A 57671-nucleotide genomic window follows, 5' to 3' on the forward strand; every position below is an offset into this window, starting at 1 on the left:
AATAATAAACCAATTATTACTATTTTTAATAATGAAATAAATAACTAAAAACGGTCAACTCTAATCAGGGAAGTACAGTTAGCAAGAATGAAAAATTCTAACAAATGTCATTTCGATATGAGCTTTTTTTAAGCGATTGAGAAATCTCAACTTTGAAACTTTGAAACTTTGAAACTTTGAAACGAATCTAAAAACATGCAAAACCAAATAGACATAGATTCCATAAAAATAAACTTCGATGCTAGTGGCTTGTGGATCTTAAATATTGCCATTGCCATTATTATGTTTGGAGTAGCTTTAGGGATTTCTATTGAAGACTTTAAACGACTTTTTAAAAATCCGAAAATACTTTTTGTGGGAGTTTTATCACAATTTATTTTACTACCTGCATGTACTTTTTTAGCTATTTTAATTATAGAGCCACACCCCAGTTTTGCTTTAGGAATGATGATGATTGCGGCTTGTCCTGGTGGAAACGTTTCTAATTTTTTTAGTAAAATGGCTGGTGGAAATGCAGCTTTATCTGTAAGTTTAACCGCTTTTGCTACGGTAGTTTGTATTTTTATGACCCCTTTTAATTTGCAATTTTGGGGAAGTTTGTACGAACCTACCAATGCAATTTTAGAGACCGTAGAACTCAATTGGATAGATTTATTAAAATTGGTTTCTTTAATTTTAGGAATTCCGTTATTCTTTGGAATGTTGCTGCATCATTACCGCACTAAAATGGCAGAAAAAATAGAAAAAGTTTTAAAACCCATCTCGATGTTGGTTTTTATCGCTTTAATTTTTATTGCTTTTTCTCAAAATTTAGATATTTTTATAAATCACATTCACCATGTAATTTTCTTGGTAGTTTTTCATAATATTTTTGCATTTATTCTTGGATTTTATACCGCAAAAAGTTTTGGATTAAATAAAGAAGATCGAAAAACAATTGCTATGGAAACAGGGATACAAAATGGTGGTTTGGGTTTGCTTTTAATATTTGGCTTTTTTGATGGATTGGGCGGTATGGCATTACTAGCGGCTTTTTGGGGGATTTGGGATGTCTTTTCTGGAATTCTTTTGGCAACTTACTGGGGAAGACAAGAACGGAAAGTAATTAAAACCGTTTAGAGAATGGTACAAAAATTCTGGCTACTATTACTGCGCATTTATATAAAAACTGGTTTGTTTTTTTACACTAAAAGAATAAAAGTTTTAGGGAAACAAAATATTCCTAAAAAAGGAGCTGTTTTGTTTGCTGTAAATCACCCCAATGGTTTGATAGACCCTTTGTATGTTACAACCACAAATAAGAGAACCAATCATTATTTGGTGAGAGCTGCCTCTTTTAAAAATCCGATTGTTAAAAAAGTGCTAGCATTTTTACACCTAATGCCAATTTATAGAATTAGAGATGGCATTCAGCAACTCGCAAACAATCAAGAAATTTTTGAAAAGTGTTTTGGGATCTTAAAAAAAGGAGATGCCTTAATGATTTTCCCTGAAGGAAGCCATGACAAAAAAAGAACTATTAGACCTTTAAGCAAAGGATTTACACGAATTATATCTGGTGCTTTAGAGAAACATCCCGATTTAGAAATTAGAATAGTTCCTGTTGGAATTACCTATCAACATATTTCTAACTTTCCAGCGAAAGTTTGTATAAACTACGGAAAACCGATTGCTACCAAAAAAATTTTTGAAGCAAATGCTTTGGCAAAAGCAATACATATTTTAAAGTCTGAAGTTTCAGAACAACTCAAAAAACGAATAGTTCATATTAATGATGATGAAAATTATAATAAAACTTTACAAAAACTAAATGATGCTCAAGTTGATTTTACCAATGTTGATGTAGTAAATCTAATGATTAAAAACAATACAATTCCAAAGAAAAAAGAGCCAAAAAAGAATTACCTAACACCTTTGTTTTATCTAATTATTCTGAATAGTATCATTCCGTATGTACTATGGAAAATAGCAGCTAAAAAAATTGATGAAATTGAATTTATAGATACATTTCGGTTTAGCTTAAATCTGGTTTTTTGTACTATTTTTTATAGTTTACAAACTTGGATAATTGTTGTTTTCTATGGAAGTTTATTTGGTTTTCTCTACCTCACTTTTGCTGTTTTGTTGGTTTTAATTTATGTGAAATTTGCTCCTACAAATGCAAAAAAGTATGAAGAATAAATTGAAGCTGATAAACAAGTTTAGCCCAGATTGAAGTGACATCCTTTTTATGCTAAACTCAACTAACTATCTATTACAAATAATTATAGTATTTGTAACAGATAGCGAGATGCTGAAATAAAATCAGCATAAAAAGATATAACGGAAAGCTGGAATTAGCTTCTAATTTAAAATAGCATCTTGAATTACCTGTTGAATTTTTGTTCGCATATTGCTTCTAATCAAACCTCTATTGTCCATATTAGGATATACTCTGTTTGATAAAAAAACATAAACCAATCCGCTTTCTGGATCTGCCCAAGTATAGGTTCCTGTAAAACCAGAATGCCCAAAACTTTCATCGGAAACGCAACCACAAGTAGCTTTTACTTTAGGGTTTAATTGTGGTTTATCAAAGCCCAAACCTCTTCTTACTTTTTTATCTGAGAAATATCGATGGTTGAATTTATCAATAGTTTCTGATTTTAAATAGCGTTTTCCGCCATAAAAGCCTTTCTGCAAATACATTTGCATAATTTTACCAACATCGTTTGCATTGGCAAACAAACCCGCATGACCACCAACGCCTCCTAACATTGCAGCACCCATATCATGTACATTACCTTGCAATAATTGGTTTCTAAAATAATCGTCTTTTTCTGTGGGTACAATTTCGTTTAAATTGAATTTTTTAAGCGGTAAATACGTTGTTCTATCAGCACCTAAAGACTTGTAAAATTCTTCATCTACCAAGGTCTCTAAAGGCTTATCATACGTGTTCTCTAAAGCCTCTTTAAAAATATAGTAGCCTAAATCGCTGTACTTATACCCCGCTCTTAGTCTTTGATCTGCATTTTTTATGTATTTATAAATACTGTCTTTGTAATTTCTATTTAAAAAAAGATTTTCTGCAACTTTTATATTAAATTTATTGGATTTTTTCTTTCTGTAAAACGTTTCTAAATTGTTTCCTGTAACACTGTCTTGTGTATCTACATAAAAGGGAATCCACGCTTTTAATCGACCAAAATGAGAAAGTATTTCTTTTACAGTAATTGTATCTTTGTTGGAGTTAGAAAAACTTGGCAGAAGGTCTCTTAAACTTGCACTTAAAGGTATTTTATCTTCCTCTTCTGCTTTCATAATTAAAGGTAAGGAAGCGAGTATTTTTGTCAACGATGCTAAATCGTAAATATCTGAATTTTTTACGACTAATTCTTTATCGTGTGTATGATGACCATAACTTTTTTGTAAAATTACTTTACCATTTCTAGCCACAAAAATCTGAAAACCAGGGGCCATGTTATCATCAATAATGGTATCTGCCATTTTATCTATCAACGCTAGTTTTTTTGAAGACACCCCTGCAGCTTCTGGTATTGTGTATTCGAATCTACTCAAATGAAGCGTGTTGATACCAAAACCTTCTTTAAATACTGTTCCAATAGAAACTGGTAATTTTCCTTTTGCTGAAACGGCACCAAAAATTAATTGCGCAGAAATTTCTTGTGCCAATTTGCTATTTTGATAAGAAACTATTAAACCTTCTATGTTCGCAAAACTTTTTACTTGCAATAAACTGTACGGACTCGCAAAAACATCTAAAACCACCGATTTTTCTCTTGATATTTCTTGCAACCAAACCAAATCTTTATTCGAAAATTTATAACTTTTCCAAGGGTGTAAATTCGATTTATGAAAACCGATAATTACATAATTATAAGGTTTTAGTTTTTTGATCAATCCATCTAAATTCTTGTCTGAAATTACATCAACTTTTGTGTAGTTTTTTAACATGTTTATAAAAAAATCATTTTCTGCATTTCCTAACTTTACATAGGCAATCTTCTTCTTTTCTAAGTCTCTAATGGGCAAATTATTATTGATATTCTTCACCATTGTTAAAGCGTTTTTTACCAATTCTCTATGCAACAACTCATCTTCTACTCTATTTAAATCTTCATTTAAATTTTCTAAAACAATCGGTTTGTAATTATGCAAACCTGCCCAATATTTCGATTTTAATATTTTTCTTACAGAAAAATCTAAACGCTCTTCTGTTAATGTCTTTGTTTCTAAAGCTTTTTTCATTAATGCTATAGAAGCTGGTACATCTTGCGGAATTAACAACAAATCATTTCCTGCTTGTATTGCCGCCAAATCTATTGCTGCTGAAGTTGCGTAATTTGTTGCTCCTTTCATGTTTAATCCATCTGTAATAATAAGGCCTTGAAAACCTAGCTTTTGCTGTAGCAAATTTGTTACTACATTTTTAGAAAGTGATGTTGGTAAATTTACATCAGACTCTAAACTTGGTATGTTTAAATGCGCAGTCATTACACTTGCCAAACCAACATCAAATGTTTTTTTATATGGGTATAATTCTATGGAATCTAAACGTGCTGCATCGAAATTTAACAATGGCAATGTATGATGCGAATCTGATGCCGTATCTCCATGGCCAGGAAAATGTTTGCCATTTGCTAAAACGCCCTCACTTTGCATTCCCTGAATAAAAGCAATGGCTTTTTGAGTTACATTTTCTTTATGCTCTCCAAAAGACCGATTTCCAATAATAGGATTTGCAGGATTTACATTTACATCAATCACAGGTGCAAAATTTACATGAATTCCTAAACGCTTGCAATGTGCTCCTAAATGCTGCCCAAATTGTTTTATTAAAGAATCATTTCTAATAGCACCCAGAGTCATATTCCATGGAAATCGATAGGTATTGTCTAAGCGCATGTCTAAACCCCATTCTCCATCAAAACCAATTAATAAAGGTATTTTGGCAGCATCTTGATATTTATTGTTTAGCGTTGCTTGTTTTTCTGGAGTTCCCTGCATAAAAATCAAATTCCCTACATGATATTTTGTAATCATTTCAGTAATAAAATCTTCGTGTTTTTTATCAAGGTTAGAATAAGCTTGCACCATAAATAGTTGCCCAATTTTTTCATCTATAGACATCGCATTCATAATACTATCTACCCAAATATCTTGCGCAACAAAATCTTTAGTTCTTAACGGATCTACTGTTTGTGCGCTGAAATTGTACCCCATAGCGATGAGTAATAATCCTAGTATTTTTCTCTTCATTCTTTTTAATCTATTTTTTGATCGCCTAAATATCTTAGGCAGATCTATGCAGGTTTTTAATTTAATATGAGCGTAATTGAAGGGGGAGTACTTTTGTAATCTCATTCCGAAACTAACATTTCTGAAAAATTCGGCAATGGTAATCTTTAAAAACAAATTACTGTGTTGCACTAGCAACAACGCTTGTCTATAAAGTTATTTAGGGGAAATTATTACATCCTTAATGTAAATTATTTACTTATAAGAATCTTTGTAGTTATGAAATCAATAGTTATACCAAAAAGCGTTTATGCCAACTTTGTTTTGCAGGAACTTCCCAATTGTTTTCAAATTCTTCTTTGGTATTTACCATATTATTAAAGACAATGGTTTCTGAGGTTACTTTTTTGTCTTTGGCAAATTTCTGAAAATCAGGCAATTTCACCAAGTTAATATTGTCATGATCTTTAAAAGTAACATTCATTTTATTCATTAAATCTAGTTGTAATTCATTTTGTAATTGCTGTACAAAACGAACAGAACTGTCTATAGAACAACCAGAAACATTGTTAAAACTTTCATCTACCGCCAAAACTAAAAACTGGTTGTACTTAATGGTAAATGAACCTTTTAAATCATCTCCATGACGTGTCCATTGGTTGATAAAATCTTCTGCTTTTGCAGAAATAATTTCAATTTCTTTCGATGTGAATTCTCTATCAGATTGGTAAATCCAAACACGAGAATTGCTAGGTAAATTTTTATATGCTGTAAACATTATTTGTGATGTTTTATTCGTTAATTTTAAAATACTTAAAGTTCTCTTCCGAAGTTTCGGAACGCTCGAAAAAAACACTTACAAGCATTTGTCTCACGTCATTACAACCGTTTGATCAATTTTTATCTCAAGCTTCGAAGTTGTAAAGTGTGTAAAACAGTTACTAACGCAAATTAAATTTTTGTTGCAAGGCTTGTAATTTATCTTCGTCTGACATCGTTTTTTTTGGCGAAGACATTCTTGCTTTTATTTCTTTTAAAACCTTCTTGGTGTATAAAGGGAAATCTGCATTCTGAATCCAATTATGATATCCAGGATTTTCTTTAAACACCTCTTCTACAGTTCTACCTTTGTATTTTCCGAAAGAGAATATTTCTTGTTTTTCATCATTCATCAAAATAAAACCAGCAAAATCTGCTCTTACTCCGTGTGTAGAAAATTCACTTAACGTGTCTACTGAATTTCCTATATCTTCATATTTATCAACTTGAGCCAACAGAATTTCATAAGTTGCATTGGTATCTGCTTCTGCACCGTGTGCTCCTTCTAATTCTTTTCCACAGTAAAATTGATATCCAGCACCTAAGGTTCTTTGCTCTTTTTTATGGAAAATAACTTGTACATCAATCGCCTTTCGATCTTTCATATCAAAGTCGATTCCTACACGCATTAATTCTTCTGCCAATAAAGGAATGTCGAATCTGTTAGAATTAAAACCTGCCAAGTCGCAGCCTTCTATCATTGTACTTACTTCTTGCGCTAATTCTTTAAAAGTAGGTTCTGTCACCACTTTTTCATTAGTAATTCCATGTACATCTGTTGCTCCTTGCGGAATTTCAATTTCTGGATTCACCAACCAAGTTTTACTTTCTTTATTTCCGTTCGGAAATACTTTTAATATCGCAATTTCTACAATTCTGTCAGTTGCAATATTAACTCCGGTAGTTTCTAAATCGAAGAATACAATCGGTTTGTTTAGTTTTAAATTCATGTTTACTTTTATTCAACCTCTCGACTCCGCTCGAGGAGACATATTTCTGTCAGTTCGAGCGCAGTCGAGAACTAGTTTATTCGTTATTCAATTGTTCTTTAAATTCTTCGATTCTAAAAGCTACTTTTTCGGGTAATTCTGGTGCTTTAAAATTGTACTTTTTTAATTCATGATGTAAAATTTCCGCCAAAATATATCTTGCAGTCGATTTATCATCTGCAGGAATTACAAACCAAGGTGTATTTTCTTTCGAAGTTCTGTTTAATAAATCTTCGTAACAGAACTGATATTTGTCCCATAATTTGCGCTCTTTTAAATCGCCCGCAGAAAATTTCCAATTCTTTTCAGGAATGTTTAACCTTCTTAACAACCTATTTTTTTGTTCCTTTTTAGAAAGGTTCAAAAAGAATTTTAAAACAATGGTTCCGTTTTTTACCAAATGATCTTCAAAATCATTAATTCTTTCCATTCTATCATGGTAAAAAGCAGCATCTAAATCTTCTATCGTTTGAATTGTTGGTATGTTTTCACCAAAAACATATTCAGGATGCACTCTTGTAACCAATACGTTTTCATAATGCGTTCTATTAAAAACCCCCATTTTTCCTTTGGCAGGCAAGGCAATATAATGCCTCCACAAAAAATCATGTTTCAATTCTAATTCCGTGGGTACCTTAAAACTATGCACTTCTACACCTCGAGCATTCACATCTTTAAAAACCTCTCTAATTAAGCTGTCTTTACCAGAAGTATCCATTCCTTGTAAGCAAATTAACACCCCGTATTTGCCTTCTGCATACATGGCATCTTGTGTTTTGCTTAATTTTTTACGGAGTTTCTTCAGCTTCTTTTCAGCATTTTCTTCCAGCTCTTTTGTCTTAAAATCTTTCAACACTATTTGCTGAGAAACTCTATATTTTTCTAAATTCATTCCTGATTTTATTATTTCTTAAAGATAAAAAAATTATCTTTTTTAATGCCCTTTTTTCATATAGTTTAACAAAAAAATTCAAATTCAATAAAATTAAAAAAATGTTAACAGAAAAGGACGTTTTTAGTTGCTATCTTTGAAGAAACTAACTCAGATTTTGAATCATGTATAAAAAAATTTTCACGCTATTATTACTTGCTTTTGTAATTGTTTCTTGTAAAAAAAACGATACAAAAAATGAAGCTTCAGAAATTATTGCTGATCCTAAAAAAGTAACGAAAACCGATTTAAAAATCACGCCTATTTCCCACGCAACTGCCGTTTTAAATTTTAATAATGAAGTTGTTTATTTAGATCCAACAGGTGGCGCAGCAGCTTTTGCTAATTTTGAAAAACCTACCTATGTTTTAATTACAGACATTCATGGAGATCACATGAATTTAAAAACCTTAGAAGCTTTAGATTTAACAGCGACTAAAATTATTGCTCCTAAAGCGGTTGCAGACAAGCTTTCAGATTTAAAAGTGAAAGAAATCATTATCATCAATAATGGCGAAGAAAAAGCTGTTGCTACTTTTACTGTGGAAGCCATAGCTATGTATAATTTACGTGAAGAAGCTTTAAAATTTCACGAAAAAGGAAGAGGAAATGGGTATGTACTAACGATAAATAATGAAAGAATTTATTTTTCTGGAGATACAGAAGACATTCCTGAAATGCGAAATTTAAAAAATATTGACAAAGCTTTTGTTTGTATGAATTTACCATATACCATGACGGTTGAAAGTGCTGCTGATGCCGTTTTAGCATTCAAACCTAAAAAAGTATACCCTTATCATTATAGAGGAACAGAAGGTTTGAGTGATGTTGTTGAATTTAGAAAGCTTGTGTACTTGAAAAGTCCTTCTATTGAAGTTGTACAATGGAATTGGTACCCAAACAGAAAATAATTAAAAAATAAAGACTGATGAAAAATTTAAAAAAACTAGGAATTTTAGTATTTGCAATAAGCTTTTTTGCTTCTTGTAATACAGATGAAAAAAAAGCCGTTGCAAACATTGAAGCTAAAAGTGGTAGCAATGTTTCTGGAACGGTTACTTTTATTCAAAAAGACGGAATGGTCACGATGAATGCGGAACTTTCTGGACTTTCTGAAGGAAACCACGCCATTCATATCCACGCTGTTGGAGATTGTTCTGCAGAAGATGGTAAGTCTGCTGGTGGCCATTGGAACCCAACAAACAAAAACCATGGAAAATGGATGCAAGAACCTTTTCATATTGGCGATATCGGCAATTTAGTAGTTGGTGCTGAAGGCACAGGAACTATTGAAAGAACAACAAACTTGTGGTCTGTGGGTGATAGAGACAACGCTAAAAATGTGGTTGGACATGCTATTATTATTCATAAAGGTCCCGATGATTTTAGTTCTCAACCTTCTGGAGCTGCAGGCCCAAGAATTGGTTGTGGTGAAATTGTTAGGAAATAAAATATTTGAAAATATAATTGTAAAACCGAGTCTTAAACTCGGTTTTTTTTGTTACAAAAAATGGAACTGTGTTATTACGCTATTAATTTAAATACAATAAGTACTACGAATTAAATTAACAAAGTTTCCTTATAATTCAACTTTTTCATTATCTTTGTTATAAGTTAAACCACAAAAAAGTCAAATGAAACCAAAATTTGAGGTAGTTTTCTTGAGCAGGCTATTGATTTCATGTCTAAATTAGATGCAAAAGCAAAAAAGAAAATCTACTATAATTTAGATAAAGCAAAACTCGAAAACGATTCAAAGCTGTTTAAAAAGCTAACTGACGATATTTGGGAATTCAGAACACTTTATCAAAGTATTCAATACAGATTATTTGCCTTTTGGGATAAAACTAATAAAACCGAAACACTTGAACTATGTGCACACGGAATGATTAAAAAAGTAAGTAAAGTACCAAAATCGGAAATTGAAAAAGCATTGAAAATTAGAGCAGAGTATTTTGATAAATAAACTCAACGTTATGGCAAAAAAGAAAATAAAAATGATGACACTTGACCAAATGAAGGACAAGGACATTGGAAAAGTTGGAACACAAGAACGAGACAAATACGAGTTTGATCTACGAATGGAAGTTCTTGGTGATATGATTAAGTCTGTTCGAAAAGAACGCAAATTGACTCAAGAGCAACTTGGCAAACTCATTGGGGTACAAAAATCACAGATTTCAAAACTCGAAAATAATACAAAAAATGTAACTATCGAGACGATTTTAAAAGTGTTTCGAGCTTTAAAAGCCAATGTAAAATTTAGTGTAGAAATGAACGAATCAGAATTTAAAGTCGCATAAACACCTCTATATAACCGTGTATAAAAAACTATACATTAGTATTTAAAAAAATTAGCAAAAAAAATCCCAAACTTTAATTTGGGATTTTTCAATTAAATAAAATTTTAGAATTTACTGCACTTTTATAGAACATCCGATGGCTCTCGTTTCGGTTTTTGATATTTTTTTTCCAGCCAATAAAGCATCTAAAGCATTCTCTACATACTTTTCTGTAACCTTGTCTGGATTTCTAGCACTGTTATCAATTGCACCAATGTATTGTACTTTTAGGTCGTTTTTAGTCACAATATATACATGTGGTGTTTTTGTAGCTCCAAATTTTGGATACACTTTCTGCCCTTCATCTAACAAATAAGGAAACCGAAACCCTTTTTCTTTGGCTCTTATTTTCATTTTGTCAAAACTATCATCAGGCACCGCAACAGGATCATTAGGATTGATTGCAATTACAGGAAAGCCTTTGTTTTCATATTTCTTGTTCAAAGCAATAATTCTGTCTTCGTTTGCCACAGAATAGGGGCATGTATTACAAGTAAAAATAATAACGAAGCCTTTTGCTTCTTCATAATCTGCCAAAGAAATCATTTCGCCATCTATATTTTTAAGCGCAAAGTCTTCAATAGTGTCTCCTACTTTGTAACCATCATTTGTTTTCAATGTAAATGCTGCCGTAACTGCAAAAACACAAAGGAATAGTGTTAATTTTAGTACTTTCATCGTTTTATAGTTTTAAAAGGTTTATAATTAAAAAAGGTTTCTTGAAGTAAACTTCAAGATATCCTCTAAAATTGTCATTCTCATGAACCTTGCCTGCAGCAGGCAGGAACGGGAATCTAAATAAAGAATTTTTTAGTTTACAATTAAATACAAAATTCAAACTGAAAACATGTTTATAATTTCATTCCAAAATATTTGGCTTCAAAAAATTCTTTATTTCTGTTTCTAGAGTTTTATAGTCAAAAGATTGTTCGTAAAACTTTCTTTTATGTTTGTTGTAAATAAGGGTTGCTGGTATTGCGCCAGACCAAGTGGAATCGATGGCTTTGATCCAAACATCTTCATTGATATCGTCTAACAACACCACTTTAGATTGTAAATTTTTCTTTTTTATAAACGGAATTAGTTTCTTGGCTACTTGCTTCGGAAAATCTAAACTCACCAGTAAAACTTCAACATTTTTATCAGCATATTCTTTTCCCAATTTTTCAAATTCTGGCAATTCTTTTACACAAGGTCCGCACCAAGTTGCCCAAAAATTAACGACGTAAATTTTATCATCCTTTTTTTCTAACAAAGGTTTTAACTCTTCATACGTATATGACTTTACAGTAGTTTGTAAATTGGTTTGTAAAGAAATTTTAGGGCTTTCAACATTTTTAACAACTTCCTTTTTACAAGAAATGAATCCTAAAAAAATTAAACCAAGCAGTATGCCTTTTGTTTTCATTTTATAAATTTACAGAATAATTAGAAACCAACGTGTTAATTAACTGATTCTTAACATAAAAAAACATACAGAGGCTAGCCCATAAAAGACCTAATTTTATAGATATTTATTTTTTTTGTGTAAATGTAAGACACAGATTTCACAAATTCGCAAAGATCTTGATCGCTATTATCGCGTTAAATTTACGAATTCCTTCCTTCAAAGAATTAAAAAGTTTTGCTTAGCAAAAAATATCATTCAATATTTTTGCCAAACGAATACCTCCAATTTGCAGTTGGTCTCTTAAAGTATCTAAATGGTCGTAAGAGTATTTGTAACGTAAATTCTCACCAACTTTTACAGAATGATACACTTCTTTTGTAATTTCATGTACCTCATCTACCCATGCTACGACAGATCCTTTTTCGATGGCTTCAATTTGTTTTTTAGACAAATCTTTTGCGTTGTTTGCCAATTCTACATAGCTCATATTCCATGTTTCAATCATTTTCGTATCCCAAACTGCGTGTAAATTTGTTCCTTCTCCAAACCATTGCACTTGTATGGAGTTTCCTCCTTTATCTTCTCTTCTTCCAATATGCATCGGTTGATGTAAATCGCCCACAAAATGCACCAACATTTTTAAAAAGAACGCTTTGTCTTCTGTAGAACTGTTTTTATCCTTTAAAACCGTGATGCATTTCTGAATTCCAGAAACTAAATCTCCTTTCGGATTTTTCTTTGCAGTTGCATAGGTTTCATCCAAATCCATATTTATATAATGCCAAGGATAGTATTCGCTGTATTTTCTATCAGATTTTATTTCATCAGCAAAAGTAGAAACAAAGGCCAAACTTTCTCCTTTTAACAACTTATTAACCGCTTTCTTTGCTTTTTTAGAGAGATGACTTTCGGCAATTTTACCAGTAACTCGATGTCCGTTTTGTCCCCAAAAAACAGTATCTTCTTTTGTAGACTTCGAAAAAAACAATACAGATATAAATAGAAATAATTTGATTCTCATTTTTAGTTTTTAAAATTAATTTTCAGCTAAATTATAAAATTAAAGACAATAAAATTTGGAAAAGTAAAAAAATATAATGTATCTTTATGATATCAATTTAATATCAAACTAAATCATACATAATGAAAGCAGAAAAAATTATCAAACCAGCCAATGGTTATCTAATGTTAGCAATTGTTCTTATTCTTTTCTTTGGAAGTATTGCCCTCTCCATTCAACAAGAAAATGCAGTGTACCTCATCATCTCAGTAATTAGTTTTGTGGGATTATTTGGTTTTATTTTAGTAAATCCGAACACTTCTAAAGTGGTTTTACTATTCGGAAAATATATGGGAACTATTAAAGACAATGGTTTGTATTGGGCAAATCCGTTTTTTAGAAAGAAAACAATTTCTCTAAGAGCAAGTAATTTTGACAGTGAACGTTTAAAAGTGAATGACAAATTAGGAAACCCTGTAATGATTTCTACCATTTTAGTTTGGCGTGTTACAAATACCTATAAAGCTGCTTTTGATGTAGATAATTATGAAAATTTTGTACGCGTACAAACAGATGCTGCCGTTAGAAAGTTAGCAAGTATGTATCCTTATGATAATTTTGCTGATGAAGGTCATGATGAAGATATTACGCTTCGTTCTAGTGTAAATGAGGTTTCTGAAGCTTTAGAAAAAGAAATTGATGAACGTTTAACCATTGCAGGAATTGAAGTTCTTGAAGCTAGAATTGGATATTTAGCCTACGCAAATGAAATTGCTTCTGCAATGCTAAAAAGACAACAAGCAACAGCCATTGTAGCGGCAAGACATAAAATTGTACAAGGTGCTGTGGAAATGGTAGAAATGGCATTGGCAGAATTGAGTAGAAAGAAAATTGTTGATTTAGATGATGAGCGCAAAGCAGCAATGGTAAGTAATCTATTGGTTATTTTATGTGGAGACAAAGAAGCTTCACCGGTTGTAAATGCAGGAACTTTAAGTCATTAAGAGCTCATCTTCATCTTCCCAAAGGGAAGAAACTCAAATCTAAAAGAATAATTAATGAGAATTTTCAAAGAAGAACAGTGTTTTACACAACCTTGGTTACTAGTTCTTTTGACGGTAAGCGTCATTGTTCCTATTGTTACCGTCTTTCAAGAATATTTTAAAGAAGATACTAAAATATCTACGAATAGTTTTCTAATTAGCATCGTGGCAATTGTTGCATCTGTCGCTTTGATTTTCTTTTTCAAATTAAAAACTAGAATCGATGAAACTGGTATTCATTATCAATTTTTTCCGTTTCATTTAAAGCTTAAAAGTATCAAATGGAATGACATTGAAATGGCCACGGTAAGAAAATATGACCCTATTGGTGAATATGGTGGCTGGGGAGTAAAAGGTGGTTTTCTTTGGAACAAGAAAAAAGGAAGATGCATGAATGTTTCTGGCAATCTTGGCATTCAATTAGAATTAAAAAATGGCAAGAAATTATTAATAGGAACCCAAAAAAAAGAGGAAGCTATAAATGTTTTAAAAACATATAAAGAAAAAAATAATGATTAAAGTTCTTACCTATTTAACAGTCTATATATTTAGTATTCTAGTGACAATCGCTCAAATAAAGACCGAAGAAATCACCATTCATAATATGGCAATTCAATTACCCGGAACGCTTAGCTATTCTCAAGAAAATACGCCGCTAATTATATGGGTTCATGGTTCTGGTCAGATAGATAGAAATGGAAATCAACCCGCACAAAATGTAAAAGCAAATTACATTCAACAGTTTAGAGATGCTATAAACAAAGAAAATATTGCTTTTTTTAGTTATGATAAAAGAACTGCAAACCCTAATAATAAAAATTTTCTAAAAGACACACAAGTTCTAGATTTTGCCTATGATGCAGAAGAAGTGGTTAATTATTTTAAGAAAGACAAACGTTTTTCTGAAATTATTTTAATTGGTCATAGCCAAGGTTCATTAGTTGCTATGTTGGCTTCAGAAAAAGTTGATACATATATTTCTATTGCAGGTGCAGGAGAAACTGTTGATCAAACAATTATAAAACAAGTTACAGCACAAAGTATTGAATTTGGTGAAATTGCTAAAGCACATTTTAAAGAACTAAAAGAAACAGGAACGGTAGAAAATGTAAATCCTAATTTAATTTCAATTTTTGCGAAACCAAATCAAGCATTTTGGAGTTCTTGGATTTCTTTAGATCCTGTTGAAGAAATTAAGAAGCTACAAATTCCAGTACTAATTTTAAATGGTGATAAAGATCTACAGGTCCAAATTGAAGATGCAAATAATTTAAAAGCTGCAAAACCAACTGCAGAACTCGTGATTATAAAAAACATGAATCATGTTCTAAAGAATATCCAAAAAGACGAAGACAATTTAACATCTTATTTTTCATCAGAATTTGCAATTTCAGAAGCACTAATACGTACAGTAGTTTCATTTGTAAAAAAATAACATGGCAAAGAAAAAAGCTTTCGCGTTGCGAGTAAATGAAGACATGATAAAAGCCATTGAAAAATGGGCTGCAGATGAGTTTCGTTCTACAAACGGGCAGATAGAGTGGATGTTAATGCAGTCTTTAAAAGACGCTAAAAGAGAACCTAAAAAAAAGGAAGAATAATTCTCATCAATAGGAATGGGCTTAAGCCCATTCCTATTGATGAGAATGTTAAAAAAACGCTCAACTTTTATAGAGCGTTATCTATTTTGTATCTTGTTCGCTATTATTTAAAATCGACAAACCTACTATAATGAAAAAACTCTTTACACTACTTTTTTTATCTGCCACTTCCCTACTCTTTTCTCAAGAATTCTCTATGGATTTGGTAAAAAACATGAAACCAAGAAATATTGGTCCTGGCGGAATGTCTGGACGTGTAACCGCTATTGATGTTGTAGCATCTAACCCAGAAATAATGTACGTTGGTACCGCTTCTGGTGGCATTTGGAAATCTACTTCTGGCGGTATCAAATGGGCACCAATTTTCGAAAAAGAACTGACCGCGTCTATTGGAGCAGTTGCTATTCAACAATCGAACCCAAGTGTAATTTGGGCAGGTACTGGTGAGGGAAATCCTAGAAATAGTTTAAATGGTGGTTTTGGAATTTATAAATCTTTAGATGCTGGTAAAACCTGGAAAGCAATGGGTTTAGAAAAAACGCGCCATATTCATAGAGTCATTATAGACCCAACAAATCCCGATGTTGTGTATGTAGGTGCCATTGGTTCTCCTTGGGGAGCCCATAAAGAACGTGGCGTTTATAAAACTGCTGATGGTGGAAAAACTTGGAAACAAATTTTATTCACAAATATAAAATCTGGAACAGCAGATTTAATTATGGATCCAAAAAATCCAAATAAAATTATTGCTGCCATGTGGGAACACAAACGCGATCCTTGGTTTTTTAATTCTGGTGGTGAAGGAAGTGGATTGTACATTACACATGATGGTGGCGACAATTGGAAACAAATAACAGAAAAAGAAGGGTTTCCAAAAGGAAACTTAGGTAGAATTGGTGTTGCCATTGCCCCAAGTAATCCTAATGTAATTTATGCATTGGTAGAAGCAAAGAAAAATGCTTTATACAAAAGTGAAGACGGTGGTTTTAAGTGGAAAAAAATTAATGACAAACCTGGTATTGGAAACCGTCCGTTTTATTATTCAGAAATCTATGTAGATCCTCAAAATGAAAACAGATTGTATACTGTTTTCACCTATATCAATGTATCTGAAGATGGTGGTAAAAATTTTAAACAATTAATGCCTGCTTATGGTGTTGACAATGGCGTGCACCCAGATCATCATGCTTGGTGGATTCATCCTACCAACGGGAAATTTATGATTGATGGAAATGATGGTGGATTAAACATTACAAAAGATGGTGGTAAATCTTGGCGTTTTATAGGAAATATTCCTGTTGCGCAGTTTTATCATATCAATGTAGACAATGAATTTCCGTACAATGTATATGGAGGAATGCAAGACAATGGTTCTTGGAGAGGACCAGCCTATGTTTGGAAATCTCAAGGAATTCGAAACTCTTATTGGCAAGAAATTAGTTTTGGTGATGGTTTTGACGTGGTTCCAGACAAAGACAATTCAAGATACGGGTGGTCTATGAGTCAGCAAGGTTCTGTGGTAAGATATGACCATATTACAGGCAATAATTATTCAGTAAAACCAACACATCAAGATGCCACTGTAAAATTACGTTTTAATTGGAATGCAGCTATTCATATAGATCCTTTTGATAATTCGACTTTATACTTCGGAAGTCAATTTGTACATAAATCAACAGACAAAGGATTGACTTGGACGGTTATTTCGCCAGATTTATCAACAAACAATCCAGAAAAATTAAAACAATCAGAAAGTGGCGGCTTAACAATGGATGCAACGGGTGCAGAAAACCATTGTACCATTTTAGTAATCGAACCAACTGTTTTAGAAAAAGACGTTTTATGGGCTGCTACAGATGATGGCCAAGTGTACATCACAAAAAATGGCGGAGAAACTTGGACAAATGTTGCAAAAAACATCAAAGGTTTGCCAGAATACTCTTGGATTACACAGATAAAAGCATCCAATAAAAATAAAGGTGAAGCGTTATTAGTTGCAAATGATTACAGGCGTTTTAATTATACACCTTATGCTTACAGAACCAAAAACTACGGAAAAACGTGGGAGCGCATTGTAGACGAAAATGATGTGCAAAGTTATGCGTTGTGTATTATTGAAGATCCAGAAAATAAAAACCTATTGTTTTTAGGCACTGATGATGGTTTATACATCTCTATGAACGCAGGAAACAAATGGACAAAGTGGACAAACGGTTTCCCAACAGTTCCTGTTAAAGATTTAGTAATTCATCCTAGAGAACATGATTTGGTTATTGGAACCTTTGGGCGAGCTGCTTGGGTTTTAGATGACATTCGCCCTTTAAGAGCCATGGCAAATGGAAAAACAACTCATCAGAAATTGGTGTTATTTACGCCTCCTACTGCTTACCAAGCTGCATCTCAACAACCAACTGGAAGTAGATTTGGTGCAGATGCATTGTATCAAGGAGAAAATAGAAATCGTGGTGCTCTTATTTCTTATTACATCAAGAAAAAAGATTCTTCAATAGCAAGGGACTTCAGTCCCTTGAAAAAAGAAAAAAATATCAATGATAAAAAAACTCAAAAAGATTCTATTACACTAGAAATTTTTGATGGCACAAAACAAATTAGAACCTTAAAATTTAAAACTCCAAAAGAAAGTGGAATCCATAAAACAACTTGGTATTTAAGAGAAAGAGGAGTGCCTAGAGCTTCTAGAAAAATAAGCAAACCTAAAAGAGAACCAAGTGGAGTTACAGTAAAGCCAGGAACTTACAGATTAAGAATGACTTTTGGTGATGAAGTTTCAGAACAGGATATTAAGGTTGAGTATGACCCTAGATTACAACTATCTGAAACGGCAATCAATCAAAAATATGAAGCAAGCAAAGAATTAGAAAGCTACCAAGAAAAGATTGCAGCTATTGTAAAACAGTTGGTAGAAAGTAAAAATACCGCAACTTCTATAAAATCTGAATTGTCTAAAGAAAATAAGAAAACTTATAAAGAAGAAATAAAATCATCCACGGAAATTATTAAAAAAATTGATACTTTACTAGCGAAATACCTAGGTACGATTGATAAAAGACAGGGAATTACAAGAAATCCTGAAATTACCGTAAATCAGCGTTTTGGACTGGCAAGCAGGTATATTCGTTCTCGTTTTGGCTTACAAACTACTACAGAAACGGTCTTAATGAATCAATTTAAAGACGAATTTAAAAAAGTAGTTAGTGAAACAAATACATTTTTTAATACAGATTGGTTAACTTACAAATCTGCAACAGAAAACATAAAGATTTCTCCTTTTAAAGATACTAAAATGTATTCTGTGCATTAAAATAATTTAAGATTGCTCTAAATACTTGTTTCACTAAAAGTTAAATGTAATATGCAACCAATAATTACAAATGATGCCATCGTTTTTGGTATTTTAATGCTATCTCTAGGATTCGTTTTTTATACAGAAAATTTAAAAACTGGATTTTGGCCGAAATTTTATAAAATAGTACCAGGTTTATTTATGGCGTATTTTGTTCCTGCAATTTTTACAACTGTAGGAATTATTTCTCCAGAATGGGAAACCCTAGATATAACTGGAGAAACCGTTAAAAACACTTCGCAATTGTATTATGTTGCCAGTCGTTTTTTACTGCCAGCAGCTTTGGTTTTAATGACATTAAGTATCGATCTAAAAGCTATTTTTAACTTAGGTTCTAAAGCATTAATTATGTTTTTCACAGGAACTGTAGGTATTATCATTGGTGGGCCATTGGCCATTTTATTAATTGCTATTTTTTCTCCAGAAACTGTTGGAGGTGCAGATTTTAATGCGGTTTGGAGAGGACTTTCTACCTTAGCAGGAAGTTGGATTGGCGGTGGAGCAAACCAAACTGCTATGTTAGAAATTTACAAATACAATCCTGCAAAATATGGCGGAATGGTGATTGTAGATATTGTTGTGGCCAATGTTTGGATGGCGATTTTGTTGATTGGAATTGGTAAAAAAGATAAAATTAACAAATGGCTAAAGGCAGATACCTCTGCTATTGAAGAACTCAAAGAAAAAGTGATTCATTTTACTCAAAAAGTAAAGAAAAACCCTACGCTAACCGATTTTATGATCATGCTAGCCATTGCATTTGGAACGGTTGGTTTTGGGCATTTTTCAGCAAAATATTTAAGTGGTTTTTTTACAGAATTTGTAACAGCTATCAATTCACAAACTTGGCGAAATGTTTTTTCTTTCCTAGGTTCAAGTTTTTTCTGGCTCATTAGTATTTCTACAATTGTTGCCATAATTTTATCTTATACAAAAGCAAAAAATTACGAAGGTGCTGGCGCAAGTAAAATAGGAAGTATTTTTATCTATATTTTAGTGGCAACCATTGGTATGAAAATGGATTTAAATCAGGCATTTGAAAATCCTGGTTTAATTGCTATTGGTTTTGTTTGGATGACCATACATGCCGCTTTGTTAATTATTGTGGCTAAAATAATAAGAGCACCGTATTTCTTTTTGGCAGTGGGTAGCCAAGCAAATGTGGGTGGTGCTGCGTCTGCGCCTATTGTTGCACAAGCTTTTCACCCTTCTTTAGCTACTGTTGGTGTTTTATTAGCTGTTTTTGGATATGCCATTGGAACTGTTGGTGCAATTTTGTGTACAATTTTAATGGAATTAGCATCAACCATCTAAAAAAATAAAGCATATTTGCAGACTAAATTTAGAAGAAATGAAGAAAATTATTGCAGTTTTACTAGTATCCATTTTAATCGTTGCATGCTCCTCTAAAAAAGATGGAAACATGATTGTAGAAGGAAATATTAAAGGGCTTAAAAAAGGAACTTTATATCTTCAAAAAATGAATGATACTGCACTGGTTTCTGTAGATTCTGTAAAAGTTTTTGGAGATGGAAATTTTAAATTGACAGACAATGTAGATTCTCCTGTAATGTATTATGTAACTTTTGACGGAAATACTACCGACAAAAGAATTCTATTTTTTGGTAACAAAGGAACCATTACAATAAATAATCATATTGAGGCTTTTGGATTTAATCCAGAAATTATAGGTTCAGAAAATCAGTTGGTTTTTAATGATTTCTTAAAAATTAACAATCAATTTAAAAATCAACGTTTAGAATTTATCAAAAAAGAATTTGACGCTGCAAGATCTAAAGATATCGATTTAATGGAAAAAGTGAAAAAGGATTTTAACAGCATGATTAGAAGAAAGTATTTATACACAACTAATTTCGCCTTAAACAATAATGACTCAGAAGCGGCACCTTATATTGCTTTAACAGAATTGTACGATGCTAACATTACTTTGCTAGATACCATAAACAAGTCTTTGTCTCCAAAAGTAAAAGATTCTGATTATGGAAAACGTTTAGATAAATTTGTAAAAGGTTTAAAAGCGAAAGAAAATAAGTAATTTTACAATAGTATTTTTTTTACCAATTGATAAAAAATTAATTTATGAAATATTTATCTCCAGAAATAGAAGCATTTTATAAAAAATTTGAAGTCACAAAGTCTCTAGCTAGAACAAATGTCTCTTGTGGTATTTTTCAGGATTGTGATTACAATGAAGAAAGACCTCAGTTGTATCAAAAAAATAAGCTGAAACCTTAAACTATAGGTAAGGTTTCACTTTCAGACTCCACTCAAAACTAAATTTAGAAACCACTACGCCGTCTTCATTGATTCCTTCGGAAGTTAAAATAATAACTTGCCCTTTATTGGTTTGTTTTGATTTTTTGATGGCTTCATCAATCTTTGTACCACCAGCACACGTAAACAAAATCTTACCCGTCGCTTTTTTAAAAAAGTTTGCTTCTTGATGTGTTACTAACATCGAAACTTTTTCTTTAGATTTTTCTATAGCTTGCATCACCAAAATGCCTGTACTCATTTCTGCGGCCATCCCTTGCGCAGCCCAGAACATACTTTTAAATGGGTTTTGATTCATCCATTTATGCGCAATTTTAACAGTTGCTTCTTCATCAGAAAGTGTTTTCACCCTTACTCCACCTAAATATGCCAAAGGTAATTTTAGCATCATAAACATATTCACTTTCTTGGGTGTAATCTTCATACCTATTGAATTTACTGGCAATTTAAGACATTTAATCGAATTACTACAGGGTCTTAAAATGTTAAATAAATGTTAATTATAGTACTATGTATTGCATAATACCTTTTTAAGGATATATATTTGCATAAGAAAGTATTATACACTTTAAAAATTATGAAGCAAAATAACGAAAACACCAACGCTTTTTTAATACATATTTCTGCTTTTGCAGGTTTTATATTTCCATTTGGTCATATCATTACACCACTTATTGCATGGCAAACTTTAAAAGAAAGAAGTTCTTTTTTAGATGAACAAGGTAAAGAAGCAGTCAATTTTAATATCAGTTACACCCTATATTCTTTTATTCTAACGCTAACTTTTATTCCGTTTGCAATTGGTTCCTTTTTTAACAACATCAATAATTTCGACAATTTTAATATGAATTTCGATTTCAACAATAATAATTTTTTAGGTCTTATTGGTTTTGGTTCTGCTGCAGGAATTATTTATTTAGTCGGGATTGCTTTGGTAATTATAGCTGCTATAAAAGCAAAAGAAGGCGAAAATTACAAATACCCATTTACCATAAAATTTATAAAATAATCCTCCCCTAACCTCTCCAAAAGAGAGGGATGAATTGAAAACAAAAAAATAAAAATGATTTTATTTAACAAGATAATGTTCACAAAACAACTTCTTTCCTTTTGGAAAGCTAGGATGAGCTATTTAAAAAACAATACATGAAGATAGAAAACACAAAAGCACAAATGAGAAAAGGTGTTTTAGAGTACTGTATCTTATCCATCTTAAAAAATGGTGATGCATATACTTCTGAGATTCTTTCCACACTAAAAAGTGCAGAAATGATTGTGGTTGAAGGAACCATTTATCCGTTATTAACACGCATAAAAAACGCTGGCTTATTAACCTATAGATGGGAAGAATCAACCTCAGGACCCCCAAGAAAATATTACGTTTTAACCGAAAACGGAGGCATGTTTTTAAAAGAACTAGACAAAACATGGAGCAATTTAGTAAACGCAGTGAACCAAGTAATTAGCACAAAACCAACTTCTAATGAATAAGACAATAAATATTAATTTAGGCGGATTTTTCTTTCATATAGACGAAATTGCCTATCAGAAACTAAAAAGATACCTAGAATCTATCTCAAGATCTTTAAGTGAAGATTCTCAAGGCAAAAACGAAATTATTGCAGATATAGAGGCACGTATTAGTGAGCTTTTATCTGAAAAAATTACAGATGCTAGGCAAGTTGTCAATGAAAGCGACATAGAAGATATTATTGTTATCATGGGGCAGCCAGAAGATTATGCAGAAGCAGAAGAAGCTTATTCTGATTCTAATTACTCTTACCAAAGAAATAATGCTTCAGGGAAAAAATTATTTAGAGATGGTGACGACAAATTTATAGGTGGTGTTGCTTCTGGTATTGCACATTATTTTGATATAGATACTATTTGGGTACGTTTGGGTTTATTAGCTTTATTTTTTGGAGCTGGTTTTGGAATTCTTTTATACATCATTCTATGGATTTTGTTGCCAGAAGCTAAAACAACAGCAGAAAAATTGCAAATGGAAGGTGAGCCCGTAAACATAGATAATATAGAGAAAAAGATTCGTGAAGAGTTTACCAATGTTTCAGAAAATGTTAGAAATGCAGCAAATCAAGCCTCTATAAAGTTAAAAGACGGTGCCAATGAGTTTTCAGAAAAAATGAGTCAGACTTTTTCAGCAAAGACAAGAAAAAATAACGGTTTGCAAGATTTTCTAAATGCTATTGGTAACATATTTGTAGTTTTCTTTAAAGTAATAGGAAAATTTATAGGAGTTATTTTAGTATTTGTTGCTGCCGCTGTTATTTTATCTCTAATTATTGGAGGGTTTTCTGTAGGAAGTTTAGAGTTTTTAAATATTGATGGAAGTTTTGTGAACTATCCACACTTCTTCTATGATGCCACTTTTCCGAAATGGTTATTAACGGTATTCCTTTTTATTTTAGTGGGCATTCCTTTTTTAATTTTATTTGTTTTAGGGCTTCGAATTTTATCAAGCAACATAAAACAGTTTAGTAGAACTACCTCATTAACATTATTAGGAATCTGGTTAATTGCTTTATTAGCAATCATTTTTACAGGAATCGAATTCGGAACCACACATGCCAATTATGGTAAATATGTTGAGAAAACTAATTTGAATTTAGCCAAGAATGATACACTTGTTCTAAAAATGCAAAATGATGATACGCTTTATTATCAGCATAATTTAAGAAGAAGTTCTAGAAAATACGAAGTTGAGATTGACGATCAATTAATGGTCTATACAAATGATATTCGCGTAGATGTAAAGAAAAGCAATTCTAGCAATGCCTATGTGGTAATTCAAAAAGAATCCTATGGAAGAAGCAGGGTAAGAGCAAATAAAAATGCCGAAAAAATTCTTTATAAATACAATCTTACAGGAAACGAGTTGACCTTAAATTCTTACTTTCTTACCGAAATAAGGAATATTTATAAAGATGAAGATATTGAGATTACAATTTTTTTACCAGAATCTACCGTTATTTATTTTGACAATACTGTAAAGAATTTCTTAAACGATGTTAAAAATGAAGCTGATATTTATGATAAAGACATGGCAACACATCATTTTATAATGACAGATAATGTTTTAAAATGTACAGATTGTGTTGAAGAAATTGAAGAAGAAATCATCGAAGAGGAAACCATTTAATACAATTCAACTAAAAAAATCAACAACTGAGCAACTAAAATTAGATTGTCTGCGTCTATTAAAAGAAATTTACCATCTAATTTAAAACCAATCGTATGAAAAAATCAATCAACCAATTTTTTACAGTCCTTTTTATAGCGAGCATTTTTACCTCTTGTGGCGTAGATATGTTAAACCGAGTAAATGGCAATAGAAATGTTGTTGTAAAAGAACGCAAACCCCAAGACCGTTTTTCTGGAATAAAAGTAAGTACAGGAATCGACTTATACATTAGTCAAGGCAATAAAAATACCATTACTGTAGAAGCTGACGAAAATTTACACGACATTATTATTACAGAAGTAAAAGACGGAGTTTTAAAAATATATTCAGACAAAAATATCTGGCAAGCCAAAGCTAGAAAAGTGTATGTTACCTTAGAAAATCTAGACCTTTTAAGAGCCACAAGCGGAAGCGATGTTTATAGTGAAACTACTATTAAAACAGCAGCAATTTCTATTACTGCAACAAGTGGTGCAGATATTAGAATTGAAGTAGATGCTGAAAGTGTAGAAACAAATGCTACTAGCGGATCTGACATAAAAATTTCTGGAACTTCAATTAATCATGCTTCTAGTGCTACTAGCGGAAGTTCTATTGATGCGTATAACTTAAAAAGCAATAATGTAATTGTGAATGCAAGCAGTGGCGCAGACATCAATATCTATGCATCTCAAAAGATTGAAGCAAAAGCTTCAAGTGGTGGTGATGTTGATTTTAAAGGAAATCCTGCGAAAGTAACTAAGAAATCTTCTTCTGGCGGAAGCGTTTCTAAAAAATAAAAAATTATCAATCAACCAAAATTGATTTCTTCAGGTTTTTAAAAGAACCTGAAGAATTCTTAAAAAACCAACCATGAACTCATTTTTAGAACCGTACAAAGATTCTTACCTCCTAAAAATTTTAATTGCAATTGCTGTGTTTTTATTTTCTTTAGTTACAAATGCGCAAATAGATCGAAATACTGATTTGTACAAAACATTAAAAGCGAAAGACAGTATTATTTTTCAAAGAGCTTTTAACAAATGTGAGCTCGAAAAACTAGAACCAATTATTGCAGAAAATTTTGAATTTTACCATGATCTTGCTGGCATTCAAAATCGAAAAGAATTTATGCTGGCAATGAAAAACAATATTTGTGGGAACCCTGGAAGAATCACCAGACAATTAGTAGCAGCATCTTTAGAAGTGTTTCCTTTAAAAAACAATGGAGTTTTATACGGCGCAATACAAAAGGGAAAACACACGTTTCAAGAAAAGAATAATACGGAGATAAAAACCGTAGGAATTGCAGATTTTACAGATCTATGGATTTTAGAAAACAACAGCTGGAAATTAAAAAGAGTTTTAAGTTATAATCACAAACCCTACAAAGGATAAAAATTTATTAGAAAGCTAACTTCTAATATAGTTACTAATACTTGGTTTTATTAGTTTACTTGGTAAGACGCTGTTTTGAAAAAAACAGCGCTTACTTTTTTATAAGAATCCAATAAAAAAACCAATTTGTCTCCTTGAGGCTTGAGATAAAAAAAAATATAAAGCGATTATGATGACGTAAATTAGTCTATAAATATGTCTGTTCGAGCGCAGTCGAGAACTATTAATCTACTTGAAATCAGATAATTACATAAACACGTCAATGCTAGCGTTCCGAAGCTTCGGAAGAGAACTATTAAGTATTTAAAAATCAATACACTAAACAAATACGTCAATGCTAGCGCAGTCGAAAGGTTATTGATTTTCTAAAAATTAGGAATTGTCTCGTTTCGGAAGTGCTTAAAAAGATATAAATTACTTTCTAATTTTAATTATTCCGTAGCTTTTTTGAAATTGGTCAATAATTTTTGAATTTCTACATGATCATACACTGTTGGGTATAGTTCATTTAGAATTGTATGATATTCATAATCTATTTTCATTCCGTTTATCAAATGCGTAAATGCTTTCTTTTCTTTATTCAACACAAAAAACAAACCTACTAATCTGTATTCTACTTCAGCAAAATCTTTGTAAACTTTTCTAGCGTCTAATAATACATGTAAAGCATCATCAAATTCACCTAAAAAAGACAGAACATCGGTTAAACCTATATATATTTCTGGTGAATTATCACCTAATTTTAAGCAATTTCTAAAACCAGAAACAGCTTCCTCAAAAAAACTTAGCTTTAAATTTATTTCTGAATAACGCCTCCAATACAACGCATTGTCTTCATCTATTTTTAAAGCCTTTGCAATATAATATGCTGCTTTTTGGTAGTTTTCTTGTTGAAAATATACATTGGTCAATAAAATCCAAGCTTTTTCTAACAAAGGATCTTCATGTACTGCTTTTTTATAATAAGAAATTGCTGCATCTAACTTGTTTAATTTTTCATAACATTCGCCAACTCTAACAAATGCAAACGCGGTTGGGTCGTCTAATTCTAAGGTAATTAAATAGTTATCAATTGCTTCTTGGTAATTGCCTAATTCTTCTAAGGTTTTTGCCTTTTCTAAATAACCACCAATAAAAGATTCGTCAATTAAAACAGCATAATCAAAAGAAGTTAATGCTTCTTTGTACAATTTTAACACAAAATATTGTCTCCCTAATTGATGCCACGCCACCTCACAATAAGGGTTTTTATTTAAGTAAGAATTTAGGTAAATGATTGCTTCTTCGTGTTGTTTTTCCATATCAAAACAATACACAATATTGTATAATGCAGAATAATCTTCATAATCTACAGCAATACATTTCGAAAAACTTAAGCGTGCATTTTCAAAATCATCTAAGTATAAATACTCCATTCCCATCAAAGACCACACATCTATTTTATCATCTGTAAAAGACAATGCCTTTTCTAGGTTGATGATGGCTTCTTTATGAGAACCTCTTTTAGATTCTATGGTAGCTTTTTGAATAAAAACCTCTTCATTATGAGGTTCTAAAACCTCGATGCTTTTTAAGAGTTTAGAAGCTTTATCAATTTCATTATCAGTAAGATACAACTCAACCATCAACAGTTTTAAATCTATCGACTGCGGATGCTGTTCTAAGCCTAATTTTACAGCTTTTTTTGCCAAAGACACTTTACCCGCATCTATATAATGAATGATAATTTCCTCAAACTCAACCAAATCGAAAAAATAAACGCTATTGGTTTTAAGCATGGATTCAAATTTTAATAGAGACATAACTATGAGATTTGAATGATTACCTTAAAAGTACTACAACTCTTGTACCACTTTCAAAAATACCCTTTTTGTTTTCAACAATTTAATTAACATAAAGTAGTAGCTCTAATTTGTATGAATTCGTATAGCTATTTTTAAAAAAAGCGAGCATTAAGATAGAAAAGCTCAAACAAAACATTGTTTTTTAAGGTAAATCTGTACATTAAGCGAAATTCGGGTCTCAATTTATTTTGTGCATACATATATTTACGCTAATTTTGATTTTCAATAACTATCAACTTAAAATGATAGCTTTCTTATGAGCAGAAAAACCTTATTGAACTCAAAAGATATTGAAATTATTCTTCATAGATTGGCTTGTCAGCTGATTGAGAACCATAATGATTTTTCTAATACGGTGTTAATTGGTTTGCAACCTAGAGGTTCTTATTTGGCCAATAGATTAGCCGCTCTATTAAGAACAGAATACCATATTAAAAATTTAGAACTAGGTCTTTTAGACATCACTTTTTATAGAGATGATTTTAGGAGAAAAGACACGCCTTTAGCGGCAGAAACTTCTGAGATGAATTTTTTAATTGAAGATAAAAATGTAGTTATTATAGATGATGTTTTATTTTCGGGAAGAAGTATTAGAGCAGCCTTAACGGCAATACAATCTTACGGAAGGCCAGAAAACATTGAGCTTTTGGTATTAATAGACAGACGTTTTAGTAGACATTTACCAATTCAACCTAATTATAGAGGAAGACAAGTAGATGCCATTAATGAAGAAAGAGTTTTAGTAACTTGGAAAGAAACGCATGCGAAAGATGCTGTTTTTTTAGAGTTAAAATAATTGAATATCTAATTTAAAAATTTTGATGTGTCAGAATTAAGCGTAGAACATTTATTGGGCATAAAATATCTAAAACCTAATGACATTGATGTTATTTTTAAAACTGCAGATCATTTTAAAGAAGTAATTAACAGACCCATTAAAAAAGTACCTTCTTTAAGAGATATTACCATTGCTAATTTATTTTTCGAAAATAGCACACGAACAAAACTAAGCTTCGAACTCGCAGAAAAAAGACTGTCTGCAGATGTTATTAACTTCTCTGCTGGGCAATCTTCGGTTAAAAAAGGAGAAACTTTAATAGATACTGTCAACAACATTCTATCGATGAAAGTAGACATTGTAGTAATGCGACACGGAAATGTTGGTGCTGGTGTTTTTCTTTCTAAACACGTAGATGCTAAAATTATAAATGCTGGAGATGGCACTCATGAGCATCCAACACAAGCCTTGTTAGATTCCTATTCTATCAGAGAAAAATTAGGAACTGTAAAAGGAAAAAAGATTGTAATTGTAGGTGATATTTTACATTCTAGAGTTGCGCTCTCCAATATTTTTGCCCTTCAATTGCAGGGTGCAGAAGTAAAGGTTTGTGGACCAACAACGCTGATTCCTAAATTTATTACCAGTTTGGGTGTAACGGTTGAAACCAACTTAAAAAAGGCGCTGGAATGGTGTGATGTTGCCAATGTTTTACGGGTACAACACGAAAGAATGGATATTAAATACTTTCCATCAACAAGAGAATACACGCAACTCTTTGGCATCAATCAAGAGATTTTAGACAATCTTAGCAAGAAAATTGTAATTATGCATCCAGGACCCATTAATAGAGGCGTGGAAATTACAAGTGATGTTGCAGATTCTAACAATTCTATTATTTTGAATCAAGTAGAAAATGGCGTTGCCGTAAGAATGGCAGTCATTTATTTATTGGCGCAACAGGTAAAAAGATAGCATGATTGTAGAGAAAAAAAAGACTTATACATTGATTTCTTCGGATGAAAGTTCGTTAAAAGAATTTCAAAAATCGATTCTAAATAAGATTGAATTATTTAAAAAGGACCATTTAGTATTTGATATTTCTGATGAAATTAACGGTTCAACTGAAGATTTTTTATTATTTTTGAAAATAGCCGAACAAAAACAACAAAATGGCATGTCCTTTGTTATTATTAATTCGTCTGTGAATGTAGATGATTTTCCAGAAAATTTAAATATTGTTCCTACTTTACAAGAGGCAGAAGATATTTTAGAAATGGAAGCCATAGAGCGATCATTAGGTTTTTAAAAGCAAGTATATGATTAAAAAAATACTTTTTATTTTTCTTTTATCTGTTTCTTTTATAGGTTTTTCGCAAGAAAAAGCTATAAACACTTTGTCTGCTGCTCCCAACCCATTTACTAATACTACTAAAATTACTTTTTCAGCAACAGTAGATGCTTCTATTATTTTTACAGTAAGAAATGTCTTAGGAAAAACGGTTTTTAAAAAAACATATAAAATTAAAAAAGGAAAAAATAGCATTCCTTTTTACAAAAACGATTTGGCTACAGGTATGTACATCTATAGCGTTCAAAACAAAAAGAAAGTAATTTCTAAACGTTTTGTTATTAAATGATAAACCTTACAATTCTAGGTTGTCATTCTGCAACACCTCGTGTAAATGCCTTTCCAACTTCCCAATATTTAGAAATAAACAACAAACACTTTTTAATAGACTGTGGTGAAGGCACGCAACGTCAAATGCGAAAATATAAAGTTGGCTTTTCTAAAATAGACCATATTTTTATTTCTCATTTACATGGCGATCATTTTTATGGTTTGGTGGGTTTACTTTCAACGTACGGTATTTTAAGCAGAGAAAAAGAAATGCATATTTTCGGCCCAAAAGGCATTAAGAATGCAACACTTCAAATACTTAAAATCTCTGAATCTCATGCAAAATTCAACATGATTTTTCATGAATTGTCTTCTAAAAAAAGTGAATTAATTTATGAAGACGATAAGGTTTCTGTAAGAACAATTCCTTTAACACATAGAGTATATACCAATGGATATTTGTTTACAGAAAAAGAGAAACCACGCAAATTGAATATGCTAAATATTAGCGGATATCCAGAAATTGACAAAGCAGATTATTTAAATATAAAAGCAGGTAGAGATGTTACTTTAGCTACTGGAGAAGTGGTTTCTAATTCAGCATTAATAATAGATCCGCCAAAGCCTTTAAGCTTTGCTTTTTGTAGTGATACGAGCTACAAACCAGACATTGTGCCTATTATTAAAGAGGTAGATTTATTATATCATGAAGCTACATTTTTACAGGACAGACAAGACTTAGCGAAGAAAACAAAACACGCTACTTCTATTGAAGCTGCAAAAATTGCAAAAGAAGCCAATGTTGGTCAATTAATAATTGGTCATTATTCCGGTAGATATTCAGATATTTCTTTATTCAAAAAAGAAGCGAGTCAGGTTTTTGAAAACGTTTTTTTAGCAACCCCTGGAGCAGTATTTTCTATAAAATAATTAATATTGATTTGTTTCCAACAAAACCAAGGTACACGCAAACTCGCTTTCAATATGATTTTCTTTCAGCAATTTTACAAAATTAACATTCTCAGTTCCTGGATTAAAAATGACTCTTTTTGGGTTTAAACTCATAATATAATTATAGTATTCCTCTTGTCTTTTTGGGTTTAGATACAAAGTCACAGTATCAATATTTTCGTAAGCTATTTTCTCTGTATCAATAGTAACATTTGCAACAATTCCTTTTTTCAAACCAATTGCTACCACATCTATTTTACTCGCTTTTAACTTTTTAATTGCTCTGTTAGAATACCTGTTTTCATTTAGGGAGGCACCTATTACTAATGTTTTTTGCTGCATTCTGTTAATTATACGTTAAACAAAGTTAATTATGGTAACAAAGATATAGAATAACTCGTCTATATAGCATCAATCAAAAACAAAAAAATCAACCAACAATGAAGAAATTACGAATCATCTTTTTGCTTTTTGCGATCGCTAAAACGCAAGCCCAATTACCCAAGAACAAATTACTAAAACCAGGAATCATTACAGGAAAAGTGGTTGATAAACAAAGTAAACAAGCACTACCTTATGTTAATATTGTAGTTAGAGACCTCTCAAAAAAAATAATCACCGGCGGTATTACCAATGAAAACGGAAGCTTTACCATTAAAGAAATTCCTAAGGGAAAGAGTGTTGTTGAAGTACAATATATTGGTTTTAAAACATTTTCTAAAACAATACTTATTAGCAACAAAAATAAAATAATCGATTTAGGAACCATCACTTTACATGAAGATAGTGCACAACTAAATGAAGTTGTGGTAAGAGCAGAAACGTCGCAAGTAATCCAAAAAGTAGACAGAAAAGTGATAAATGTTGGTAAAGATTTAACAGCTACAGGAACTACCGCATCTGAATTATTAAACAATGTACAATCTGTTAGTGTAGATAGCCAAACAGGAAATATTAGCTTAAGAGGAAATGAAAATGTTCGTGTTCTGGTAGATGGCAAACCTACCAATATTTCTGCAGCACAATTGTTAAAACAAATTCCTTCTACTTCTATAAAGAGTATCGAATTAATTACAAATCCATCTGCGAAATACAATCCAGAAGGTATGAGTGGTATTATAAATATCATTTTAAATAAAAATGCAAACATGGGTTTTAATGGCTCTGTAGATACGGGAATTACTGCTGGGCATTATGTGCGTTATAACGCTTCTACCAACATGAATTATAAAACCGGAAAAGTAAATTTCTTCGGAAATTATGGTTATAACGGAGGTAACAATTATAATTTTGGTTATGTAGATAGACCAGATGCCAATAGGTTGCAAGATTTTATTTTCAGAAATGACAATCAGTCTCATTTGGTAAAAGCGGGTGCAGATATTTATTTAAACGATAAAAATACCCTGTCTTTTTATACCACTCAAAATTGGTTTGATGGTGATGGAAAAGGAAGAACCTTGGTTACAGAAAATGGTACAATTGTATCAAATGCACCAAATATTCAATTACAGGAAAATCAGACAGGTGCTTACAACGCAAACTTTAAAAGAGAGTTTGATAAAGAAGGACATAATTTAGAGCTAGAAGCAACCTATTCGAATACAAAATCTCCTGAAGATGCAGAAAATAAAGATTTGACTAAAGATCCGTCAGACGATGAAGACTTTAAAGTATTAAACTTTACAAATGACATTACCCGAAAACAAGACAATACGTTAATTAATATAGATTATACCAATCCTGTTTCAGAAAAAGGAAAATTAGAATTAGGACTAGAATACAGAGAAGACAATACTTCTAGTATTAATATTACAGATCAAGATGAAATTGTTTTCGACGATCAGGGAAACTCTTCTATTCAACCTTTAGGAAATTCTAATTTCGATTATGGAAGAAAAATCTATTCTGCCTATGTAAATTACGGTCATAATTTTGGAAAAGTAACCATGCAATTGGGTGCTCGTTTTGAACAGTTTGATGCATTGGGAGATTTTAATAGAGTCGGCAATCCATCAGAACAAGTAAAACAAGATATTTTTAGTGTGTATCCTTCTGCATTTTTTACGTTTTCTCCTTCAGATAAAAATCAATTTCAAGTAAGTTATAGTAGAAGAGTTGACAGACCAGGCATTGGACAAGTAAACCCAATTAGAGAATGGAGCACCCCATTAATTACCTCTATTGGAAATGCAGATATTTTGCCACAATTTACAAATTCTTTTGAGGTAAATTATACTCGTAAAATTAAAAACGGATCGTTGACACTAGGTACGTTCTATAGAAAAATAAATGATAATATTTCTCGTGTAACTTACAAAGACCCGAATGATCCAACAGATGTAAGACAAATTCTTTCTTGGACCAATTTTGAAGATACCGATGCGTACGGCCTAGAATTTTCTTTAAATTATAAAGTTGCCAATTGGTGGAGAATAAATTCTAGTATGGATTTCTATTCGCAAAAACAGTTTGGTACCGTAGATTTAGTAAACCCAAATGCAGAAAGAATAGAAGTTACAAATGAAGTTTTTAACACTAGAATTAGCAATAGTTTTAAAGTTTCTAAAAGATTAAATTTGCAGTTATTTGCGATGTATAGAGGTCCTCAAGAAGACATTCAATGGCGTGTAGAAAATATGTGGATGGTAAATACAGGTGCAAGCCTAAAGGTTTTTGATGGCAAAGGAAGTATTAATTTTAGAGTGAATGATATTTTTAGAGGAATGAAATTTGCTTTTAATTCAGAAAGACCTTTTGCACAAAATGGTCAATTTAATTGGGAAAGTCAAACAGCTTATTTAGGATTTAACTATAGATTTGGTAGCGGAAAAAACAAAGCAAAACAACGTAGACAACGTGATGATAATATCAAAGAAGGTGGTGCAGGCTTCTAAACCATTGCTCTAAAACTTTTATATGAATTAAAAAATCCGAAGTTTAAAAACTTCGGATTTTATGATATTAATTTCTTATTGATTTATTTTTTTTCTGTAGCTTCAAATGAAGCTTTTATAGCGATTACGATATTTAGTAAACAGCATAATAAAATAAAAATTAAATTCGTTTTAGAATTTTCAAAAATAATGAATTTGACAAAAATATTTAAACCAAAAATAAATAATCCGATATTAGATACTAATAAAAACAACTTGTACTTTTTCTTCATTTTGTAAAGCTATAATTAAAAATTATTCCCACAAAAACAAGAAAGTATAATTCAGTTAAAAATAAGTATTATTTTAAAAAAGATTAACCTCTTCTTCCCATTCTATTATTTCTCATTTCTACCATTTTCTCACGAACAGTTAACGTATAATTCTTTTTAGTAATTTCTTTTCCTTTGTCTGGAGCTTCAATTGTAATTTTCTCTTGCTTATTAATTGCAATTTCTGTGCACAGCAAGGTGGTGTTTTCTACACTTACTTCTAAAATTAAACCAGGCAAACCCCAATATTCGGCGGGTCCTTGAGCTACAGGAATTTGAGTTGTATACCATGCCTCTACTACCGTCATTTTCTCTTCTGCCGCTTTATCATCTGCGTTTGTATCTGTATTTGTTCTTAAATCGCTCCAAGAAAAATCGTACCAATTTAATTCTGAAGACGGCACAAAAGCTTTTGCTTTATAACAGGTATATTGACCAATTTTTTTAGTTTCTGTACCCATCGTCCAAGTAATTCGATATAAATCGTCTTTTACTAAAAAGCGTTTCCCATAGAACTCTTGACTTTGCACTATTTTATCTTCTTTTATATTTTTATATTGATCTCCTCTTGAAAAATAACCTCCCCAAGAATCAGTTGCTCCAGAAACAGCATCAATTTTTTCTTCTTCAAGAAATAGCGATTCTTGACTGTTGAAATTTAATACGTATGTTTTTTCCAATCTGTTCTTAAGCCTACTTGCGACTTCTTTTTTACGTGCTTCGCTTAATCTTGCTCCCCAAGTACCAAGATCCATTTTAGATTTAGAAACATAAATTGCCTTGCCACTAAAATCTTGAGCGTTTGTACTGAGTGTTACTAATATGATCGCTGTACATAAAACGAATTTAGAAATAATTGCATTCATGGGTATGTTGGTTTTATTAATTCTGTTTAACAAATGTATCGAATTAATAAACAAGTATTTTCTTTTAATTCAAACATTAACAATAATTTAGGGTGGTATTTTACGAGTTCTTAGAAATACACCTAAATATTGCTCATAAAAAAAGACTTGTTTTCACAAGCCTTTACAAATAAATAGTTTTCTAAAGTTACCAGCGAATCATAACACTTCCCCAGGTAAATCCACTTCCAAAGGCAGCTAAAACAACCAAATCATTGTCTTTTATTTTTCCTAATTCCCAAGCTTCCGTTAATGCAATAATTACAGAAGCTGCTGTGGTATTTCCGTATTTCATAATGTTGTTATGCACTTTGTCATCAGACAGTTGAAATTTCTTTTGAATAAACTGTGCAATACGCAAATTGGCTTGATGCGGAATTAACATATCGATGTCTTCTTTCTGTAAATTATTTGCCTCTAGACCTTCCATAATGGCTTCAGAAAAACGCCCAATAGCGTGTTTAAATACAAATTGTCCGTTCATGTGAGGGTAATAAGAAACATCATCAGGATTGTTCGCCTCTAGAATTTCTGGCACCCAACGCTGTGTAGAGGGGCCTTCCAAAACCAATTCTTTCGCGTGTTTTCCCTCAGAATGTAAATGAGAGGATAAAATTCCTTTTCCTTGTGACTTTTCAGAATCTGAACATCTAGACAAAACAGCGGCTCCTGCTCCATCTCCAAAAATTACGGTGACGCCTCTACCTCTTGTCGATTTTTCCAATCCACCAGAATGATTTTCTGCACCAATGACCAAGATGTTTTTATACATCCCCGTTTTTATAAATTGATCTGCTACAGACATCGCATAGATAAATCCAGAACATTGGTTGCGTACATCTAATGCGCCAATTGTTGGCATGTCTAACATGTCTTGCACTTGTACACCACCTCCAGGAAAATACATGTCTGGACTTAACGTTGCAAACACAATAAAATCGATATCGTCTTTGGTTAAACCAGCTCTTTCAATGGCAATTCTAGAAGCTTTTGCACCCATTACAGCTGTGGTATCTCCCGTTTTTGGATCAATCCATCTACGTTCTTCAATCCCTGTTCTTTCTTGAATCCATTCGTCTGAAGTTTCCATAAACTCCTTTAAATCCTCATTTTTTACAATATTATCAGGAACATAGTACCCAAGACCCGTTATTTTTGAATTATACATAATTTATAGACGTATTTTTTAGTTATTTGTTTGTTTGTAGTTAGCTAAAATAGTGATAAATTAAGACCTTTACAAAAAGAGATTTTTAAAGAATGATTATATTAAAATTTATAGTTGTTATTTTATTAATAACATCTTGTAATTCCCCAAATTTAAATGGACACTATCATTTAGAATGGGGTAATAGTACGAGTTTTCAAACTTGGAATTTCAAAAAAAATAGAATTAGAATAAATGATTCTCTTTGCTCTGACCAAAAACAAGTTTGTTATGGAATGCCTATAAAGTTCAAAGGAGATTCAATTTATGTTCCCTGGGTAGATTTTATTCTTGAAGCAAAATATTATATTGATAATAATGGAATCATCTATTTAGAAGATGGTACTGAAAAACCACTGAAATTAATACCAAAAAATGACTGCATAAATTCTGCAGATTATCTTAATCGCAAAGTTTCAAATTTAGAAAGTTCTTTTGATTTAGTTTCTCTTTATTACAATACTCATGGCAAATCGGCTTTTCCAAAAAACTCAGAAAATGAGTTAATTATTGGTAAAAAAAATGGAGCTCCTTATTACATATTAAATAATCAATTATTAAAATTTTCTGATAATTCGTTTAATGTTCCTAAAGCTAAATCATCAAATGATATTTGGATTTATATTGACAATAAAGTGCAATTAAAAGAGGTTTTGATAATTTTTAAAGAACTTTATGACAAAAATTATAAAATTTATTTCTCTTCAAAAGATGAAAAAGAAAATAATGAACAAGTAATTGTTTTCAAAAAGTCTATAACAAAAATTGACAAAAAAAATAATACTACTATTATCAATACTTGTGAATATTGTGAAAAACATCCAACTCAAAAAATAGACTCAATAATTAATTTTAAAGTTTTTGGTAAAGATTCTTGTATTGTAAATAATAAAATAACAGATTACTTTCAATTAAGAAATAATATAGTTCGGTTTTTAAAACAAAACAGAAGCACAAGATTAAATACAGAAATACAATTAGAAATTAATTCGAACATGTTATTCGAAGACTATTTATATCTTTTAGGTGATATAGAGTTTGTAAACACAGAATTATTAGGCACATATTACAGAGACACAATAGACACTGATTTTAAATATATTTCTAACAAACAAAATAGTCGAAATAGAGAAAATTTAGAATTAGAATTTCCCCTAAGATTAAAAGAAATTATAAAACCTTTTTAAACGCTGACATCTTGTCACGATACCATCTTTGGTATTTTTTTTGCCTATTGTTAAAGCATTATTCATAAAATTAATTAAAATATATATACAATGGCAAAAGGAAATATTAATGTATCCGTAGAAAATATCTTTCCGCTGATTAAGAAGTTCTTATATTCTGATCATGAAATCTTTTTACGTGAACTGGTTTCTAACGGAACCGATGCAACCACTAAATTAAAACACTTAATCGCTATAGGTGAAGCAAAAACAGAATTGGGAGATGCTAAAATTGAAATTAGTATTGAAAAAGAAGCTAAAACCTTAACAATTAAAGACAAAGGTTTAGGAATGACCATGGAAGAAGTTGAAAAATACATCAACCAAATTGCATTTTCTGGAGCAGAAGAATTCTTAGAAAAGTATAAAGACGACAAAAATGATACGGGTGTAATTGGTCATTTTGGTCTTGGTTTTTACTCTGCATTTATGGTGGCAGAAAAAGTAGATATCTTTACAAAGTCTTTTAAAGATGCACCTGCTGCACATTGGACTTGTGATGGATCTCCAGAATACACCTTAGTGGAACATGACAAAAAAGACAGAGGAACAGAAATTGTTTTACACATCGCAGAAGATTCTACAGAATTTTTAGAAGAAAGTAAAATTAGTGGTTTGTTAAACAAATACAATCGTTTTAATCAAGTACCTATTGTTTTTGGAACAGAAGAAATTAACGATCCTGAGTTTACTCCAAAAACAACCAAAGATAAAGACGGAAAAGAGACTACAGAAGCTCACAAACAAATTACCGTTCCAAAAATTATCAACAATACAAATCCTGCTTGGATTAAGAAACCAGCAGATTTAACTGATGAAGATTATACGAATTTTTACAGAGAATTGTATCCAATGCAATTTGAAGAATCTTTATTTCACATTCACTTAAATGTAGATTATCCGTTTAACTTAACAGGAATTTTATTTTTCCCAAAGTTGAGTCCGTCTATGGACATGCAAAAGGATAAAATTCAGTTATACCAAAATCAAGTGTATGTAACAGACAATGTAGAAGGCATTGTACCCGACTTTTTACAGATGCTAAAGGGTGTGATTGATTCTCCAGACATTCCTTTAAATGTTTCTAGATCTTATTTACAAGCAGATGGTGCTGTAAAGAAAATCTCTGGCTATATAACTAAGAAAGTTGCAGACAAATTAACTTCTTTATTCAAAAATAATCGTGAAGATTTTGAGAAAAAATGGAACGATATTAAAGTAATTATTGAGTACGGAATGCTGTCTGAAGATAAATTCTTTGACAAGGCGAAGAAATTTGCCTTATATCCAACCGTAGCAGATAGCTATTTTACCTTTGATGAGCTGATTGAAAAGACAAAAGCTACACAGGTTGATAAAGACGGAAATCATGTTATTTTATATGCTTCTAATAAAGAAGCTCAACACAGTTACATTCAAGATGTAACCGCAAAAGGTTATGAAGTATTGATTTTGGATTCTCCTATTATTTCTCATTTAATGCAAAAATTAGAAGGAGGCGATACCAAAGTAAAATTCACCAGAGTAGATGCTGATCATGTAGATAATTTAATTAAAAAAGATGAGAATGTAATTTCTAAATTGTCTGATAAAGAAAAAGAAACGCTAAAACCAATTATTGAAGCTGCTGTTCCTAAAGAAACCTATACGGTTCAATTAGAAGCAATGGATTCTGCATCTTCTCCGTTTATGATTACAGTACCAGAATTCATGCGTAGAATGAAAGAAATGCAAGCTTCTGGAGGTGGTGGTGGAATGATGGGAATGGGTAATTTCCCAGACATGTACAACTTGGTAGTAAATACCAACAGTCCTTTAGTTTCTGAAATCTTAAATAACAAAGATGAAAAAGCACAGAAACATTTAATTTCCCAAGCTTTTGATTTGGCAAAATTATCTCAAAACTTACTACATGGTGAAGAATTGACAAACTTTATTAAGCGTTCTTACGAGTTGATTAAGTAAGATTAAAATGAAATTTACCACATAGGTACATATAGGCTATGTTTTCTATGTAACTATGTGGTCAGAATAAATAATATTTATAACCTCTTTGTGAAAACAAGGAGGTTTTTTTATTTGACTTTCTCATGTAAATCAGCTAAATTCGTTTTACTGCTGATATAAAACATAAAATATTGGATATCATTATAGTTAAACGAAACCCTAATTTCTTATTTAAATACCCTACACCAACTTCGCTTATAAAACAAACTAGATAACTCAATCTAATGTTTAACTACTAACCTATTTTATAGTTTTAGGATATAACTATAAAAAATACAGCACAAAATAATTTTAAGCAATCTTAAAAAGTTGCTCTTCAATCTAAAAATAAATATTAAATTTAGCTTTTCTAAATGTAAAGATAATTTGTTATGAAATGGAGAGGAAGTAAAAGGAGTTCTAATGTAGAAGATCGAAGAGGCCAAAGTTCTGGAAGAGGGATTGGTGGTGGTTTGGGTACCATGCTTATTCCGTTATTACTCAAGTTGATTACTACTAAAAAAGGACTTATTATTGTGGGTGTAGGTGTGGCTATTCTGTATTTTACAGGCACAAATCCGTTACAATTATTAACGGGTGGCAGTAGCACAAACAATCAAATTGTAAATTCTTCTAATTATAAAGGGACAGTAAAAGAGAACGAGCTTGCCGCAATGAGTAATCGTGTTTTAGCAAGTACAGAAGCTGTTTGGAATCAACTTTTACCAAATTATAGAGAACCTACTTTGGTGCTTTTTACCAATTCTGTAACTTCTGCTTGTGGTGGTGCTTCGAGTGCAACAGGTCCTTTTTATTGTCCTGGAGATGAAAAACTATATATAGACTTAAGTTTTTTTGAAGAAATGGGCAGGAAGTTAAATGCGCCTGGAGATTTCGCTCAAGCTTACGTGATTGCGCATGAAGTTGGGCATCATATACAGCAAATCACAGGAATTAACGAAAAAGTTCAAAAAATGCGAGGAAGAGTTAGCAAAACTGAATACAATAAATATTCGGTAATGCTAGAATTACAAGCCGACTTTCTAGCCGGTGTTTGGGCACACCATTCTCAAAATATGGATCTGATCTTAGAGCCTGGAGATTTAGAGGAAGCATTAAACGCAGCTTTTGCAATTGGTGATGACAGGTTGCAAAAACAATCTACGGGAAGAGTGGTTCCAGATTCTTTTACCCATGGTACTTCTGCACAAAGAATGCGCTGGTTTAAAAAAGGCTTTGATACTGGAGATGTAAATCGAGGTGATACTTTTAATGCCAGTTCATTATAAACATTTTAGTAATTTCTGATTTATTTTTTTGATGATTCAAATTGTAAAAGCGACTCAAAAAGACGCCAAATTGCTCTCTAAATTGAGTATTGCGTCTTTTTTAGTTCCTCATGGTCATTCTGCTCCCAAAGTAGCTATAGACAACTATGTATCGAGTAATTTTAGCGAAGAGAATTTTGTAAATGAATTATCGAATTCTAATTTTCAATATTATCTAATGTATTATAAAGAGGAAGTTGCTGGTTTTTCTAAAGTAATTTTTAATACTGAAAATGAAAATATTGTTGCTAAAAACACCACCAAGATGGAGCGTTTGTATCTTCTAAAAGAATTTTACAATCTTGGTTTGGGAAAAACATTCATGCATTTTAATATTCAATTGGCAAAGCAACAGCAACAAGCTGGTATTTGGTTGGCCGTTTGGGTAGAAAACCCAAGAGCCATTGCTTTCTATAAAAAAACAGGTTTTAAAATAGTAGGCGCATATGATTTTCCTATTTCAAAAACACATTCGAATCCTAATCATATCTTATACCTAGAGTTTTAAGTTATCTTTTTTATCTTTGAGAAAACCAATCTTAAAATGAAAAAACTACTGATTCTAATTCTTTTTACAACCTTAGTTTTTAATGCACAGGTAAATACAGAAGTGTATGTTTTTGATATTGTTGAAACAGCGCATAAAACAACATTACAAAACGAAAAAAACATCTCTAATAATTTAGGTTACGATAGTCAGCCTTATTTTTACGATGCTACAACCGTTATTTTTTCTTCGGCTAGAAACGGGAAAACAGACATTGCTTTGTACGATTTAAAAATGAACAGACCAGGTTTGAATTATATTTCTGAAACTAAAAATGGTGGCGAATATTCACCCAAAAGAATACCAAATTCTAATGACATTTCTGCAGTTAGATTAGACAATGATGGCTTGCAACGTTTTTACAGCTACAATTTTAAAACAAAAGAATCAACAGCACTTATTGCCAACTTAAAAGTCGCGTATCCAACCTGGGTTGATAAAAATACAGTTATCGCGGTTGCTATTGTACAGGATTCTTTAGAACTATTTATTTCAGATCTAAAGAAAAAAACCAATACTTCTGTTGCAAAAATGGTAGGACGCTCTGTACATAAAATTCCGAATTCTAATTTAGTTAGTTTTATCAGCAAAGAAAATGAAAAGTACTGGTTGCTAAAATCTTTACATCCTGTTACTAAAGAAATTAAAACAATTACTTCTGTTGGTACTTCGGAAGATGTTGCTTGGTTACCCAACGGAACCTTGTTACTTTCACGTGGAAATAAAATTGATCAATTCAATCCTCAAAAAGATAAAAAGCCCTCTTTATTTTATAGCTTTTCTGATGGAAACATCAACAACATTTCTAGAATGGCCATTGATAAAACAGGAACCAAAATAGCTCTTGTAGCAGAAATATCGCCTAAATATTTAGCACAAGAACAATTAGAAGGATACAATCAGAGAGATATTGATGCCTTTTTAAAACCTTATGCAAAAGATGTAAAAGTCTATAATTTTCCTAATGAACTTAGATATGAAGGCTTAGAAACCATGCGGAAAAGGTATGAAGGTTTCTTTAAAAATACGCAAGATTTACACTGCGAATTGACCAATAGAATTGTGTTTAAAAATACAGTCATAGATCATGAATTGGTAACTGCAAATGGCAGACAATTTAAAGCAGTAGCAATTTATAAAATAAAAAACGGAAAAATTTCTTCAGTTACTTTTATGTAAAATTGATAAAAAAAGATTTTTTGAAAGCAACTATCCTAGAGGCAGAGCCATAGAGGAATTTCGCTGGTTTCATACCCAGTCAAGCTGGGTACAAGCTTTGACCTAAAAAAAGGTCAAAAAGCAAAATTCTGTATTTAGATTCCCGTTCCTGCTTGCCGCAGGCAGGTTCACGGGAATGACACTTTCAATGGAAACCCCGAGGCAGAGCCTCGAGGAAATCTTTTCGATTAAAAAGACCTCTTTAATTCATTATTAATCGTAATATTGCAATATATAAATTATTATGGGACTCACGAAATCAGAAATATTTACGGAAGCACAGAACAGCATTGCTGCTATTGCCAAAGTATTAGGGCATCCTGCTAGAATTGCCATTTTAGAATATCTTTTAAAATTGAAGCGTTGCGTTTGTGGAGATTTGGTAAAAGAAATAGGATTGGCACAACCCACCATATCTCAGCACTTAAAAGAATTAAAAAATTTGGGGATCATCAAAGGCAATATCGAAGGAACAAGTGTTTGCTATTGTATACACGAAGAGAATTGGAAAAAAATAAATAATGTCTTGAGTCAATTTTTAAATCAAGATTTAAACGAAAACTGTTGCTAATAATATAAATTAGAAAGGAAAGTGGAAAATATGCATCAAAAAATTAAGGAAACGATTGCCAACTTAGAAGTTGGTAAAATTACAGCAGATAGAAAAGGTATTTTACAGCCTTTGATTCAGTTTATTCAAGAAAAAAGGAATATAGGTGCCCCTATTCAACTCAATTTTATTTGCACGCACAATTCAAGAAGAAGTCATTTAACCCAAATATGGGCGCAAACAATGGCAGCGTATTTTAAGGTAAGAGATGTACAATGCTATTCGGGCGGGACAGCAACCACTGCAATGTTTCCTAAAGTTGTTGAAACCTTAAAAGGTTCAGGATTTGAAATTTATAAAATCTCTGAAGCTAAAAACCCTATATATGCCATTCATTTTGATGATAATTCTCATCCTATCATCGGGTTTTCTAAAAAATATGATGATGAATTTAATCCTAAATCAGCATTTGCCGCAGTTATGACCTGCTCTCAAGCAGATGATGGTTGTCCGTTTATTCTGGGAGCCGAAAAAAGAATTCCAATTACCTATGAAGATCCTAAACTTTTTGATGGTAAAGAAAATCAATCCGAAAAATACAAAGAGAGAAGTTTGCAAATAGCATCAGAGATGTTCTATGTGTTTTCACAAATTGTCTAAAAATAAAATTTTTAAAAAACAGAAATTATGAAACTATCAGAAATTAAAAATCATTTAAATAAATTAGAAACTATTTCTTTTCAATTGCCAAATGGAGAGTTGGTTTCAAGTCATTTTCATGTGACAGAAGTTGGTAAAGTAACCAAAAACTTTATTGATTGTGGTGGCAAAGTAAGAAATGAGGAAGTGATTAATTTTCAACTTTGGGAAGAAAATGATTATGACCACAGATTGCATCCTGAGAAGTTGCTTAATATTATCAAATTGTCTGAAAAAATGTTTAATTTTTCTGATTTAGAAATTGAAGTAGAATACCAAGGCAAAGAAACTATTGGCAAATATGGTTTAGATTTTGATGGAAAAAATTTCTTATTAACTTCTAAAATTACGGCTTGTTTGGCTTTGGATGCTTGCGGAATTACTTCAGAAAAACCAAAAATAAAAATCTCTGAATTAGGTGTTTCCAACTCTTGTGAACCAAATTCTGGTTGTTGTTAAAATGAATGATTCGAAAATAATTTAGCGGATTTTCAATGTACTATTGTTGATTTTTGAGTTTTATCTTTTTAATTTTCTCTTTAAACATGATGGCTGCACTAGTATAACCACCTTCTGTACCATCTACAAAATGAATGTGTTTTTCTTTTCGATCTTCAATATAACAAGACATTATAGAAGCATGTGTAATGTGGATTCCATAAATTATTTTATTGTTTGATTCCAACACATCCAATAATTTTTTAAGCCTTTTTACTTGTTCACTTGTGCCAGAAATTACGGTATTTAGATAGCCGTCTAACATGATTGTATCAGACAATTGGGTAACTCGATACATATATAATTTACCACTTTTAAAGAATTTAAAATAATAGGTTCCAATTTTAGTAACCAGCCAATTACTCACTAAATAGGTAAGTTGATGCTTTCCAATTTTAGTGTACATTTCTTTTCTAATTTTTGCTAGCGAAGAATTCAATTTTAATTTTAAAGTAGAAATTGGATTTCGGATTTCTAAGGTTCCAAAAATGGCATCAATTTCTTTCATAATTGTACCATAAACTTCAGCCTGCAGTTGCTCGTCATTACAGTTCACAAGAAGACACACTACTTTTTTATCATTCTTGTTTGGGTATATTTCATCCCATCTGCATTCCATACCATTTAAATCAGGCGCACTATTTTCTTTGGTAGTACCATTAGAACCTGTAAAACTTTCTTTGATTTTACGTTCTGCATATTTAAGCCCATTTCCTAAAACTACAGGTGTTGTTAAATATTTGTTGTGTCTAAGCTTCGTGATTTTTAATGTAATTGCATTGCTGTAAACTTGTTCAACTTTTAAATGTCCCACTCGCAAGCTTAACTGCAGCGTTTTTTTAATATGCTGACTGTAGTTGTGCAAGGCTAATAAAATAGGTTGTAAAACCGCATCGGGCACAATAAATGTAGAGCCATCTCCTCCAAAAAAATAAGGAATCTTAACTTTCTTATCTAAGGTTTTTAAGGTATTTAAAACGGTGACAATACTACCTGTTGCACTTAAATTAACATCGTTATGCAGTCCGTTTGCCACAGCATTTGTAGAATTTTCTACATCTGTTACTACGATAGACCAGCTTTTAGGAACCTCAAAAAATAACTCTTCATCTTTTAAAAGTTCGGTAAGTGGTATGTTTTTTTTTGAAATATTTTTATAAAAATCGAAATCATTTGCCATAATTACAATAGATCTATTGCTTTGTAAATCGTTTTAAAGATACTCTAAAATAGGCAGTAATCCATAAGAGCAGCAAAATACAGATAATGAAAAGAGTTTTTCTAAAGTTCGTCTTTAGAATTGACGGTATAGTTTCTCCATTTCTCTAAACAGCCTACCATGTCTTGTGGTACTTCAGAGTTAAACTGCATAAACTCACCCGTTGTAGGATGCGTAAAACCTAAATTTTTAGCGTGTAGCGCTTGTCTTGGTAATGTTTTAAAACAGTTTTGTACAAATTGCTTGTACTTGGTAAATGTAGTTCCTTTTAAAATATCGTCTCCACCGTAACGTTCATCATTAAATAAGATATCTAAGACGCAATGTGTTGATTTTTAATGGAAAGTGTTTATTTTTTTATCCTGCAAGGTTTTGTTTTAACCTTGTAGGTATTCGGTTTAAACAAAACAGACCTACAAGGTTTTGAAAACCTTGTAGGTTGACAACGAACAATTGATAATCAGTAACTTATTAATCGAACTCAGATTATAAGAGGTTTTTTAGGACTAGACAATAAGAGTATTATCAATATAAATGAGCTAGTCAATTTTAATTGTTTTTGATAATTTTATATCTCTTGAATTAGCCCCAACTTCTATTATAAATTCGCCAGATTCTACTGTCCATTGTTTTGTATTTGGAGACCAGAATGCAAAGGCATCTTCTTTCAAGGTAAACGCAACCTTTTTAGACTCTCCTGCTTTAAGGGATACACGCGCGAAACCTTTCAATTCTCTAACAGGACGCTCTATACTTGATTTTTGATCATTAACATAAAGCTGTACGACTTCATCTCCATCTATATGGCCTAAGTTGGTAATAGTAACTGTTACCTTAAAGGTATTATTTATTTTCTTAACTTCCAATTGACTGTAATCAAACGTTGTGTAGCTGAGTCCATATCCAAAAGGGAATCTCATATCCTCTTGTGCTTTATCGAAGTAACGATACCCCACAAAAATACCTTCAGAATATATATTACTAATATTACTTTTAGAATAACCAATAGGATGGATTAGAATACTTCCTTCAGGATATTGTTCAATTGATTTAGGAAAACTAACTGGTAATTTACCACTTGGATTAACGTCACCAAATAGTATTTCAGCCATAGCTTGTCCAATTTTCTCACCGCAATAAAAATGATAGAGTACCCCTTTTACATCATCAATCCATTCACTAACATCGATAAAGCTACCTCCTGTGAGTACTACAACCGTATTTGGATTCACTTTAGAAACTTGCTTAATCAACTCTACCTGAGAACCTGGTAAGTATGGATGTTCACGATCCCAACCTTCAGTTTCCAATCCGCCATGTAAACCAACTACGAGAACAACGGCATCAACATGTTTTGCTAATTGAACTGCATCATATATTAGCTTTTTGTCTTGTTCTTTATCAGCTTTAATTTTCTGCTGGTCTTCAAGCTTTTTCTTATCACCAGTTTCTCTACTTTTGTTTGAAACTGTACAACCCAGAGCATAAATAACTTTGGTGTTTTTGGCTATGGATTTTATCTCATCAACTGGATTATTTATAGCGTTTTTAAAATGATAAGTGCGTCCGCTACCACCTCCTTGCATATAGTAATACGTAGGGTGGTCAGAAGTTCTTTTTGCATTAGGTCCAATTACTGCTAGTTTTTTTATTTTAGATTGATTAAGTGGTAGTATAGCATCGTCATTTTTTAGAAGTACAGCTGCTTTTCGAGCTACATCAAGTGCTATTTTTTTATGAGCATCGCTATGAACAATACTTTTAGGTTGTTTCCATTTTTTATCAAAAACGCCCATTGAAAACATGACCCAAAGTTTTTCACGTAAAAGTTGGTCAACCACAGACTCATCAAGCTCACCATTTTTAATGGCTGCTATCAATTTATCACCATAGTATTTAGTGCCATGCATTTCTACGTTTAAACCTGCTAAAGCAGATGGAACAGTAGATTGTACGCCATTCGCAAAATCAGATAAAACGAAACCTTTAAAACCCCATTCTTTACGTAAAATATCGGTCAGCAGCCATTTGTTTTCGCACATATATGTTCCGTTAAGGCGATTGTATGCGCCCATGATATTAAGTGCGCCACCTTCCATAACAGCGGCCTTAAAACCAGGTAAGTATATTTCCCTAAGGGTTCGCTCATCAACTACATTATTAATATCAAAACGATGACGTTCTTGATTATTCGCCACAAAATGCTTTGGTCCGCAAATGATGCCATTGGCCTGCATTGCCTTAACATAAGTAACACCAAAACGGGACGTTAAGTATGGGTCTTCAGAAAAGCTTTCCCAATTTCTACCACCCAAAGGATGACGAATAATATTAAGTGTAGTGCCTAAATTCAAATTCTGATTTAAGGCTACCATTTCTTTAGCTACTGCAGTTGCTGCTCGCTCATATAGTTCAGTATCCCAAGAAGCAGCAATACCTATTGGGGTCATCATATAGGTTGAATTAACCGTTGTATCTCGCCCCGAACGAACACCTGTGATGCCATGTCCCATTACCAATTTTGGTATACCAAGGCGTTCATTTCCTGGTGTACCAAAAATGCCAACATTTGAATTACCAAACTCTCCTTGCCCTTTACCTAAACCGCTTAGTTGGGTAACTTTCTCTTCTAGAGTCATTCTACTTAATACATCTTCTGTTCTAATTTCAGGAGAAAGAGAGGTATCTTTATAAGGTATAGTTTGGGCTTTAATAAGTGGTATAATAGCCAATAAAAAAATTAAACTCAATATATTTATTTTCATTTACAATTATTTTTTTATCTATTCAAATGTACTATGACATAAGGTGCTTCCTTTTCCAAATCGGGATATATTTTACCATTTCCTTTGGTATCAATAACTTCTACAAAGTACATAACGTCATATTTTCCATCAAAAAAATCACTCGGTATGATACCTTCAAATATATCTGACGTTCCAATTTTTGTCATTTCCAAAGATTGGTAGTCTTCAAACTGATTCACACGACGAAATCTTAGTATTACGTCTTGTACTCCAGATGCGTCTGTAACTAAAGCCTCTACCTTTAAAGCTTTATTTATTGGTGCATTTTTAATACGCTGTAATTCAACTATTGGAGCTTCGTTATCATCAGTAATCAAAACTTTAAAAGGATTTTCACTTCCTGTTTTTGGGTATTTTATATTAGCATTTAATTTATCAGTAATATTAAAATAATACGTTATTTGAGAATCACTTTTAGAAAATGGGATTTCTTGTGTGTAAATATTGTTCCCTATGTGTTTCATAGTAATGCCCTTATAATCCTCTCCATTTAACGAATACATAATTTGAGAATCACTTACGCCTTGTTTCAACTTCAATGTTGTCTCAACCGTTAGTGTACTGTCTACCTCTATTTTAGTTTTCGGGATATGTACAATTAAATCTTTCTCAAAAGTGGAGTCATTAATTTCTGCTCTCACCTGCTTTAAACTTTGCAATTCATTTTCAAGACGTTTGTGTTCTTTACTCCAATGCCCAGGAAAAAGTGACTTATTAGAACCAAAATCCAATTGCTGATTGTAAACATTTCCTGCTGACTCAACCATTTTCCCATAGGCATTAACAGCATTAGATTCATAATATAGTGCCTTATCAAAAGCTACTAAATCGCCTGTTTTATGATAAAGATTGTAGTTAACCGCAGCCAATAAACGTTGCGAGTGATACTGTGCCAGATATGCTAACATTTTTAAATCTGTTTTGGTAGAAATAAATTCATTACTATCATAAGCTCCAATGGTTTTTTCGGCATTTTCAACATCATTTAAAATGTCTTTGGAAATATTTGAAAACCACTTGCTTGTTTCACTAGGCAAAATTCTAAAAGAGGGTTTCTTTTCTAGAATAAATTCTGCTTCTTCTTTTGGTGATGCAAACTGTTGAATATCCGACGGCTTGGAATTTAGAGCAAAATGTTTTAAATCCTCCATCCGTTGTAATTCAGGCCAGCCCTGTGGACTTGCAAAACGTGGGTAAAGATAGCTTGCCGCTACAATTCTTGGAAGTATTTTACTCGCTTTGTGCAAACTGGTCATTATAGCTTGTCCAGCTTCTTTCCCAAATCGTTTATTAAACTCCATTTCCCAAATATCAGATGTTGTTTCTGGGTTATAGCTCACCCTTCCCATCACTTGATAATAATGCCAATACCGCTCAAATTCATAGTCGTAATAGCGGTAGTCTGGATTTAATAAATCGGTAACCTCAGCATCGTGCTTGCTTCCATTCATTTTAAAATACAAGGGCTCGTTGAATTCAAACCCAACGGCATCATATAAATGAGACCCTTCACTAAAAGTTTTTACCCAATCTGGAGCTCCCCAAAGGAACAATCTAGTAGTGCCTCCAGACCATACCCGCCATTTGAATCCATATTTTTTTGGATAACGAAGCATGTCGGCATAACCATGACGCCTATCAAATTGATTGTCTTTATTGATATGGGTAGGATGAAATGGCATACCCATTTGTTCCATCCAATGTTTGGTCGCCACCCGAAAATCGGCTCCCGTAGCAACACCATCGTATAAGGTTTCATCGGGAACGTCTTTTGCCCGAGCTTCAATTTTTATATTTGGATTTTCTTCTTTGAGCATATTGAATATTTCCTTCCAAAACTCCAAGGCTACATCTCCTGTTATTCCAGCTTCCCAATGCATCCTAAACTGAACCAAATCGATTTCAGGAAAATTTCTAAAAAATTTTCGCATTGCCAATTTGGTGTAGGGTATGAGGTTTTCCTGCGTCAATCCCCAAATAATGTTGTCCGGTAAATCAGAGGGAATAGCACTACCAGCACTTACCATTGCTTTGTATCTGGGGTCACGTTCAATCTGGTCCCAAAGACCCACACCAAACTCGATACCCCGAGCGTGTGCCATCTCAATAATTTTTTTTAAAGATGCTGTATTTTGTTTTTGCTGTTCTTCGGTTACATTTTGTATTTTCACATAAGGATAGCCTTCAACATTAAAAAAATTGGGATACGCTGGCGCCATAAAATTCGGCTCTTTCATCTGGTTGTTCTTATAGCCAAAAATCAACAAAAATTGATTCAATCTATTTTCAGCCATCATATCAAAATAGGTTTCCCAATATTTGACATCGTGGAGTTTTTGTTCAAAATAGCGCCTATGAAATGTACCGGCCGATACTGCCCGTTCCTTGACATCTGGTGTTTCTGAAGCCTCTTTTACATATTCAAAAAGGTTTTCTGGGTTCTTGCTCCAAGAGATTCGTTTGGCAACATCTAATGCCGCATACATTAATCCAACCTCATCTGCACCACAAAGCACAAGCGCAGGTTTTCCTTTGAATGTTGTTTTTTTAATGCGTAAGGCTTCCTTTTCGTTAGGAAGTGAAAGGTTTAACTCCTGTAGCAATTCAGTTGCTTCATTTTCTTCTGATGATTTACCTAATAATAGGTAGTAATCAGTAGCCTCATCATTAGCATTTGATTTTTGATTTATAGTAACGCCTAAAGTATCTAAAGAGGCAACTATTTTTTGCAACCCATGAGATGATGGCGTGTTTTCTTCAAAAGTATTACTAATTATTTGGAGCTTGGGCGTGTGGTTTGTACACGCTTGAAACATCAAAAAAATGAGTGGTAATAGAGCGTACGTAAAATTATATTTTTTAATCATTGGTTTTTTTCTTTTTAGTTGCCCACACTAATTACAATTCGTCGATAATCAAAAAGGGAGGCAATTGGGTTATTATCCTTAACTTCTAAAATCAAGTGAATTTCTTTGGTAGCTGCCCCAGTAGGTACATATAATACTGTTTTAGCTTTGGTAGGTTGCTCAATACGCACGTCACCTGAGTAGGTGCCTGCTTCTTTGTATATCCACCAAGAATAGTCTAATGTATCTTTATCAGGGTCTGTAGAACGGCTTGCATCTAAATTAATTTGTTGCCCAGGAGTGGCCTTCATGAAAATTATAGCATCACTTGCATCATCAAAAAACAAGGCTTTCGGGTGATGATTAACCTTATCAAAGGGTTGTGTACACCAATCCATTCTACAAATAAAATCGTTGTACATGGCCTCCCGCCAACGCCATACTGGTACAAAATTATTATTGTAGGTTTGTTTATCTTTTTTATTGAACCAAGAATCACTTACATCATTATGTGCATAAAATGGGGCATACTTTATTTCATCAACACGAACACTTTGGTGTCTTGACCAAACATCTGCTTGCTTTTTACTACTGTAGCGACCTCCCCAACCACCCCAAGAGGGATGATTTATATCAAAAAGGCCCTTGTTGACCAAACCAATCCACGGAACGGTTCCGCCACCTTCCATAAAACCCATCTTTTTCCCAAACCTACGTTCTGGATACAACGCCCCCAACGACCCATGATGCTTCATTACATTTTCAATAAGCCAATCATTTTGCCCACTATAACTATAGTCATATTCGCCCCAGAAATGAGGCCCTATTTCTAAAGTGCTACTTTCAGGGGGACTTTTTGGGCCGCCATAAGAATAGGTTTGATAATTACTACGTATCCAATGTATGGCTGGGTATTGCTTACAAATGTATGCACCCGCATTATCTTGTGCTCCATTTTCAAACACTCTAAGTTTAGAAATGGTTTTATGCAGCTCTAATGTTGAATGCGATAGTTCATAATCGTATAAGGCTTGGGCAAGCGTATTGGAACCAGCATTTACGACAATCCAGATAGGTCTTTCATCGTCCTTCTCAAAAGCTTGCGCCAGTAGTTTTGAACCATCACTTGATTTTCCTTCACCAACATCTGTAATACCATATCCTTTTTGACCTGCACATACGATACTATGCAAATACTCTGGGGTATGCCAACCACTTGCATGTTTTTGAAGGTTTGGATATACTTTGGAATATGCATCAATAAGTTGGGTAAATAGCTCAGGATGGGTAATTCTGTGATATTCATTCTTCATTCCTGGATTTATATACTTGCCAGTTACAGCAAGCAATCCTTCAAGTTCAAATTCATTGGAGCACATTAACATGTGAACCATTTGTTGCATTTCATCAGGTTCACATCCCATATCAGCCAAAATAATCAAGCGTGTACGTTCATTCGATTGCCCCAAAACTCTTCCAAAACCAACAAAAAAAATGATGGTAAAGATGAAAAGTGTGTTATGTACCTTACTTAAATTATACATATTGATTGCTTTGAATCGTTGCTGATTGATTAGTATTGATAATCATTAATATTTTGAGATATCATCTATTTTGTTTTGCTTTTTTATAGTATGGATTTATAGTTTCAGCCATCGTAAGATGGATAGATTTAGCTTCCTCTAAGGTGTGATCTTCTAAACGTGTAAAAATAATTCTATCTAAATTGAATTGTTTGGATCTTCCTGAAATTACGAGTGTATAGGTCTCTCCTGCTTTAAATACATATTTTGCATACCGTTTATTTTTTGTACCGCCTAAATCTAAACGTTCTGCGTATTCAAATGAGTTTGCTCCGCCTCCAAACATTTTCATATCCTGAATTAGCGCACTTTTAGGCGCATCATCCAAATGTTCATCTCCAGCTTTTGGACTTTCTGAATAATCTCCTATGACCTTAACGTAACAATCATTGCTTTTATCATGGGCATCAGGAGGTGTGATTCGTTTTCTAGCTCTCAAAAAAAGTTGATACAAACCACCTTTATCAATTTTAAAAGCATATTCTAAAGGAGATGTTGCTGGTCCTTTGCCTGTTGTATTTCCTGTAAACTCCAAATGACCAGTTCCTTTAAAATCAGCTATATCTTTTTTTAACACCCATAAATCATACGATGAGTTTGTATGCTCAGCTTCCATAATCACCAAACCATTTTTTTCTTGGTATTGTTGTGCATTTAGATTGATACAAACTAGTGTGAATAATAATACGTATGACTTTTTTATCATCGTTAATTTATTATGTTACTTAAGAAATACCTCAGCAGGAATAATTTCATCAAACTCTTTAACCTGAATATTTCTGTAATAGATTTCAGCAGTTTCAGACTGAAACCCAAAAATTCCAGCTCCCGGTTCTAGATTAAAAGCCATATTCACAATTTTACCATTTAATTTGTGAATGGCATATTGATTACCCATTACAATTATTTCACATTGATTCCATTTGTTGTTCAATGCATTGAACTTATTTGTAGGTGAAGCAAAGTGCATCCAACTTCTCTTAGCTTCTGGCTTTCCTCCATTATCTGGATGCAAATAGGTCTCACTACCTTCTTCACAAAACCAATCGTAATCTGAGCCAGCTGGTCTTATCAAGTCTCCGGTATGATTACGTGCCGTTGTATGATCATAACGAATTTGATATTCAATACCTACTGGCCAAACTTTGTCGTTAATGACATGATAATAAACACCTGCATCGTATTGCCATTTATCAAAATTATTGGCAATATTTTCACCCCATTTATATTCAAACCTCAAGATATATTTACTGTACGATTTTTTTGTATAAATGAGTCCGTGCGTATCATTCGCTCCTGTATTTAAATTATATTCTTTAGGAAATGAATTCCCGAAAACATGAATCATACCATCTTCAATTGCAAAAACCTTTTTCGCCATGTCTTCATCACCACTTCTAATTTTTAAATACCATCCATCTAAATTCTTACCATTAAAAATAGTTTTAAATCCTTTTTTAGGTTTGGCTTTTGTAGATTTTTTATTTGTAATACTTCCTCCAGAAATAGACTCCAAAACAGGCTTATAGTCTTCCCAACCTGCATTTTCGTTGCCTCCGTTTTTCGCACCAGTAACTACCCACCATAACATACCTGAATCTGAAGAATCGAATGTTTTTTTAGCGTTTCTACTAAATAGCCATTGCAGTTTAGGGTTGTTAGAATCTCGCATCCAAAACACGTTCTCTTGCGGAGTATTCCACTCGGTTTTATTTTGGTTTTTAATCCGAATGGTTTTTACTCCTAAAGCTTTAATATCTTCCCAAGTATGTGTCATTTCTGGAGGAGAAACATGGTCTTCGTTAAACCAGGAAGAATGGGAGATACAGGTGATATATTTGCGCTTTTCGGGATCCACAGCATTGATATATCGCCAAGGAATCTCCATGGGGCCACCAATACAAAACCACAAAGGATTACTTGTTGTAGATTTTTCAGCTTCAGCTTTAAAATTTGCTATAGCTTTGTCCAATTGTGTTTGGATATTAAATACGATTGAGGTGTCAGTATTGAAAAATTGAACGCCTTTATTCATGCTTTCCAACATCTCAGCATATTGACCACGCTTATTCTTTAGATGACTTGAATGGTCAAAATGAACCAACTTAGACTTTAACCCAAGCCCTTCCAGTAATGCAAAATTCATGGGTGCAGATACGTAATCATCTTCATCATAATTATTACCGTCATGTGAAATGGCAATTCTTCCTCCTGGATAGTTAACAACATTTTTATATTGAGCATTAATGGTGGTAACAACTAATGCAAAAACAACTGTAAATAAATTTTGTATCATTTTTTTCATTGTTATAAGAATGTCCAATCCAATCGGGTTCACATATTTAAATGCTCTCATAAGTCAACCTTTGAATTCTTAATTATTTCAAAAGATATCATCTGTACATACGTTTAATCGTATTTCAAAAATATGAGTCCGCAGTCATCAGCAAATACGCGCCCTTCGCCGTCTGTTGTTCTTCGAATAAATACAGTTGTACTCGTACTGGACGGACCGGTTTTAAAATTCAAGATCGAGCGGGCCCAATTCTGTGGGATGCCACGGTGTTTTCCAAAGGATGGACTAAGTGTCTCCATCTCTCCGTGATCACGTACACCTAATTCGGCCCGCTCATTATTTTCTGTCTTTAAAAATCCAGCAAATTCGTACCATGTGTTCGGTGTAAGTCCTTTAACAACCTGTGCGATTTCTGCATTTGGTCCTAGTTGCATACTGCTAACTCCCATCCGTAAGTTTGCTGTATCAGGCGTTATCTGTTTTTTACTTCCCAATTCAGGAGTAGCTTCGCCAGTCACTATAAACCAAGGCGAAAGGTGATCGCCATGTTCAAACGCTGTATTTTCAAGACGATTTCTGTGTAAAGGTTTTGATCTGGTTGTATCTACTTTGGGCGGGTTATCAAAGTCATGGCCTACCTTCCACTTGGGACCGTTAGTTTCATAAGCTCCAATATCTGGTGCTTTACCTTCAAAATCTTCATTTATATCCGCTAAAACAATACCTTTATCAATGGCAGCTGAGTTTTCTGGGAGGTACTTATGATCAATAAGATCCTTATAACCAATTAGATTATTACCCCATTCATAATTATCCGCAGTGATACTGGCAGATGCTGAAAAAATATTGTTGAAAAATCTACAACCATGCAAATCTGGAGGGTACTTATTTCCCCAAGCCGATTCAAATCCGTGCTGTTCTGCCGAAAAGGTATTGTTATAGATCAAGTGGTAGTACGCATAGTGATTAATATGAAGGGCTCCAAATCCTACACCCCAAACCACATTATGGTGCGAGATGATGTTCTGCGTGCCATGGTCATAATATAATCCCATGTCCAGATTTTCATCTAAATTATCGTGCAGCCAGTTGTATCGCACTTCAGAATTACCCCCTTCAATCACATTTCCGTAGGTTAAACCCAAATCACTGGTAAGCATTCCTGACTCACTCATGTCACAATATTGTATCAATGCTTTATGCATCCCTGCATAATCAATAACGGTTCGTCCACTACGTCTCAAAGTGCTATGGCTAATAACATTATTTGAGCCACGCAACTGCACGCAACTAGCGTATGTACCTATATAGTCGGTATCATGGATATAACTATTGATAACCTGATTTTTTTCTCCGTATAGTGCCACACCACATCCAGAGGTATAGGCAACTTCGCTGTTCCTTAGAACACAATGTTTTCCCATAATTGGAATGCCTTTATTGATTTGCTGTCCAAAATAGGTATTGGCCTGTGATGAATGATACGGGTAATATACTCTTAAACCGTCCATTTCAATATGGGAAGATTCCGTATTCATATTAATGGTTGCGCCCCGAATTTCTATGTTTTTAACATGAATAAATCCTTTGTCTTTAAGGTCAAAGGCATTCATCCGTTTTTTAACATAAATACTGCTATTGGGGGTTTTACCGTTAGAGCGATAAATATAAAGCGATTGGTCTTTTGTATCATAAAACCATTCCTTATCTGTGTCTAAAGCATCTTTACAACCAAACACAAAAAACTCTTCTCCCTCTTTTGTTACATGCCAACTGGTGCTTCCTTTGCCGGGAGCAATATTTTCAATTTCCAGCGAACCTTTGCCGAAGTCTATAACTTTCGTTGTCCAATTTCGCCAGTGGGCACCAGCATGTATCCAAACATGAGCCCCAGTGTAATCGTAATCCGGTAACCGGGAATCGAGAATATTTACTGGTGTTGTATTGGCATCCATGACGTCCAATGTTGGATTCAATAAATCTTCACCTGTATTGGGCCAACGTGCCTCTATCATCATTTTATCATTTATAAAGACTTGATTTTCATGATTAAGATTCATGTCTATTTTCGCCTTAAAGATATTTTTGGAATCTTTTTTCCAAAGATTAGATGGCACTTCATCTAGCCCTGTAATAATTACTTTATCATTTTTACTTAATGGCCGAAATACAATAGGGTTCGATTTTGTACCAGAATTTGCTGGTACAATTATTTCAGAATAAATACCACCTTTTATAAAACACACGTCACCAGGTTTCATGATGTCCGCCGCTTCCTGAATGGTCTTAAAAGGGGAATTCTTGCTGCCATTACCTGAATTGGCAGTATTACCATCGACATAATAATCCGTTGTATAGGTTATCTTTACAAGGAAAAAAAATATTAAAATGATTAGATTTTTCATATATACATAAGAGTTTAATAAGCTCTAAAACTTAATTTTCTATTATTTCTTTTTCTATTTCTTTCTATCTACTGAAATACAATTCTCATCTGGCTTTGAGGGCAATGTGTTTTCCCATGCATATAGTTTCTCTAACAATTGTTCTACGATGTCAGGATGCTTTGATGATACATCCACTGTTTCGGCCCAATCGCGTGCCACATCATATAATTCGGTTCTGAGGGAATCTTTATTGGTAATTAATTTCCAACGACCATCACGAATGCCATGTTTTGGCCAGATAAATTCACGTAATTTAGGTCCTTCCCATTCCCAATAAATAGGTTTTGTTCTTTTGAAATCTTCTCCTTTAATA

General features: G+C 32.6%; 53 protein-coding genes and 1 pseudogene (1 of these 54 running past the window's edge). 33 read left to right on the plus strand and 21 right to left on the minus strand.

What is annotated here, in order from left to right:
- The first annotated feature begins 195 nt into the window (after positions 1-195).
- Together Q0998_RS07965 and Q0998_RS07970 are read left to right on the plus strand one after the other, a co-directional pair.
- Positions 196-1119, plus strand: a complete 924-nt coding sequence (locus Q0998_RS07965) for a bile acid:sodium symporter family protein (RefSeq protein ID WP_299668587.1) — start codon at positions 196-198, stop codon at positions 1117-1119.
- Between the two features lie 3 nt (positions 1120-1122).
- Positions 1123-2181: a 1-acyl-sn-glycerol-3-phosphate acyltransferase gene (locus tag Q0998_RS07970; protein WP_299668590.1), complete on the plus strand. Its 1059-nt coding sequence runs from the start codon at positions 1123-1125 to the stop codon at positions 2179-2181.
- A 162-nt stretch (positions 2182-2343) separates the two neighbouring features.
- Here Q0998_RS07970 and Q0998_RS07975 read toward each other — a convergent pair whose 3' ends face one another.
- The 4 genes from Q0998_RS07975 to Q0998_RS07990 form a co-directional block, all read right to left on the minus strand.
- The gene (locus Q0998_RS07975) at positions 2344-5262 is read right to left on the minus strand and encodes a glycoside hydrolase family 3 N-terminal domain-containing protein (protein WP_299668593.1); all 2919 of its coding nucleotides are present in this window, start codon (positions 5260-5262) and stop codon (positions 2344-2346) included.
- Between the two features lie 271 nt (positions 5263-5533).
- The gene (locus Q0998_RS07980; protein ID WP_299668595.1) at positions 5534-6019 is read right to left on the minus strand and encodes an ABC transporter ATPase; all 486 of its coding nucleotides are present in this window, start codon (positions 6017-6019) and stop codon (positions 5534-5536) included.
- A gap of 163 nt (positions 6020-6182) precedes the next feature.
- A complete protein-coding gene (locus Q0998_RS07985) occupies positions 6183-7010 on the minus strand; it encodes a 3'-5' exonuclease (protein WP_299668596.1) in 828 nt (275 codons plus the stop codon).
- 76 nt (positions 7011-7086) lie between these two features.
- Positions 7087-7941: a PPK2 family polyphosphate kinase gene (locus Q0998_RS07990; protein WP_299668597.1), complete on the minus strand. Its 855-nt coding sequence runs from the start codon at positions 7939-7941 to the stop codon at positions 7087-7089.
- 164 nt (positions 7942-8105) lie between these two features.
- Here Q0998_RS07990 and Q0998_RS07995 point away from each other — a divergent pair, with 164 nt between their 5' ends.
- The 4 genes from Q0998_RS07995 to Q0998_RS08010 all read left to right on the plus strand — a co-directional run bounded on the left by Q0998_RS07995 (position 8106) and on the right by Q0998_RS08010 (position 10283).
- On the plus strand, positions 8106-8891 hold the full coding sequence (locus Q0998_RS07995; RefSeq protein ID WP_299668599.1) for an MBL fold metallo-hydrolase: 786 nt from the start codon (positions 8106-8108) through the stop codon (positions 8889-8891).
- Positions 8892-8908: 17 nt separating this feature from the next.
- Positions 8909-9430, plus strand: a complete 522-nt coding sequence (locus Q0998_RS08000; RefSeq protein ID WP_299668600.1) for a superoxide dismutase family protein — start codon at positions 8909-8911, stop codon at positions 9428-9430.
- Positions 9431-9661: 231 nt separating this feature from the next.
- On the plus strand, positions 9662-9946 hold the full coding sequence (locus Q0998_RS08005) for a type II toxin-antitoxin system RelE/ParE family toxin (RefSeq protein WP_299668603.1): 285 nt from the start codon (positions 9662-9664) through the stop codon (positions 9944-9946).
- Between the two features lie 10 nt (positions 9947-9956).
- Positions 9957-10283 (plus strand): helix-turn-helix transcriptional regulator, encoded by a 327-nt coding sequence (locus Q0998_RS08010; RefSeq protein ID WP_299668606.1) that lies wholly within the window; start codon positions 9957-9959, stop codon positions 10281-10283.
- Between the two features lie 111 nt (positions 10284-10394).
- Here Q0998_RS08010 and Q0998_RS08015 read toward each other — a convergent pair whose 3' ends face one another.
- The 3 genes from Q0998_RS08015 to Q0998_RS08025 all read right to left on the minus strand — a co-directional run bounded on the left by Q0998_RS08015 (position 10395) and on the right by Q0998_RS08025 (position 12733).
- Positions 10395-11000, minus strand: a complete 606-nt coding sequence (locus Q0998_RS08015) for a thioredoxin family protein (protein ID WP_299668608.1) — start codon at positions 10998-11000, stop codon at positions 10395-10397.
- 181 nt (positions 11001-11181) lie between these two features.
- Positions 11182-11730 (minus strand): TlpA disulfide reductase family protein, encoded by a 549-nt coding sequence (locus tag Q0998_RS08020; RefSeq protein ID WP_299668609.1) that lies wholly within the window; start codon positions 11728-11730, stop codon positions 11182-11184.
- A 220-nt stretch (positions 11731-11950) separates the two neighbouring features.
- Complete coding sequence (locus Q0998_RS08025) at positions 11951-12733, minus strand: S1/P1 nuclease (protein WP_299668612.1); 783 nt, start codon at positions 12731-12733, stop codon at positions 11951-11953.
- Between the two features lie 122 nt (positions 12734-12855).
- Between Q0998_RS08025 and Q0998_RS08030 the strand changes: the two genes are divergently transcribed.
- From Q0998_RS08030 to Q0998_RS08065, 8 genes are all read left to right on the plus strand, one after another.
- Entirely contained in the window at positions 12856-13716 is an 861-nt protein-coding gene (locus Q0998_RS08030; protein ID WP_299668615.1) for an SPFH domain-containing protein, read from the plus strand.
- 54 nt (positions 13717-13770) lie between these two features.
- Complete coding sequence (locus Q0998_RS08035; RefSeq protein WP_299668617.1) at positions 13771-14274, plus strand: hypothetical protein; 504 nt, start codon at positions 13771-13773, stop codon at positions 14272-14274.
- On the plus strand, positions 14267-15190 hold the full coding sequence (locus tag Q0998_RS08040; protein ID WP_299668620.1) for an alpha/beta hydrolase: 924 nt from the start codon (positions 14267-14269) through the stop codon (positions 15188-15190). The genes Q0998_RS08035 and Q0998_RS08040 overlap by 8 nt, the downstream gene beginning before the upstream one ends.
- A gap of 1 nt (position 15191) precedes the next feature.
- Complete coding sequence (locus tag Q0998_RS08045; protein ID WP_299668623.1) at positions 15192-15356, plus strand: Arc family DNA binding domain-containing protein; 165 nt, start codon at positions 15192-15194, stop codon at positions 15354-15356.
- 130 nt (positions 15357-15486) lie between these two features.
- The gene (locus Q0998_RS08050) at positions 15487-18678 is read left to right on the plus strand and encodes a hypothetical protein (RefSeq protein ID WP_299668625.1); all 3192 of its coding nucleotides are present in this window, start codon (positions 15487-15489) and stop codon (positions 18676-18678) included.
- Positions 18679-18729: 51 nt separating this feature from the next.
- Positions 18730-20034: a DUF819 family protein gene (locus tag Q0998_RS08055; protein WP_299668628.1), complete on the plus strand. Its 1305-nt coding sequence runs from the start codon at positions 18730-18732 to the stop codon at positions 20032-20034.
- A 37-nt stretch (positions 20035-20071) separates the two neighbouring features.
- Complete coding sequence (locus Q0998_RS08060) at positions 20072-20776, plus strand: DUF4369 domain-containing protein (RefSeq protein ID WP_299668632.1); 705 nt, start codon at positions 20072-20074, stop codon at positions 20774-20776.
- Positions 20777-20820: 44 nt separating this feature from the next.
- A complete protein-coding gene (locus Q0998_RS08065) occupies positions 20821-20976 on the plus strand; it encodes a hypothetical protein (RefSeq protein ID WP_299668635.1) in 156 nt (51 codons plus the stop codon).
- A gap of 1 nt (position 20977) precedes the next feature.
- Here the strand turns inward: Q0998_RS08065 and Q0998_RS08070 are convergent, their stop codons facing one another.
- A complete protein-coding gene (locus Q0998_RS08070) occupies positions 20978-21439 on the minus strand; it encodes a DUF4442 domain-containing protein (RefSeq protein ID WP_299668637.1) in 462 nt (153 codons plus the stop codon).
- Between the two features lie 153 nt (positions 21440-21592).
- On the opposite strand from Q0998_RS08070, the gene Q0998_RS08075 reads away from it, so the two are divergent.
- From Q0998_RS08075 to Q0998_RS08095, 5 genes are all read left to right on the plus strand, one after another.
- Positions 21593-22024 (plus strand): DUF4870 domain-containing protein, encoded by a 432-nt coding sequence (locus tag Q0998_RS08075; RefSeq protein ID WP_299668640.1) that lies wholly within the window; start codon positions 21593-21595, stop codon positions 22022-22024.
- Positions 22025-22161: 137 nt separating this feature from the next.
- Complete coding sequence (locus tag Q0998_RS08080) at positions 22162-22506, plus strand: PadR family transcriptional regulator (protein WP_299668643.1); 345 nt, start codon at positions 22162-22164, stop codon at positions 22504-22506.
- Entirely contained in the window at positions 22499-24175 is a 1677-nt protein-coding gene (locus Q0998_RS08085; protein WP_299668646.1) for a PspC domain-containing protein, read from the plus strand. The genes Q0998_RS08080 and Q0998_RS08085 overlap by 8 nt, the downstream gene beginning before the upstream one ends.
- Positions 24176-24270: 95 nt before the next feature.
- Complete coding sequence (locus Q0998_RS08090) at positions 24271-24996, plus strand: head GIN domain-containing protein (protein WP_299668649.1); 726 nt, start codon at positions 24271-24273, stop codon at positions 24994-24996.
- Positions 24997-25069: 73 nt separating this feature from the next.
- Positions 25070-25594 carry a nuclear transport factor 2 family protein gene (locus Q0998_RS08095; RefSeq protein ID WP_299668652.1) on the plus strand — a complete coding sequence of 175 codons (525 nt, stop codon included), beginning with the start codon at positions 25070-25072 and terminating at the stop codon, positions 25592-25594.
- Positions 25595-26025: 431 nt separating this feature from the next.
- Here Q0998_RS08095 and Q0998_RS08100 read toward each other — a convergent pair whose 3' ends face one another.
- A complete protein-coding gene (locus Q0998_RS08100) occupies positions 26026-27396 on the minus strand; it encodes a tetratricopeptide repeat protein (protein ID WP_299668655.1) in 1371 nt (456 codons plus the stop codon).
- Positions 27397-27694: 298 nt separating this feature from the next.
- On the opposite strand from Q0998_RS08100, the gene pyrR reads away from it, so the two are divergent.
- Genes pyrR through Q0998_RS08125 form a run of 5 tightly spaced genes read left to right on the plus strand, consistent with a single transcriptional unit; the run spans position 27695 to position 30767 of the window.
- Positions 27695-28234: a bifunctional pyr operon transcriptional regulator/uracil phosphoribosyltransferase PyrR gene (gene pyrR / locus Q0998_RS08105; protein ID WP_299668658.1), complete on the plus strand. Its 540-nt coding sequence runs from the start codon at positions 27695-27697 to the stop codon at positions 28232-28234.
- A 27-nt stretch (positions 28235-28261) separates the two neighbouring features.
- Positions 28262-29191, plus strand: coding sequence for an aspartate carbamoyltransferase catalytic subunit (locus Q0998_RS08110; protein ID WP_299668660.1), 930 nt, complete (start codon positions 28262-28264; stop codon positions 29189-29191).
- Between the two features lies 1 nt (position 29192).
- On the plus strand, positions 29193-29525 hold the full coding sequence (locus tag Q0998_RS08115) for a hypothetical protein (RefSeq protein WP_299668663.1): 333 nt from the start codon (positions 29193-29195) through the stop codon (positions 29523-29525).
- A 10-nt stretch (positions 29526-29535) separates the two neighbouring features.
- Positions 29536-29856, plus strand: a complete 321-nt coding sequence (locus tag Q0998_RS08120; protein ID WP_299668665.1) for a T9SS type A sorting domain-containing protein — start codon at positions 29536-29538, stop codon at positions 29854-29856.
- On the plus strand, positions 29853-30767 hold the full coding sequence (locus Q0998_RS08125) for a ribonuclease Z (RefSeq protein WP_299668668.1): 915 nt from the start codon (positions 29853-29855) through the stop codon (positions 30765-30767). Before Q0998_RS08120 ends, Q0998_RS08125 begins: the two co-directional genes overlap by 4 nt.
- Here the strand turns inward: Q0998_RS08125 and Q0998_RS08130 are convergent, their stop codons facing one another.
- Positions 30768-31130, minus strand: a complete 363-nt coding sequence (locus Q0998_RS08130) for a CoA-binding protein (protein WP_299668671.1) — start codon at positions 31128-31130, stop codon at positions 30768-30770.
- 98 nt (positions 31131-31228) lie between these two features.
- On the opposite strand from Q0998_RS08130, the gene Q0998_RS08135 reads away from it, so the two are divergent.
- Positions 31229-33685: an outer membrane beta-barrel family protein gene (locus tag Q0998_RS08135; protein WP_299668674.1), complete on the plus strand. Its 2457-nt coding sequence runs from the start codon at positions 31229-31231 to the stop codon at positions 33683-33685.
- Between the two features lie 355 nt (positions 33686-34040).
- Here the strand turns inward: Q0998_RS08135 and Q0998_RS08140 are convergent, their stop codons facing one another.
- Both Q0998_RS08140 and Q0998_RS08145 read right to left on the minus strand, forming a co-directional pair.
- A complete protein-coding gene (locus Q0998_RS08140) occupies positions 34041-34862 on the minus strand; it encodes a GLPGLI family protein (RefSeq protein ID WP_299668676.1) in 822 nt (273 codons plus the stop codon).
- Positions 34863-35049: 187 nt separating this feature from the next.
- Positions 35050-36069, minus strand: coding sequence for a 3-oxoacyl-ACP synthase III family protein (locus tag Q0998_RS08145; protein WP_299668679.1), 1020 nt, complete (start codon positions 36067-36069; stop codon positions 35050-35052).
- A gap of 92 nt (positions 36070-36161) precedes the next feature.
- Between Q0998_RS08145 and Q0998_RS08150 the strand changes: the two genes are divergently transcribed.
- The 8 genes from Q0998_RS08150 (at position 36162) to Q0998_RS08185 (ending at position 44121) form a co-directional block, all read left to right on the plus strand.
- Positions 36162-37295 (plus strand): hypothetical protein, encoded by a 1134-nt coding sequence (locus tag Q0998_RS08150; protein WP_299668682.1) that lies wholly within the window; start codon positions 36162-36164, stop codon positions 37293-37295.
- Between the two features lie 90 nt (positions 37296-37385).
- The gene (htpG, locus tag Q0998_RS08155) at positions 37386-39299 is read left to right on the plus strand and encodes a molecular chaperone HtpG (protein WP_299668685.1); all 1914 of its coding nucleotides are present in this window, start codon (positions 37386-37388) and stop codon (positions 39297-39299) included.
- Between the two features lie 413 nt (positions 39300-39712).
- Positions 39713-40609: a neutral zinc metallopeptidase gene (locus tag Q0998_RS08160; RefSeq protein WP_299668687.1), complete on the plus strand. Its 897-nt coding sequence runs from the start codon at positions 39713-39715 to the stop codon at positions 40607-40609.
- A gap of 31 nt (positions 40610-40640) precedes the next feature.
- Complete coding sequence (locus tag Q0998_RS08165) at positions 40641-41156, plus strand: GNAT family N-acetyltransferase (protein ID WP_299668689.1); 516 nt, start codon at positions 40641-40643, stop codon at positions 41154-41156.
- A 36-nt stretch (positions 41157-41192) separates the two neighbouring features.
- Entirely contained in the window at positions 41193-42374 is a 1182-nt protein-coding gene (locus Q0998_RS08170) for a nuclear transport factor 2 family protein (protein WP_299668692.1), read from the plus strand.
- Positions 42375-42657: 283 nt separating this feature from the next.
- Positions 42658-42984 (plus strand): metalloregulator ArsR/SmtB family transcription factor, encoded by a 327-nt coding sequence (locus Q0998_RS08175; protein ID WP_299668695.1) that lies wholly within the window; start codon positions 42658-42660, stop codon positions 42982-42984.
- Between the two features lie 30 nt (positions 42985-43014).
- The gene (locus Q0998_RS08180; RefSeq protein WP_299668697.1) at positions 43015-43623 is read left to right on the plus strand and encodes a protein-tyrosine-phosphatase; all 609 of its coding nucleotides are present in this window, start codon (positions 43015-43017) and stop codon (positions 43621-43623) included.
- 27 nt (positions 43624-43650) lie between these two features.
- Positions 43651-44121: a DUF6428 family protein gene (locus tag Q0998_RS08185; protein WP_299668699.1), complete on the plus strand. Its 471-nt coding sequence runs from the start codon at positions 43651-43653 to the stop codon at positions 44119-44121.
- A gap of 40 nt (positions 44122-44161) precedes the next feature.
- Here Q0998_RS08185 and Q0998_RS08190 read toward each other — a convergent pair whose 3' ends face one another.
- From Q0998_RS08190 to Q0998_RS08230, 9 genes and pseudogenes are all read right to left on the minus strand, one after another.
- Positions 44162-45340 (minus strand): DUF3095 domain-containing protein, encoded by a 1179-nt coding sequence (locus Q0998_RS08190; protein ID WP_299668702.1) that lies wholly within the window; start codon positions 45338-45340, stop codon positions 44162-44164.
- A gap of 101 nt (positions 45341-45441) precedes the next feature.
- Positions 45442-45687, minus strand: a pseudogene (locus Q0998_RS08195) (RNA pseudouridine synthase); the annotation flags it as partial.
- Between the two features lie 231 nt (positions 45688-45918).
- Entirely contained in the window at positions 45919-48144 is a 2226-nt protein-coding gene (locus Q0998_RS08200; protein WP_299668705.1) for a glycoside hydrolase family 3 C-terminal domain-containing protein, read from the minus strand.
- A gap of 14 nt (positions 48145-48158) precedes the next feature.
- Complete coding sequence (locus tag Q0998_RS08205) at positions 48159-51053, minus strand: hypothetical protein (protein ID WP_299668707.1); 2895 nt, start codon at positions 51051-51053, stop codon at positions 48159-48161.
- Between the two features lie 14 nt (positions 51054-51067).
- A complete protein-coding gene (locus Q0998_RS08210) occupies positions 51068-52576 on the minus strand; it encodes a nucleoside hydrolase-like domain-containing protein (RefSeq protein ID WP_299668708.1) in 1509 nt (502 codons plus the stop codon).
- Between the two features lie 61 nt (positions 52577-52637).
- Positions 52638-53321, minus strand: coding sequence for a hypothetical protein (locus tag Q0998_RS08215; RefSeq protein WP_299668711.1), 684 nt, complete (start codon positions 53319-53321; stop codon positions 52638-52640).
- 15 nt (positions 53322-53336) lie between these two features.
- On the minus strand, positions 53337-54911 hold the full coding sequence (locus tag Q0998_RS08220) for a DUF1080 domain-containing protein (RefSeq protein WP_299668714.1): 1575 nt from the start codon (positions 54909-54911) through the stop codon (positions 53337-53339).
- Between the two features lie 113 nt (positions 54912-55024).
- The gene (locus tag Q0998_RS08225) at positions 55025-57316 is read right to left on the minus strand and encodes a right-handed parallel beta-helix repeat-containing protein (RefSeq protein ID WP_299668716.1); all 2292 of its coding nucleotides are present in this window, start codon (positions 57314-57316) and stop codon (positions 55025-55027) included.
- A gap of 54 nt (positions 57317-57370) precedes the next feature.
- Positions 57371-57671, minus strand: the 3' portion of a protein-coding gene (locus Q0998_RS08230) for a sulfatase-like hydrolase/transferase (RefSeq protein ID WP_299668718.1). 1088 nt of this gene lie beyond the right edge of the window; the window shows 301 of its 1389 coding nt (coding positions 1089-1389); its start codon lies beyond the right edge, outside the window; it ends in the stop codon at positions 57371-57373.

It is taken from the genome of uncultured Polaribacter sp., assembly GCF_947501385.1.
Classification (GTDB): domain Bacteria; phylum Bacteroidota; class Bacteroidia; order Flavobacteriales; family Flavobacteriaceae; genus Polaribacter.

Coding starts and splice junctions, on each gene's coding strand:
- Q0998_RS07965 (WP_299668587.1), top strand. CDS start 196: ATGCAAAACCAAATAGACATAGATTCCATAAAAATAAACTTCGATGCT.
- Q0998_RS07970 (WP_299668590.1), top strand. CDS start 1,123: ATGGTACAAAAATTCTGGCTACTATTACTGCGCATTTATATAAAAACT.
- Q0998_RS07975 (WP_299668593.1), bottom strand. CDS start 5,262: ATGAAGAGAAAAATACTAGGATTATTACTCATCGCTATGGGGTACAAT.
- Q0998_RS07980 (WP_299668595.1), bottom strand. CDS start 6,019: ATGTTTACAGCATATAAAAATTTACCTAGCAATTCTCGTGTTTGGATT.
- Q0998_RS07985 (WP_299668596.1), bottom strand. CDS start 7,010: ATGAATTTAAAACTAAACAAACCGATTGTATTCTTCGATTTAGAAACT.
- Q0998_RS07990 (WP_299668597.1), bottom strand. CDS start 7,941: ATGAATTTAGAAAAATATAGAGTTTCTCAGCAAATAGTGTTGAAAGAT.
- Q0998_RS07995 (WP_299668599.1), top strand. CDS start 8,106: ATGTATAAAAAAATTTTCACGCTATTATTACTTGCTTTTGTAATTGTT.
- Q0998_RS08000 (WP_299668600.1), top strand. CDS start 8,909: ATGAAAAATTTAAAAAAACTAGGAATTTTAGTATTTGCAATAAGCTTT.
- Q0998_RS08005 (WP_299668603.1), top strand. CDS start 9,662: ATGTCTAAATTAGATGCAAAAGCAAAAAAGAAAATCTACTATAATTTA.
- Q0998_RS08010 (WP_299668606.1), top strand. CDS start 9,957: ATGGCAAAAAAGAAAATAAAAATGATGACACTTGACCAAATGAAGGAC.
- Q0998_RS08015 (WP_299668608.1), bottom strand. CDS start 11,000: ATGAAAGTACTAAAATTAACACTATTCCTTTGTGTTTTTGCAGTTACG.
- Q0998_RS08020 (WP_299668609.1), bottom strand. CDS start 11,730: ATGAAAACAAAAGGCATACTGCTTGGTTTAATTTTTTTAGGATTCATT.
- Q0998_RS08025 (WP_299668612.1), bottom strand. CDS start 12,733: ATGAGAATCAAATTATTTCTATTTATATCTGTATTGTTTTTTTCGAAG.
- Q0998_RS08030 (WP_299668615.1), top strand. CDS start 12,856: ATGAAAGCAGAAAAAATTATCAAACCAGCCAATGGTTATCTAATGTTA.
- Q0998_RS08035 (WP_299668617.1), top strand. CDS start 13,771: ATGAGAATTTTCAAAGAAGAACAGTGTTTTACACAACCTTGGTTACTA.
- Q0998_RS08040 (WP_299668620.1), top strand. CDS start 14,267: ATGATTAAAGTTCTTACCTATTTAACAGTCTATATATTTAGTATTCTA.
- Q0998_RS08045 (WP_299668623.1), top strand. CDS start 15,192: ATGGCAAAGAAAAAAGCTTTCGCGTTGCGAGTAAATGAAGACATGATA.
- Q0998_RS08050 (WP_299668625.1), top strand. CDS start 15,487: ATGAAAAAACTCTTTACACTACTTTTTTTATCTGCCACTTCCCTACTC.
- Q0998_RS08055 (WP_299668628.1), top strand. CDS start 18,730: ATGCAACCAATAATTACAAATGATGCCATCGTTTTTGGTATTTTAATG.
- Q0998_RS08060 (WP_299668632.1), top strand. CDS start 20,072: ATGAAGAAAATTATTGCAGTTTTACTAGTATCCATTTTAATCGTTGCA.
- Q0998_RS08065 (WP_299668635.1), top strand. CDS start 20,821: ATGAAATATTTATCTCCAGAAATAGAAGCATTTTATAAAAAATTTGAA.
- Q0998_RS08070 (WP_299668637.1), bottom strand. CDS start 21,439: ATGAAGATTACACCCAAGAAAGTGAATATGTTTATGATGCTAAAATTA.
- Q0998_RS08075 (WP_299668640.1), top strand. CDS start 21,593: ATGAAGCAAAATAACGAAAACACCAACGCTTTTTTAATACATATTTCT.
- Q0998_RS08080 (WP_299668643.1), top strand. CDS start 22,162: ATGAAGATAGAAAACACAAAAGCACAAATGAGAAAAGGTGTTTTAGAG.
- Q0998_RS08085 (WP_299668646.1), top strand. CDS start 22,499: ATGAATAAGACAATAAATATTAATTTAGGCGGATTTTTCTTTCATATA.
- Q0998_RS08090 (WP_299668649.1), top strand. CDS start 24,271: ATGAAAAAATCAATCAACCAATTTTTTACAGTCCTTTTTATAGCGAGC.
- Q0998_RS08095 (WP_299668652.1), top strand. CDS start 25,070: ATGAACTCATTTTTAGAACCGTACAAAGATTCTTACCTCCTAAAAATT.
- Q0998_RS08100 (WP_299668655.1), bottom strand. CDS start 27,396: ATGTCTCTATTAAAATTTGAATCCATGCTTAAAACCAATAGCGTTTAT.
- pyrR (WP_299668658.1), top strand. CDS start 27,695: ATGAGCAGAAAAACCTTATTGAACTCAAAAGATATTGAAATTATTCTT.
- Q0998_RS08115 (WP_299668663.1), top strand. CDS start 29,193: ATGATTGTAGAGAAAAAAAAGACTTATACATTGATTTCTTCGGATGAA.
- Q0998_RS08120 (WP_299668665.1), top strand. CDS start 29,536: ATGATTAAAAAAATACTTTTTATTTTTCTTTTATCTGTTTCTTTTATA.
- Q0998_RS08125 (WP_299668668.1), top strand. CDS start 29,853: ATGATAAACCTTACAATTCTAGGTTGTCATTCTGCAACACCTCGTGTA.
- Q0998_RS08130 (WP_299668671.1), bottom strand. CDS start 31,130: ATGCAGCAAAAAACATTAGTAATAGGTGCCTCCCTAAATGAAAACAGG.
- Q0998_RS08135 (WP_299668674.1), top strand. CDS start 31,229: ATGAAGAAATTACGAATCATCTTTTTGCTTTTTGCGATCGCTAAAACG.
- Q0998_RS08140 (WP_299668676.1), bottom strand. CDS start 34,862: ATGAATGCAATTATTTCTAAATTCGTTTTATGTACAGCGATCATATTA.
- Q0998_RS08145 (WP_299668679.1), bottom strand. CDS start 36,069: ATGTATAATTCAAAAATAACGGGTCTTGGGTACTATGTTCCTGATAAT.
- Q0998_RS08150 (WP_299668682.1), top strand. CDS start 36,162: ATGATTATATTAAAATTTATAGTTGTTATTTTATTAATAACATCTTGT.
- htpG (WP_299668685.1), top strand. CDS start 37,386: ATGGCAAAAGGAAATATTAATGTATCCGTAGAAAATATCTTTCCGCTG.
- Q0998_RS08160 (WP_299668687.1), top strand. CDS start 39,713: ATGAAATGGAGAGGAAGTAAAAGGAGTTCTAATGTAGAAGATCGAAGA.
- Q0998_RS08165 (WP_299668689.1), top strand. CDS start 40,641: ATGATTCAAATTGTAAAAGCGACTCAAAAAGACGCCAAATTGCTCTCT.
- Q0998_RS08170 (WP_299668692.1), top strand. CDS start 41,193: ATGAAAAAACTACTGATTCTAATTCTTTTTACAACCTTAGTTTTTAAT.
- Q0998_RS08175 (WP_299668695.1), top strand. CDS start 42,658: ATGGGACTCACGAAATCAGAAATATTTACGGAAGCACAGAACAGCATT.
- Q0998_RS08180 (WP_299668697.1), top strand. CDS start 43,015: ATGCATCAAAAAATTAAGGAAACGATTGCCAACTTAGAAGTTGGTAAA.
- Q0998_RS08185 (WP_299668699.1), top strand. CDS start 43,651: ATGAAACTATCAGAAATTAAAAATCATTTAAATAAATTAGAAACTATT.
- Q0998_RS08190 (WP_299668702.1), bottom strand. CDS start 45,340: ATGGCAAATGATTTCGATTTTTATAAAAATATTTCAAAAAAAAACATA.
- Q0998_RS08200 (WP_299668705.1), bottom strand. CDS start 48,144: ATGAAAATAAATATATTGAGTTTAATTTTTTTATTGGCTATTATACCA.
- Q0998_RS08205 (WP_299668707.1), bottom strand. CDS start 51,053: ATGATTAAAAAATATAATTTTACGTACGCTCTATTACCACTCATTTTT.
- Q0998_RS08210 (WP_299668708.1), bottom strand. CDS start 52,576: ATGTATAATTTAAGTAAGGTACATAACACACTTTTCATCTTTACCATC.
- Q0998_RS08215 (WP_299668711.1), bottom strand. CDS start 53,321: ATGATAAAAAAGTCATACGTATTATTATTCACACTAGTTTGTATCAAT.
- Q0998_RS08220 (WP_299668714.1), bottom strand. CDS start 54,911: ATGATACAAAATTTATTTACAGTTGTTTTTGCATTAGTTGTTACCACC.
- Q0998_RS08225 (WP_299668716.1), bottom strand. CDS start 57,316: ATGAAAAATCTAATCATTTTAATATTTTTTTTCCTTGTAAAGATAACC.